53 protein-coding genes (1 of these 53 cut by a window edge) are annotated in these 57528 nt (G+C 68.3%); 31 read left to right on the plus strand and 22 right to left on the minus strand.

Annotated features, from left to right (window positions below):
• The 3 genes from ACWGCN_RS22445 to ACWGCN_RS22455 all read left to right on the plus strand — a co-directional run.
• Positions 1 to 1265: the 3' portion of a nucleobase:cation symporter-2 family protein gene (locus ACWGCN_RS22445; protein WP_452458389.1), read on the plus strand. It extends 127 nt beyond the left edge of the window; the window shows 1265 of its 1392 coding nt (coding positions 128–1392); its start codon lies beyond the left edge, outside the window; it ends in the stop codon at positions 1263 to 1265.
• A 112-nt stretch (positions 1266 to 1377) separates the two neighbouring features.
• Positions 1378 to 2181, plus strand: coding sequence for an SDR family oxidoreductase (locus tag ACWGCN_RS22450; protein WP_452458390.1), 804 nt, complete (start codon positions 1378 to 1380; stop codon positions 2179 to 2181).
• Between the two features lie 127 nt (positions 2182 to 2308).
• A complete protein-coding gene (locus tag ACWGCN_RS22455) occupies positions 2309 to 2524 on the plus strand; it encodes a hypothetical protein (protein ID WP_378995490.1) in 216 nt (71 codons plus the stop codon).
• Between the two features lie 66 nt (positions 2525 to 2590).
• On the opposite strand, the gene ACWGCN_RS22460 is transcribed toward ACWGCN_RS22455, so the two are convergent.
• Together ACWGCN_RS22460 and ACWGCN_RS22465 are read right to left on the minus strand one after the other, a co-directional pair.
• Positions 2591 to 3007, minus strand: a complete 417-nt coding sequence (locus ACWGCN_RS22460) for an acyl-CoA thioesterase (protein WP_378995488.1) — start codon at positions 3005 to 3007, stop codon at positions 2591 to 2593.
• Positions 3008 to 3014: 7 nt separating this feature from the next.
• The gene (locus ACWGCN_RS22465) at positions 3015 to 3947 is read right to left on the minus strand and encodes an AraC family transcriptional regulator (protein ID WP_378995486.1); all 933 of its coding nucleotides are present in this window, start codon (positions 3945 to 3947) and stop codon (positions 3015 to 3017) included.
• Between the two features lie 94 nt (positions 3948 to 4041).
• Between ACWGCN_RS22465 and ACWGCN_RS22470 the strand changes: the two genes are divergently transcribed.
• Both ACWGCN_RS22470 and ACWGCN_RS22475 read left to right on the plus strand, forming a co-directional pair.
• Positions 4042 to 4887: an NAD(P)H-binding protein gene (locus ACWGCN_RS22470; protein WP_378995484.1), complete on the plus strand. Its 846-nt coding sequence runs from the start codon at positions 4042 to 4044 to the stop codon at positions 4885 to 4887.
• Positions 4888 to 5001: 114 nt separating this feature from the next.
• Positions 5002 to 6339, plus strand: a complete 1338-nt coding sequence (locus ACWGCN_RS22475) for an MFS transporter (RefSeq protein WP_452458391.1) — start codon at positions 5002 to 5004, stop codon at positions 6337 to 6339.
• Here the strand turns inward: ACWGCN_RS22475 and ACWGCN_RS22480 are convergent.
• Complete coding sequence (locus tag ACWGCN_RS22480; protein WP_387448004.1) at positions 6329 to 8023, minus strand: nitroreductase family deazaflavin-dependent oxidoreductase; 1695 nt, start codon at positions 8021 to 8023, stop codon at positions 6329 to 6331. The genes ACWGCN_RS22475 and ACWGCN_RS22480 overlap by 11 nt on opposite strands.
• A gap of 104 nt (positions 8024 to 8127) precedes the next feature.
• Here ACWGCN_RS22480 and ACWGCN_RS22485 point away from each other — a divergent pair, with 104 nt between their 5' ends.
• Positions 8128 to 8703: a TetR/AcrR family transcriptional regulator gene (locus ACWGCN_RS22485; RefSeq protein ID WP_452458392.1), complete on the plus strand. Its 576-nt coding sequence runs from the start codon at positions 8128 to 8130 to the stop codon at positions 8701 to 8703.
• A 58-nt stretch (positions 8704 to 8761) separates the two neighbouring features.
• On the opposite strand, the gene ACWGCN_RS22490 is transcribed toward ACWGCN_RS22485, so the two are convergent.
• A complete protein-coding gene (locus ACWGCN_RS22490; RefSeq protein WP_452458393.1) occupies positions 8762 to 9919 on the minus strand; it encodes a DUF5925 domain-containing protein in 1158 nt (385 codons plus the stop codon).
• A 98-nt stretch (positions 9920 to 10017) separates the two neighbouring features.
• Between ACWGCN_RS22490 and ACWGCN_RS22495 the strand changes: the two genes are divergently transcribed.
• Positions 10018 to 11583 carry an MFS transporter gene (locus ACWGCN_RS22495; RefSeq protein ID WP_452458394.1) on the plus strand — a complete coding sequence of 522 codons (1566 nt, stop codon included), beginning with the start codon at positions 10018 to 10020 and terminating at the stop codon, positions 11581 to 11583.
• Positions 11584 to 11701: 118 nt separating this feature from the next.
• Here the strand turns inward: ACWGCN_RS22495 and ACWGCN_RS22500 are convergent, their stop codons facing one another.
• Positions 11702 to 12418, minus strand: coding sequence for a hypothetical protein (locus ACWGCN_RS22500; protein ID WP_378995474.1), 717 nt, complete (start codon positions 12416 to 12418; stop codon positions 11702 to 11704).
• A gap of 155 nt (positions 12419 to 12573) precedes the next feature.
• On the opposite strand from ACWGCN_RS22500, the gene ACWGCN_RS22505 reads away from it, so the two are divergent.
• From ACWGCN_RS22505 to ACWGCN_RS22540, 8 genes are all read left to right on the plus strand, one after another.
• Entirely contained in the window at positions 12574 to 13572 is a 999-nt protein-coding gene (locus ACWGCN_RS22505; protein WP_452458395.1) for an iron chelate uptake ABC transporter family permease subunit, read from the plus strand.
• On the plus strand, positions 13569 to 14624 hold the full coding sequence (locus ACWGCN_RS22510; protein ID WP_378995472.1) for a FecCD family ABC transporter permease: 1056 nt from the start codon (positions 13569 to 13571) through the stop codon (positions 14622 to 14624). Before ACWGCN_RS22505 ends, ACWGCN_RS22510 begins: the two co-directional genes overlap by 4 nt.
• A gap of 12 nt (positions 14625 to 14636) precedes the next feature.
• Positions 14637 to 15443: an ABC transporter ATP-binding protein gene (locus tag ACWGCN_RS22515; RefSeq protein WP_452458396.1), complete on the plus strand. Its 807-nt coding sequence runs from the start codon at positions 14637 to 14639 to the stop codon at positions 15441 to 15443.
• A gap of 96 nt (positions 15444 to 15539) precedes the next feature.
• Entirely contained in the window at positions 15540 to 23066 is a 7527-nt protein-coding gene (locus ACWGCN_RS22520; protein ID WP_452529092.1) for an amino acid adenylation domain-containing protein, read from the plus strand.
• Between the two features lie 56 nt (positions 23067 to 23122).
• Positions 23123 to 24121, plus strand: a complete 999-nt coding sequence (locus ACWGCN_RS22525) for an ABC transporter substrate-binding protein (protein WP_379314607.1) — start codon at positions 23123 to 23125, stop codon at positions 24119 to 24121.
• The gene (gene entS, locus ACWGCN_RS22530) at positions 24118 to 25347 is read left to right on the plus strand and encodes an enterobactin transporter EntS (protein ID WP_387448012.1); all 1230 of its coding nucleotides are present in this window, start codon (positions 24118 to 24120) and stop codon (positions 25345 to 25347) included. The genes ACWGCN_RS22525 and entS overlap by 4 nt, the downstream gene beginning before the upstream one ends.
• Positions 25344 to 26183, plus strand: a complete 840-nt coding sequence (locus tag ACWGCN_RS22535; RefSeq protein WP_378995464.1) for a siderophore-interacting protein — start codon at positions 25344 to 25346, stop codon at positions 26181 to 26183. Before entS ends, ACWGCN_RS22535 begins: the two co-directional genes overlap by 4 nt.
• Before the next feature lie 3 nt (positions 26184 to 26186).
• Positions 26187 to 26402: a phosphopantetheine-binding protein gene (locus ACWGCN_RS22540; RefSeq protein ID WP_358061797.1), complete on the plus strand. Its 216-nt coding sequence runs from the start codon at positions 26187 to 26189 to the stop codon at positions 26400 to 26402.
• A gap of 115 nt (positions 26403 to 26517) precedes the next feature.
• Here the strand turns inward: ACWGCN_RS22540 and ACWGCN_RS22545 are convergent, their stop codons facing one another.
• Entirely contained in the window at positions 26518 to 28167 is a 1650-nt protein-coding gene (locus ACWGCN_RS22545; RefSeq protein WP_449971859.1) for a (2,3-dihydroxybenzoyl)adenylate synthase, read from the minus strand.
• 87 nt (positions 28168 to 28254) lie between these two features.
• On the opposite strand from ACWGCN_RS22545, the gene ACWGCN_RS22550 reads away from it, so the two are divergent.
• The 4 genes from ACWGCN_RS22550 (at position 28255) to ACWGCN_RS22565 (ending at position 31984) form a co-directional block, all read left to right on the plus strand.
• Positions 28255 to 29040 carry an SDR family oxidoreductase gene (locus tag ACWGCN_RS22550; protein WP_452458646.1) on the plus strand — a complete coding sequence of 262 codons (786 nt, stop codon included), beginning with the start codon at positions 28255 to 28257 and terminating at the stop codon, positions 29038 to 29040.
• A 9-nt stretch (positions 29041 to 29049) separates the two neighbouring features.
• Positions 29050 to 30183, plus strand: a complete 1134-nt coding sequence (locus tag ACWGCN_RS22555) for an isochorismate synthase (RefSeq protein WP_452458647.1) — start codon at positions 29050 to 29052, stop codon at positions 30181 to 30183.
• Between the two features lie 34 nt (positions 30184 to 30217).
• Entirely contained in the window at positions 30218 to 30886 is a 669-nt protein-coding gene (locus tag ACWGCN_RS22560; RefSeq protein WP_378995455.1) for an isochorismatase family protein, read from the plus strand.
• Positions 30887 to 30985: 99 nt separating this feature from the next.
• Entirely contained in the window at positions 30986 to 31984 is a 999-nt protein-coding gene (locus ACWGCN_RS22565) for an ABC transporter substrate-binding protein (protein ID WP_378995452.1), read from the plus strand.
• A gap of 24 nt (positions 31985 to 32008) precedes the next feature.
• Here the strand turns inward: ACWGCN_RS22565 and ACWGCN_RS22570 are convergent, their stop codons facing one another.
• The 4 genes from ACWGCN_RS22570 to ACWGCN_RS22585 form a co-directional block, all read right to left on the minus strand.
• Complete coding sequence (locus ACWGCN_RS22570) at positions 32009 to 33112, minus strand: mechanosensitive ion channel family protein (RefSeq protein ID WP_452458648.1); 1104 nt, start codon at positions 33110 to 33112, stop codon at positions 32009 to 32011.
• A 165-nt stretch (positions 33113 to 33277) separates the two neighbouring features.
• Positions 33278 to 34696 (minus strand): NAD(P)(+) transhydrogenase (Re/Si-specific) subunit beta, encoded by a 1419-nt coding sequence (locus tag ACWGCN_RS22575; RefSeq protein ID WP_452453810.1) that lies wholly within the window; start codon positions 34694 to 34696, stop codon positions 33278 to 33280.
• Between the two features lie 17 nt (positions 34697 to 34713).
• Entirely contained in the window at positions 34714 to 35016 is a 303-nt protein-coding gene (locus tag ACWGCN_RS22580) for an NAD(P) transhydrogenase subunit alpha (protein ID WP_056818017.1), read from the minus strand.
• Positions 35016 to 36134, minus strand: a complete 1119-nt coding sequence (locus tag ACWGCN_RS22585) for a Re/Si-specific NAD(P)(+) transhydrogenase subunit alpha (RefSeq protein ID WP_378995448.1) — start codon at positions 36132 to 36134, stop codon at positions 35016 to 35018. Before ACWGCN_RS22585 ends, ACWGCN_RS22580 begins: the two co-directional genes overlap by 1 nt.
• Positions 36135 to 36540: 406 nt before the next feature.
• Here ACWGCN_RS22585 and ACWGCN_RS22590 point away from each other — a divergent pair, with 406 nt between their 5' ends.
• From ACWGCN_RS22590 to ACWGCN_RS22600, 3 genes are read left to right on the plus strand one after another with little or no spacing between them, the layout of a single operon-like run.
• Positions 36541 to 36993: an HIT family protein gene (locus ACWGCN_RS22590; protein WP_378995446.1), complete on the plus strand. Its 453-nt coding sequence runs from the start codon at positions 36541 to 36543 to the stop codon at positions 36991 to 36993.
• The gene (locus ACWGCN_RS22595; RefSeq protein ID WP_452458649.1) at positions 36990 to 37829 is read left to right on the plus strand and encodes a maleylpyruvate isomerase N-terminal domain-containing protein; all 840 of its coding nucleotides are present in this window, start codon (positions 36990 to 36992) and stop codon (positions 37827 to 37829) included. Before ACWGCN_RS22590 ends, ACWGCN_RS22595 begins: the two co-directional genes overlap by 4 nt.
• Positions 37829 to 38470, plus strand: a complete 642-nt coding sequence (locus ACWGCN_RS22600; protein WP_452458650.1) for a Type 1 glutamine amidotransferase-like domain-containing protein — start codon at positions 37829 to 37831, stop codon at positions 38468 to 38470. The genes ACWGCN_RS22595 and ACWGCN_RS22600 overlap by 1 nt, the downstream gene beginning before the upstream one ends.
• A 24-nt stretch (positions 38471 to 38494) precedes the next feature.
• Here ACWGCN_RS22600 and ACWGCN_RS22605 read toward each other — a convergent pair whose 3' ends face one another.
• Both ACWGCN_RS22605 and ACWGCN_RS22610 read right to left on the minus strand, forming a co-directional pair.
• Positions 38495 to 38995: a GtrA family protein gene (locus ACWGCN_RS22605; protein ID WP_378995440.1), complete on the minus strand. Its 501-nt coding sequence runs from the start codon at positions 38993 to 38995 to the stop codon at positions 38495 to 38497.
• 65 nt (positions 38996 to 39060) lie between these two features.
• The gene (locus ACWGCN_RS22610; protein ID WP_378995438.1) at positions 39061 to 39372 is read right to left on the minus strand and encodes a hypothetical protein; all 312 of its coding nucleotides are present in this window, start codon (positions 39370 to 39372) and stop codon (positions 39061 to 39063) included.
• A gap of 339 nt (positions 39373 to 39711) precedes the next feature.
• Between ACWGCN_RS22610 and ACWGCN_RS22615 the strand changes: the two genes are divergently transcribed.
• Complete coding sequence (locus tag ACWGCN_RS22615) at positions 39712 to 41085, plus strand: FAD-binding oxidoreductase (RefSeq protein WP_452458651.1); 1374 nt, start codon at positions 39712 to 39714, stop codon at positions 41083 to 41085.
• A gap of 19 nt (positions 41086 to 41104) precedes the next feature.
• A complete protein-coding gene (locus ACWGCN_RS22620; RefSeq protein WP_378995434.1) occupies positions 41105 to 41389 on the plus strand; it encodes a GNAT family N-acetyltransferase in 285 nt (94 codons plus the stop codon).
• Between the two features lie 3 nt (positions 41390 to 41392).
• Here the strand turns inward: ACWGCN_RS22620 and ACWGCN_RS22625 are convergent, their stop codons facing one another.
• From ACWGCN_RS22625 to ACWGCN_RS22645, 5 genes are all read right to left on the minus strand, one after another.
• Positions 41393 to 41881: an SgcJ/EcaC family oxidoreductase gene (locus tag ACWGCN_RS22625; RefSeq protein WP_452529094.1), complete on the minus strand. Its 489-nt coding sequence runs from the start codon at positions 41879 to 41881 to the stop codon at positions 41393 to 41395.
• 92 nt (positions 41882 to 41973) lie between these two features.
• Positions 41974 to 43134 (minus strand): acyl-CoA dehydrogenase, encoded by a 1161-nt coding sequence (locus tag ACWGCN_RS22630; RefSeq protein ID WP_067447997.1) that lies wholly within the window; start codon positions 43132 to 43134, stop codon positions 41974 to 41976.
• 170 nt (positions 43135 to 43304) lie between these two features.
• On the minus strand, positions 43305 to 43964 hold the full coding sequence (locus tag ACWGCN_RS22635) for a TetR family transcriptional regulator (protein WP_387448033.1): 660 nt from the start codon (positions 43962 to 43964) through the stop codon (positions 43305 to 43307).
• A 57-nt stretch (positions 43965 to 44021) separates the two neighbouring features.
• Positions 44022 to 44528 carry a 5-(carboxyamino)imidazole ribonucleotide mutase gene (gene purE, locus ACWGCN_RS22640; protein WP_378635602.1) on the minus strand — a complete coding sequence of 169 codons (507 nt, stop codon included), beginning with the start codon at positions 44526 to 44528 and terminating at the stop codon, positions 44022 to 44024.
• 43 nt (positions 44529 to 44571) lie between these two features.
• Entirely contained in the window at positions 44572 to 45795 is a 1224-nt protein-coding gene (locus ACWGCN_RS22645) for a 5-(carboxyamino)imidazole ribonucleotide synthase (protein ID WP_452458653.1), read from the minus strand.
• 39 nt (positions 45796 to 45834) lie between these two features.
• Here ACWGCN_RS22645 and ACWGCN_RS22650 point away from each other — a divergent pair, with 39 nt between their 5' ends.
• Positions 45835 to 46377, plus strand: coding sequence for a GtrA family protein (locus tag ACWGCN_RS22650; protein ID WP_378995423.1), 543 nt, complete (start codon positions 45835 to 45837; stop codon positions 46375 to 46377).
• A 1-nt stretch (position 46378) separates the two neighbouring features.
• On the opposite strand, the gene ACWGCN_RS22655 is transcribed toward ACWGCN_RS22650, so the two are convergent.
• The 3 genes from ACWGCN_RS22655 to ACWGCN_RS22665 are packed head-to-tail and all read right to left on the minus strand — an operon-like array spanning position 46379 to position 48967.
• Complete coding sequence (locus ACWGCN_RS22655) at positions 46379 to 47686, minus strand: sensor histidine kinase (protein ID WP_378995421.1); 1308 nt, start codon at positions 47684 to 47686, stop codon at positions 46379 to 46381.
• Positions 47687 to 47693: 7 nt separating this feature from the next.
• Complete coding sequence (locus ACWGCN_RS22660; RefSeq protein WP_056818039.1) at positions 47694 to 48392, minus strand: response regulator transcription factor; 699 nt, start codon at positions 48390 to 48392, stop codon at positions 47694 to 47696.
• A 41-nt stretch (positions 48393 to 48433) separates the two neighbouring features.
• The gene (locus tag ACWGCN_RS22665) at positions 48434 to 48967 is read right to left on the minus strand and encodes a PH domain-containing protein (RefSeq protein WP_378635591.1); all 534 of its coding nucleotides are present in this window, start codon (positions 48965 to 48967) and stop codon (positions 48434 to 48436) included.
• A 148-nt stretch (positions 48968 to 49115) separates the two neighbouring features.
• On the opposite strand from ACWGCN_RS22665, the gene ACWGCN_RS22670 reads away from it, so the two are divergent.
• Positions 49116 to 50084, plus strand: a complete 969-nt coding sequence (locus ACWGCN_RS22670) for an acyl-ACP desaturase (protein ID WP_378995419.1) — start codon at positions 49116 to 49118, stop codon at positions 50082 to 50084.
• A gap of 36 nt (positions 50085 to 50120) precedes the next feature.
• On the opposite strand, the gene ACWGCN_RS22675 is transcribed toward ACWGCN_RS22670, so the two are convergent.
• A complete protein-coding gene (locus ACWGCN_RS22675; RefSeq protein WP_452458654.1) occupies positions 50121 to 50909 on the minus strand; it encodes a biotin--[acetyl-CoA-carboxylase] ligase in 789 nt (262 codons plus the stop codon).
• A gap of 123 nt (positions 50910 to 51032) precedes the next feature.
• Between ACWGCN_RS22675 and ACWGCN_RS22680 the strand changes: the two genes are divergently transcribed.
• From ACWGCN_RS22680 to ACWGCN_RS22690, 3 genes are all read left to right on the plus strand, one after another.
• Positions 51033 to 52673 carry an acyl-CoA carboxylase subunit beta gene (locus ACWGCN_RS22680; protein ID WP_378995413.1) on the plus strand — a complete coding sequence of 547 codons (1641 nt, stop codon included), beginning with the start codon at positions 51033 to 51035 and terminating at the stop codon, positions 52671 to 52673.
• A gap of 129 nt (positions 52674 to 52802) precedes the next feature.
• A complete protein-coding gene (locus ACWGCN_RS22685; RefSeq protein ID WP_378995411.1) occupies positions 52803 to 53132 on the plus strand; it encodes an acyl-CoA carboxylase epsilon subunit in 330 nt (109 codons plus the stop codon).
• 43 nt (positions 53133 to 53175) lie between these two features.
• Positions 53176 to 53811: a nucleoside triphosphate pyrophosphatase gene (locus tag ACWGCN_RS22690; RefSeq protein WP_378662369.1), complete on the plus strand. Its 636-nt coding sequence runs from the start codon at positions 53176 to 53178 to the stop codon at positions 53809 to 53811.
• Here the strand turns inward: ACWGCN_RS22690 and ACWGCN_RS22695 are convergent.
• Positions 53737 to 54501 (minus strand): helix-turn-helix transcriptional regulator, encoded by a 765-nt coding sequence (locus ACWGCN_RS22695; RefSeq protein WP_379314440.1) that lies wholly within the window; start codon positions 54499 to 54501, stop codon positions 53737 to 53739. The two genes, ACWGCN_RS22690 and ACWGCN_RS22695, sit on opposite strands and share 75 nt — an antisense overlap.
• Positions 54502 to 54649: 148 nt before the next feature.
• Between ACWGCN_RS22695 and ACWGCN_RS22700 the strand changes: the two genes are divergently transcribed.
• Together ACWGCN_RS22700 and ACWGCN_RS22705 are read left to right on the plus strand one after the other, a co-directional pair.
• Entirely contained in the window at positions 54650 to 55540 is an 891-nt protein-coding gene (locus ACWGCN_RS22700; RefSeq protein ID WP_379314442.1) for a sulfurtransferase, read from the plus strand.
• A gap of 188 nt (positions 55541 to 55728) precedes the next feature.
• Complete coding sequence (locus ACWGCN_RS22705; RefSeq protein WP_452458655.1) at positions 55729 to 57528, plus strand: acetyl/propionyl/methylcrotonyl-CoA carboxylase subunit alpha; 1800 nt, start codon at positions 55729 to 55731, stop codon at positions 57526 to 57528.

Genomic DNA, 57528 nt, shown 5'->3' on the forward strand with positions numbered 1-57528 from the left:
GGCTGGACCGGGCGACGATCGCGCTGTTGATCAGTGCGGACCTGCTGGTCGCGGGCATCATCACGCTGGTGCAGAGCCTCGGTGTCGGCAAGCTGGCCGGTGCGCGGTTGCCGATCGTCTGCGGCGCAACGTTCGTCGGGCTCAACCCGATGATCCTGATCGCCAAGGAGTACGGCCTCGACGCCGTGTACGGGTCGATGCTGGTCGGCGGTGTGGTCGGGGTGGCGCTGGCGTGGCCGTTCGCGCGGGTGGTGCGGTTCTTCCCGCCATTGGTCACCGGAACCGTCCTGACCGTGGTCGGGGTATCGCTGATCGGGGTCGCCGGGGGCCTGATCATCGGGACCGACCCGAAGTCGGCCGGCTTCGCCTCGCCCTCCAATATCGGGCTGGCGGCGGTGGTGGTGCTGATCGCGGTGGGCTTCGTCTGCCTCGGACGCGGCGTGTGGTCGCAACTCGGTGTGCTGATCGCGCTGGTCGCGGGCATCGTGATCGCGCTGCCGATGGGACTGATCACCACCGTCGGGATCGGTACCGCCGACTGGATAGGGATCCCGCAGCCGTTCCACTTCGGGTCGCCACAGTTCCCGGTGACCGCCGTGGTGGCGATGAGCATCGTGATGGCCGTGGTGTTCGCCGAGTCGACCGCGAGCATGCTGGCGATCAGCGAGATCACTGGAAAACCACTGAGCAGGGGCGATCTCGCGCGCGGCCTGGTGGGCGACGGCCTGTCGGGTGTGCTCGGCGGCATCTTCACCGCGTTCGTCGACACGATCTTCAATCAGAACGTCGGCGCGGTCGCCACGACCAGGGTCTTCAGCCGGTATGTCACCGCGGTGAGCGGCGCGATCCTGGTGGTGCTCGGGCTGGTGCCCCGCATCGGCGAGGTGGTGGCGGTGATTCCGAAGCCGGTGGTCGGCGGCGTCGGGCTGGTGCTGTTCGCGACGGTCGCCATCGTCGGCGTCACCACACTGCTCGAAGCCGATCTGACGGACCGGGTCAACGCGACCGTCGCGGCCACCGCCATCGGCATCGGCCTGCTGCCGGTGTTCACCAAGGACATGTTCGACAAGTTCCCCACCTCGGCGCAGATCCTTCTCGACAGCGGCGTCACCCTCGGCGCGGCCACCGCGTTCTTGCTGAACCTGGTCTTCAACCACACCCCGCTCGGCGCGATGGCCCGCGCCGCGATCGTCACACCGGCCGATACGGAAGAACCCGCCACCGAAGACGAACCAACGACCACGAGCCCCGCCGTCGCCACCTGATCGAGTCATAAACCACACCGCGCCACCGCCATGACCGCACTCCCAGCCCCGCACGGGACCGCCATGGGCGCGAACTCGAGCGCGCCAGCGCTCCAAAAGTTACTGTGCGGGGATGGAGATAGCAGGCAAGGTCGCGATCGTCACCGGCGCGGGTGCGGGTATCGGTGCCGCACTCGCCTATCGTCTCGTCGCCGGTGACGCGAAGGTCGTCGTCGCCGATCTCGATGTGGACAGCGCGGCGAAGGTAGCGGCCGACCTCGGTGACAACGCGATCGCGGTCGGCGGCGATGTGGCCGACGAGCAGGTCGTGGCGGAGTCGATCGCCACCGCCGAACGCGAATTCGGTCCGGTGGACCTGTATTTCGCGAACGCGGGCATCGGCGGCGGTCCCGGCCTGGACAGCACGGAGGCCCAGTGGGCGAGCACCATCGAGGTTAATGTGATGGCCCACGTGCGGGCCGCGAAACTGCTCGTTCCCGGTTGGCTCGAGCGTGGCAGTGGCTACTTCGTCTCCACCGCCTCCGCCGCGGGGCTGCTCACCCAAATCGGTTCCGCCCCTTATTCGGTGACCAAACACGCTGCGGTGGGCTTCGCCGAATGGCTTTCGGTGACCTACGGCGACAAGGGCATTCGCGTGAGCTGCCTGTGTCCGATGGGTGTGGACACCCAGCTGCTCACCGGTGCGCTCATCCCCGACGACCCGGAGGCGGGCGCGCTGGCGATCAAGGCCGTGAAGACCGCGGGCGCGGTGCTCTCCCCCGAAGAAGTCGCCGAAACTGTCGTCGAGGCGATGGCCGCCGAACACTTCCTGATCCTGCCGCACCCCGAGGTACTGCAGATGTACCGCAACAAGGGTTCGGACTACGACCGGTGGATTTCCGGTATGCGCCGGTTCCAGACCATGCTGCGCGCGTGAACAGCGGACGGTGCGCCCGAAAAAATTCGGCGAGGTAGCGGCGAGATCGCTCGATTCCTGCCACGATAGTCTCCAAGCCGCCGGTCACGATCCGCTGATCGGTGAAGGTCTACGCGGAGATCCGGCGATGGCGCACCTGATGTATTTCAAGAAGATTCGCGACGAGCTCACCGAGGTCGAGTACCTATGGGGGCCGAGCCGAGAACAACTCGACTCGTCCCTGGTCATCGACAAGAAGACCTTCGCCGCCCTCCCCGGACCACCCGACTCGCCCGCGGGCCAGATCATCCTGCGCGCCCGCCGCGGCAGCGAGTGGCCCGAGGTCGGCGTCATTGCATCCTGAAAGCTGTGCCACGACGGGCTTCAGAGTCGACATTGCCCCGAGGTCGGCGTCATAGCCTCGTAAACGCTACTCGGTGACGAGCTCCGCGGCTGCTGTCCGCACCACCTCGGGGATCGCCACCGGTTTGCGGGTGTCGGCGTCGACATAGACGTGGACGAATTCGCCGGTGGCGGCGAGCTCGAGCCCGCCGTCGCCCGCGCGGAAGATCGCCAGGTCGTAGGTGATGCTCGAGGTGCCGAGGCGGGCGATCCGCAGGCCCACCTGGAGCTGGTCGGGAAAGCTGACCGAGCCATGGAATCGGCACGACGTCTGCGCGACGACGCCGAGCGCGGGCAGCTCGGTGATGTCGGTACCGGTGGCGCGCATCAGCCAGGCGTTCACGGCGGTGTCGAAGTAGGAGTAGTAGGTCACGTTGTTCACGTGGCCGTACTGGTCGTTGTCGGCCCACCGGGTCGGCATCGGCCACAGGACGGGATAGCTCATCGGGCCATCATGCCGCGCTCCCCTGCCGGTGGTCGCGCGGGCTCACCCCGAAGTGCCGTTTGAAGGCGGTGCTGAGGGCGAAGGCGCTGCCGTATCCGACCTGGTGAGCGATGGATTCCACCGTCGCGTCGGATTCGGCGAGCAGATCGGCGGCGAGCGAGAGCCGCCATTCGGTCAGAAAGCTCATCGGCGGTTCCCCGACCAGCTCGCTGAACCGGCGGGCCAGCGCGGCCCGGGACATGCCGACCGCTTCGGCCAGGGCGACCACCGTCCACGGATGGGCCGGATTGTGCTGGAGCAGGCGCAGGGCCTTGCCGACCAGCGGATCACTGTAGGCGTGGTACCAGGCGGGGGCGTCGTCGCGGGCGAACCAGGCACGCAGGGCGGCGATGAGCAGCAGGTCGAGCAGGCGGTCGAGAACGGCGGTCTGCGCGGGCAGGTCCTTGGTCGCTTCGTCGACGAGCAGATCGAGCAGGCGGGTATCGAGCTCGCCGCGCGGCAGCACCGCGACCTGCGGCAGCGCACGCAGCAACCGTCTGCTCACCGCGCCCGCGGATTCGTAGGTTCCGGTGACCATCAGCGTCTCGCCGTCGATATCGGTGCCCCACTGGCGCACGCCCAGACTCAGTGTCTCGCACAGGATCTCGCCCTCGGGCGTCGTGGTGACCTGCCCCGGCTGGATGACGACCTGGGGTTCGGTCGCCGGATCGTCGGCCACCGTATACGGCTGCGGCCCACGGAAAACCGCGACGTCGCCCGCGCCGAGTTGCCGCGGCGGCATGGAATCGGTGCTGACCCAAGCCTTTCCGCGGATCATCGCGAGCACCGTGAGCGGGGCTTCGTCCTGCACGCGCAGCGACCACGGTGGGTTCAGCAGCGAACACATGAGGAACGCACCGCGGGCGCGTGGACCTTCGAGCAGACCGGCTAACGCATCCACCACTCCACAGTAGACGACAACCCGTAGACGACAACGCATGTTCGTGAGCGGCACGACGATGTCGCCGCGGGCCGCGCGACGGTGTACTTGTCTTATGACAAACACCGCTTCTCACCAGCAGCTTTCCCTCATCACCGGCGCTACCGGCAAGACCGGCAGCCGGGTGGCGGCCCTCCTCGAAGCCGCGGGCCGACCGGTCCGCCACGGCTCACGCACCGCGGCGATCCCCTTCGATTGGACCGACCGGCAGACCTGGGCGCCCGCGCTCGCCGGCGTCGACTCCGTCTACCTCGCCTTCCAGCCCGACCTCGCCGTACCCGGGGCCCCGGACATCATCCGTGCGTTCACCGCCGCCGCCCGAGCCGCGGGCGCGCGCTCGGTGGTGCTGCTGTCCGGTCGCGGCGAACCCGAAGCGCTGGAATGCGAAGAGATCGTGCAGAATTCGGGTCTGAGCTGGACCATCGTGCGCTGCGCCTTCTTCGCGCACAACTTCAGCGAAGGCGCCTTCGTCGACGACGTGCTCGCCGGTGCGGTGGCGCTGCCCAACGGCGATGTGCCGGAACCGTTCGTGCACGTCGACGACATCGCCGAGGTGGCGGCGGCCGCGCTCACCGACGCGCGCCACGCGGGTCAGCTCTACGAACTCACCGGCCCCCGCGCCCTGACCTTCGCCGACGCGGTCGGCGAGATCGCCGCGGCCACCGGTCGCGAGATCGCCTTCGTTCCCGTCTCCCGGCCGGAATTCGTTGCGGCCCTGAGCGAATACCAGGTCCCCGATGACGTGATCAGCCTGCTCGACTACCTGTTCGGCACCATCCTCGACGGCCGCAACACCGCCACCGCCGACGGTGTCCGCCGAGCCCTCGGCCGCGAGGCGCGCGATTTCACCGACTACGCCAAGGAAACCGCCGCCACCGGCGCCTGGACGCCTCGGCAGTAGTCGGACAGTTGATCACCAGGCCCGCACCGAGACAGCGCCCGAACGGCGAACTCGTAGGGCCTGGTGATCTTGAATTGCCGGGTACCCCCGCGCCGAGGCGGTACCGTCGAAGTGGTGGGTTCAGCGACGATCGACCGCAAGTTTCGGACGGCCCGCGCCGCCGTGTTCGCGGCCTTCACGCTGAACGGGGTGCTGCTCGCGATGTGGGTGGTCCACATTCCGGCGATCACCGACCGAGCCGGGGTGTCGGCCTCGATGCTCAGCGTGCTCGTGCTACTGATGGCCGGCGCCGCGCTCGTCGGCATGCGGCTCGCGGGCCCGGCTGCCGACCGGTTCGGCAGCCGCACACTGGTCGCCTCGGCCGCGTCGGCGATCTCGGTGACCGTGCTCGGCCCGGGACTGGCGACCAGCCCGATCACCTTGGCGATCGCTGTGGCGTGCTTCGGGTTCGGCATGGGCGCCCTCGACGTATCGATGAACACCCAGGCGGTGTACGTCGAACGGGCGTATCACCGGCCGATCATGTCCGCCTTCCATGCGATGTTCTCGGCGGGCGGGTTCGTCGGGTCGCTGGCGGGCGCGGCCGCGCAGTACGCGCAGTGGCCGCCGCAGCTGACGTTGACGTGCGCCGGGATCGCGGGATTGGTCGTCACCGCTGCCCTGGTGCCGCACCTGCTCGGCCGTCAACAGCCCGAATCACCCTCGCACCTCGAAGATTACGACAACGAGGGTGCGCGATCCGCGAACAGCGCGCGAGAGCGGCCGACAGCCGACGCAAGCGAACCGGCGGACCTGCGACACTGCACCGACGCGGGCAGCTCGACAGGTTCACTGCCCGGAACCTCCGGTCCCGCCGCTTCTGTTCGGCCCCGCGCCGAGAATCGCACCGACCAGCACGGCGAACGACACCAGCGGGCCCGAAAAGTGCTCTCGCTCGGGGCCGTCGCGTTCGTGCTGCTACTCGCGGAGGGCGTGGCGGCCGACTGGAGCGCGCTCCAGGTTCGCGAGCGCCTCGATACTTCCGAAGCCGATGCCGCCCTTGCCTTCGGCGCCTTCTCCGCGACGATGACCCTCGGACGATTCCTCGCGGACAGGGTGACCGGTGCGATCGGCCCGGTCGCTATCGTTCGCTACGGAAGTCTGCTCGCCGCAGCGGGATTCGCGGTGGTCATCGGATCGCCGTGGTTGCCACTCACCCTGCTCGGCTGGGCGATGTGTGGCCTCGGCCTGGCGGGCGGCGTCCCCCAGATCTTCTCCACCGCGGGCAATCTCGGCGGCACGACAGCAGCCACGGACATGTCGCGCGTCTTCACCATCGGCTACCTCGGCCTGCTCGCGGGCCCCGCGATGATCGGCTGGCTCACCGCCGTGATCCCGCTCACCGCGGCGCTGACCGTTCCGCTGGTCCTCACCCTGGCCTGCGCGGCCACGGCGAACGTCGTCAGTCGGTGAAGGTGATCCGGACCGAGACCGGCGTGCTCTGCAATGCGCGGAAGGTGGCCGCGGTCAGCCCGGCGAACACCGGATTGGGTGCGAAGGTGCGAGCCCGCGCGACGACATCGTCGGCCGGGCGCAGCTCAGCGGTCCCGGTTCGCCACCGCTTCCCCTGGCGGACCCGCACTGTCGGTTCCGCGCCGATATTGGCGGCCCACCCCGACCTGGTCCCGTGCTGGCTGATCACCCACGCGCCGCTGTCGTCGAACGCCACCGAGACCGGCACCACCCTGGCCTGCCCGGATTTGCGTCCGATCGTCTCGAGCTCGGTCGCGAACGAGGTGCGGATGCCGATCCGGCTCAGCGCGCGGACCGCCGGGTTGGCGACGTAGCGACCCACCGCCCGCTCGACCTCGAACTTGCGCCGCTTCGGGTCCTTGTTGTTCATGGTCGATCCCCTTCTGCTTCGGAACGCGTCGACGCCGTGATGCTTCAGCATGGCCGCTACCGTAAGCCACGGTGTGCGGTCGGGGTCGGGCTCGTCGCCCGCCCCGAGCAGATGCAGCTGATCAGTGTGCCACTGCAGGTCGAGGGCACCTTCGAGGCTCTTGACATTGGACAGTGTGGATACGCGCGCGGGCAGGCGCAGCGAGATCTGCGGGGAATGCAGTCGCGCGGTGCGCTCGTGCAGGATGTCACCCGCGGCATTCGGCGCCACCGCACTCGGCCTGCCGAGGCCGACCACATCGCACTCTCCCGACTCGACCGCGTCGACCATAGCGACGCGGGAACGGAATCCGCCGGTAACGGCCAGTGGCACCGACCCGGCGGCCGCCCGGACCGACTCGGCGTACTCGAGGAAGTACGCCTCGCGTGCGACGGTGCTCGCCGAACGCGCCGCCGGCCGGCCCATCATCGCCGGCGATTCGTAACTGCCGCCGCTGATCTCGATCAGATCCAGCTGCTCGGCGGCGAGGCGGCGCACCACCTCGCGCGACTCGTCCTCGGTGAAGCCGCCGCGCTGGAAGTCCGCGGAGTTGAGCTTGATCGCGACGGCGAACGACGTCGATACCTCGGCCCTGATCGCGCGCACCACCTCCAGCACGAATCGCGCCCGCCGTTGCGGGTCACCACCCCAGCGGTCGTCGCGCTGATTGGCCAGCGGTGAGAGGAACTGCGAGACGAGGTAGCCGTGCGCGCCGTGGATCTGCACGCCGTCGAAGCCCGCGCGCTCGGCGATCCGCGCGGTGGCGGCGAATCGGCGCACGATGTCGACGATCTCGGCGTCGGTGAGCGCGCGCGGCGCCGGGATGCCGGGCAGACCGAGCCCGATCGCCGAGGGCGCTACCGGCTGCGACCGGGTCGCGAGCGGATTCGCCTGCCTGCCAGGGTGATTGATCTGCATCCAGAGCCGGGCGCCACCGTCCTTGGCGGTTCGTGCCCAGCGGCGCAGGTCGTCGAGGTGGCGTTCGTCGGCGATCACGACATTGCCCGGCTCACCGAGGTGGTCGTGGTCGACCATCACGTTGCCGGTGACCACCAGACCGAAACCGCCGGTGCCCCAACGGCTGTAGAGCCGCTCGAGCCGTTCGTCCGGCGCACCGGCGGCGGTACCGAGCCCCTCGCTGAGCGCGGCCTTCATCAGCCGGTTGGGCAGCACTTGGCCGCACGGCAGGGCGAGCGGATCGCTCAGGGCTGTCATCGTCGGCTCCTCCGCGGATCACGTCGAGTACACCGATCGGTGTACTTACTCGACGGTAGTACACCGATCGGTATACTTCAATCGGACCGATCGAAAGGATGTCGATGGCAGCGCGCGACGGACTCGTCCAGAGCACGATCGACCTGGTGCGCCGCAACGGCGTAGCCGGGACCGGTGTCGCGAACCTGCTCGACCACAGCGGGCTCTCCCGCCGGACTATCTACCTGAACTTCCCCGGCGGCAAGTCCGAGTTGATCACCGAGGCCACCCGAGTCGCGGGCCGGGCGATGACCACGCTGATCGAGACCTTCAGCAAGACCACCAAGCCGGAGGAAACCATCGCGTCGTTCGCCGACGCGTGGAAACAAGTCGTCGAGTCCAGCGACTTCCTCGCCGGCTGCCCGATCGTGGCCGCGGCACTCGGACGCTCGGAGTCACCCGCGGCGGCCGACGCGGCAGGCGAGGCGTTCGACGACTGGGAGCGGACACTGGAGACCCGGCTCCGCGCGGAGAACATCGACCCCGACACCGCCAGCTCCTTGGCGACGACCGTCATCGCCACGATCGAGGGCGCGGTGGTGATGTCGCTGGCCAAGCACAGCACCGAGCCGCTCGACCGCGTCGGCCGTCACCTCACCGAGCTGGTCAGGGCGCACATCCGCCCCGTCGGCACACCTTGACCCGCACGCCCGACGGCCCTCCGGCCGAATCCGGAAAGGCCGTCTGCGCACGGGAACGCTAGAGGTACATGCCGACGTCGGTCGAGTGGTCGATGGTGGATCGGATCTGGATCCCGCCGTCGCGGTGGGCGACCAGTTCGGCCAGGGTCGCGCCGTCGGGAAAGCTCGACTCGGCGGCAGCGCCGTCCTGGCGGGCCAGCCACTCGTCGGCTTCCGTCGCCGAGAGCCGGCCGACCTCGAGTTGGGCCAGGCAGCGGCCCGGCCGCACCACGGCGGGGTGCAGCCGGGAGAGGTCTTCGTTGGTGGTGATCGCGATCAGCACATTGCGGCCCTGGCCCAGCATGCCGTCGGTGAGATTGAGCAGACGCGAAAGCTTCTGCCCCGCTGCTTCTTTCGCCTCACCACGGATCAGTTCGTCGCAGTCCTCCAGCACCAGCAGCCGCCAGCGGCCGTCCTCGTCGTCGCCGTCGGCACCCGCCGCGACTTCCATCAGATAGCCGGGATTGCTGAACAGTTCTTCCGGATCGACGACACAGTCGACCTGACACCACGGCGCCCACGACCGCGCGAGCGCACGCAGCGCGGTGGTCTTGCCGGTGCCGGGCTCACCGTGCAGCAGCACCAGCCGTCCCTTGATATCGGCGACGCCGAGCCCCATCAATCGCTCCATGCTCGCGGACACCGAGCCGGTGTAGTTGCCACGGATCTCCGCCCACGCGGGCGCCGCGATCTGGCGCCGTCTGCGCGCGGGGCGCCGGACGTCCATGTGCCAGAATCCCATCTCGACCGTGGCCGCACTGTCGCGTGACAGTGATGCCCCGTCGGTGGCCTGCGCCAGCACGTCGACGGCGAGTTCGTCGCTCACCGCGGTCACTTCGATCGTGGCCGAACCGCTCGCCCACCGCACGGCCCGCAATGCCCAGCCGTCACCGGCGGCGAGCAAGGCGCTGCTGTCGTCGTCGGCGACCGAGCGCACGATCCGCGAGTCGGCGGGCCGCAGCGCCGCGTCGGGGCGCACCCGGTCGAGGTGGGCCTGGCGGGCGAACGGCTGGTCGCCGCGCAGGAACGGGGCAAGGGCGAGCGCGTCGATCGCGTCGCGGGTCGAATAGGTGGAGTCGATGGTCGCCGACCACGGAAACGGCTCGCCCTGATCCTGCGGCTGACGCGGCGAATCGACGAGCCTGAGCTGTTCATTACGTGTGGACACCGAGCCCATGATCGTGGCCCTCGGCCCGGAATGTCCAATGACTTACGACGCGCACCGACGCGAAAACTCGCTGGCACCGTAGGCGAAGGCGTCGGTACGGTCGTAGGGTGACGTCCACTCAGCGCGACCAGTCCCCGCCGGAATCCGCCACGACGGCCGGGATCAAGGAGTGGATCGGACTGGCCGTCCTCGCCCTGCCGACGCTGCTCATCTCGATGGACCTGAGCGTGCTGTACCTGGCGATCCCGCGCATCAGCGAAGCACTCGAACCCAGCAGCTCCCAATTGCTGTGGATTCTCGACATCTACGGCTTCCTGGTCGCCGGCTTCCTCATCACCATGGGTACCCTCGGCGACCGCATCGGCCGGCGCAAACTCCTGATGACCGGCGCATTGGCCTTCGGCGCCGCCTCCGTGATCGCCGCGTACTCGACCAGCGCCAACATGCTGATCGGCACCCGCGCGCTGCTCGGCATCGCGGGCGCGACGCTGATGCCGTCCACGCTGGCGCTGATCCGCAACATGTTCCACGACGACCGCCAGCGCACCGCCGCGATCAGCGTGTGGATGACCAGTTTCATGGTCGGCATGGTGATCGGACCGCTCGTCGGTGGCGCGATGCTCGAGAACTTCTGGTGGGGTTCGGTATTCCTGGTGGCGGTGCCCGCGATGGTGCTGCTGCTGGCGACCGGCCCGTTCCTGCTGCCCGAGTACAAGGACCCGAATCCGGGCAAGCTCGACATTCTCAGCGCGGTCCTGTCACTGCTGTCGGTGATGGGCGTCATCTACGGCATCAAGGAGCTCGCCAAGGACGGCTGGTCGATCGAGGCCGTCGGCGTGCTGGTCGGCGGTCTGGTACTCGGCACGGTGTTCGTCCTGCGTCAGCAACGCCTGACCGATCCGCTGATCGACCTGCGCCTGTTCGGCAATGTCCGGTTCAGCGGATCACTGATCGCGTTGATGGTCGCCATGCTGGCGATGGGTGGGCTGTTCCTGCTGCTCGCGCAGTATCTGCAACTGGTGCTGGGCCTTTCGGCGTTCGAGGCCGGTCTGTGGACCGTGCCGCAGGCGGCGGCGATGGTCGTGGCTGCCGGGGTGGTGAGCGCGCTCGCGCCCAAGATCAGGCCCGCGTACCTGATGACCGGCGGCCTGATCATCGCCATGGCCGGGTACGCGCTGTTCACTCAGCTCGCCGGCGCCGACGACCTGGCGCTGATCGTCACCGGCATGGTGGTGTTCTCCCTCGGCCTGAGCCCGATGTTCGTCCTCGGCCTCGACCTGATCGTCGGCGCGGTCGACCCGGCGCGCGCCGGTGCCGCCTCCGCCATCTCCGAAACCGGTCAGGAATTGTCGGCGGCGCTGGGCGTGGCGGTGATCGGCAGCATCGGCACCGCCGTCTACCGCGGGCAGATGTCGGAGCAGCTGCCCGCCGGACTCCCGCCGGAGGTCGCGCAGGTGGCCGAGGACACCCTCGCGGGCGCCCTGCACGTCGCGACGACACTGCCCGAAACGCTGGGCGCCGAGTTGTCCACCGTCGCCCGCGAGGCCTACACCCAAGCGCTGCAGGTGAACTCGGTGGTCGGCATCGGGCTCACCGCCGTCGCCGCCGGGCTGGTCATGGGGCTGCTCCGGCACATCCCCGCGCCGAACGAGAAGACATCCGACATCGACTGACCGAAGTGGTTCGGACACAACAAATCCCGCCCGATGCTGACCGGGCGGGATTCGTCTCTCGCTGAGTTGTCCCCTCCGCGAGGTTCGTAGTCGGCCGATTCGGCCGAGGCCCTGACCGCTACTTGGTGGCCGGGGCGGGGTTGTTCGGCATCGGGGAGTTGATGGTGGTGAAGTACTGCACCGCGGCCATGATCGCGACGGGGGCGGTGATGAAGATCTGGCCCGCGAGGGTGCCGAGCGCGCCGATGGCCATGATGCCGGCGATGCAGCCAACGGCCGCGGCCGGAATGAACGGGCCGAACATGCCGACGATGGTGGCCGAGGCGATGGTGGCGCCCGCGATGCCGCCGAGCACACAACCGATCGCGCCGCCGCCGAGGCCGCCGACCAGGGTGGCGATGCTGGCGCCCAGGGAGATGGTGCCGGTCATGCGGCTCCAGGCGGCCTGCTCACGGTCGTACTCGCTCTTCCACGGAGCCACGTTCTCGTAGGGCAGCGCGACCGGCTTGTAGGTGGCGTGCGCCAGGTCGAACTGCGGGGTCAGCGTGGCGGTGCGACCGGAGATGTCGGCAGCGATCGGGAACACGAATTCGTCTACGCGGAAGGCCAATTCGGTACCCGCGACGGTGGTGCCGTTGGCGGCCTTGATCTTGAAGACGCCGTCCTCGACCACCATCGAGCCCGCGTCGGTGCCGATGATCGTCGAGGTCTCGGTGGTGGTGGACGTGTAGTTGATCGGCTCATCCGCGGCAGGTGCTGCGTGGCTGGTTCCGGCAGCGATGCCGAGGGCAACGCTGACGGTGGAGGCCAGCAGGGCGAACTTGGTGATTTTCACGGGGGTGAACCTTTCGTGTTCCTCGTGGTGAGATGCGCGGCGCACAAGCTGCGGTCCGGGCGAGATGTGACCATAGCGAGGTAAGCCTCACCTATCAAGACCTTGCTTAGGCTAACCTCCAAGACGACCCAGTTTCGCCGCGAGAGAGAACCCTGATGAGAAATCCGCGTTGGTGCGGGTGGCTTCTTGCCGCATTCGCGCTGGTCGCAGTCTGTGCTCTCAGCCTGCTGGTCGGCACGAAAGCCATTGCGATCGGCGATGTCTGGCAGGCACTGTTCGGCGTGAGCACCACTCCCGATCACGTGACCGTCACCGAGTACCGCGTGCCACGCACCCTGCTCGGGCTACTGGTCGGGCTCGCGCTCGGCGTAGCGGGCTGCTTGATGCAGGGCCTGACCCGCAACCCGCTGGCAGACCCCGGCCTGCTCGGCGTCAACGCGGGAGCGGCCTTCGCGATCACCATCGCCGTCGCGATGTTCGGCGTGAGCGAGATCACCTCGTACGTCTGGTTCGGGTTTCTCGGCGCCGCCCTGGTGTCGGTGGTCGTCTACCGCGTGGGCACCGCCGGACGATCCGGCACCGACCCGGTGCGGCTGACACTGGCAGGCGTCGCCGCCACCGCGGTTCTCGGCGGCCTGACCAGGGGCTTGATCCTGATGCACCCCAAGGCTTTCGACGAAATGCGTCAATGGGATTCCGGTGGACTCACCGGACGCGGATTCGAGATCCTCTACGGCGCGACCCCGTTCATCGCCGCGGGCCTGATCATCGCGGCGCTGTGCGCGCGCTCGCTCAACGCGGTCGCGCTCGGCGACGATCTGGCGCACTCGCTGGGTGCGCACGTGGGGCGCACACGCCTGTTCACCGCGCTGGCGGTGGTGCTGCTGTGCGGCACCGCGACCGCGGCGGTGGGCCCGATCGCGTTCGTCGGTCTCGCGGTTCCGCATGTGGCCCGGTGGCTGATCGGACCCGACCAACGCTGGATCTTCGCCTATTCGCTGGTGCTGGCGCCGATCCTGGTGCTGTCGGCCGACATCGTGGGCCGCCTCGTCATTCGTCCCGATGAAGTTCCCGCAGGCCTGGTCACCGCGTTCCTCGGGGCGCCGGTACTGATCTGGCTGGCCCGTCGCGCAAGAGTAGGTGCCGCCGCATGAGTTCGACGATCGATTTCGGCCGCGCGATGCTGGTGGTCCGGCCGCGCGGAACACGCTTCTCCGCCCGGATCGGCGTGCGCACCCTGGTGGTTTGCGCTGTCCTGCTCACGATCTCGGTGGTGACAGCGGTGCTGGCCCTCGGCAGCGGTGACTACCTGATCCCGCCCCTGCGGGTGCTCCGCGCGCTGGTGATCGGCGACGAGCGGTTCGACCGGCTGGTGGTGTGGGACTGGCGGCTGCCGCGCATCCTGCTCGCACTGATCCTCGGCGCCGCGCTGGGCGTGAGCGGCGCCATTCTGCAATCGGTGACCAGGAATCCGCTGGGCAGCCCGGACATCGTCGGGTTCAACACCGGCGCCTACACCGGCGCGCTGATCGCCATCCTGACCCTGGGCGGTGGGCATCTGCAGACCGCGACCGGTGCGGTGATCGGCGGGCTCGGCGCCGCGCTGGTCATCCATCTCCTCGCGTTCCGGCACAACGTAGCCGGGTTCCGGCTGATCATCGTCGGCATCGGCGTCAGCGCCATGCTCGCCTCGATCAACACCTGGCTGATCCTGCGCGCCGACCTGGACGCGGCGATGTCGGCGGCGGCCTGGGGCGCGGGCACGCTCAACGGACTCTCGTGGCCGCAGGTCGGTCCCGCGGTGGTGATCCTCGCGCTGCTGGCGATCGCGCTCATCCCCGCGGCCCCGCGCTTACAGATCCTCGAGCTCGGTGACGACACCGCCCGGGCGTTCGGCCTCGACGTCAGCCGGGCGATGCTGTGGCTGATCGTGCTCAGCGTCGCGTTCACCGCGGTGGCGACGGCGGTCGCTGGCCCGATTGCGTTCGTCGCCCTCGCCGCACCGCATCTGGCGCGCAAGCTGGCCCGCACACCGTCGATCGCGCTCGCGCCCTCGGCGGCGATGGGAGCGATGTTGCTGATCACCTGCGACTGGATCGCCCAGCACGCGTTCGCCCCGACGACCGTGCCGGTCGGCCTCGTCACCGTCTCGGTCGGTGGCCTGTACCTGGCGTATCTGCTGGTCGCCGAGGCGCGACGGAACTAGGAAAGCGAAAAGATGAACGACACTTCACGCCTGCGCGCCGACCGGGTCCGCCTCGGCTACAAGGGCACCACGATCAGCGACCAGCTGTCGGTGGATATCCCGGACGGCAAGTTCACGGTGATCATCGGCCCGAACGCGTGCGGCAAGTCCACGCTGCTGCGCGCGCTGGCCCGGCTGCTCACCCCCGAGTCGGGGACCGTGGTGCTCGACGGCAAACCGATCAGTTCCTACCCGGCGAAGCAGGTGGCCAGGCAGATCGGTCTACTGCCGCAGACCTCCACCGCGCCGGACGGCATCCGGGTCGCCGATCTCGTTGCCCGCGGCCGCTATCCGCATCAGACGCTGCTGCGGCAGTGGTCGAAGGCCGATGAGGAAGCCGTCGCCTCGGCGATGGCGGCGACCGGTGTCACCGAGTTGTCGGCGCGGATGGTCGACGAGCTGTCGGGCGGTCAGCGCCAGCGGGTGTGGATCGCGATGGTGCTCGCCCAGGACACCCCGCTGATCCTGCTCGACGAGCCGACGACCTACCTCGACATCGCCTATCAGATCCAGTTGCTCGATCTGTGCCGGTCACTGAACCGCGAATCCGGGCGGACCGTCGTGGCCGTGTTGCACGACCTCAACCACGCCTTCCGCTACGCCGATCACCTCATAGCCATGCGCGACGGGCGGGTGGTCGCGACGGGTGCGCCCGCCGACATCGTGACCGCCGAGCTCGTCGACGAGGTCTTCTCACTGCGGTGCCGCATCGTCGACGACCCGGAAACCGCTACGCCACTGGTGATTCCGCTGGCGCAGGATGCCGCCAAGGTGCGCTAGAGCTGCGGCGATGCGGCAGCCGAACATAGGTATTCCACAATTAGTTAAGTTAGGCTAACCTAACTGATTGTGAATGTGACGAGGGAGGGAGTTGCCGTGACAGATGGTCTCGAGTTGCCGCTGACCGGACCGCAGCTCGGCATCTGGAACGCGCAGCGCTTCGATCCCGAGTCCGGGCGCTACCTGGTCGGCGAGGTCCTGGAAATCACCGGGGACGCGCCGATCGATGTCGACCTGCTGAGCGAGGCGATCCGTCGCACCGTCACCGAGGCCGAGAACATGCGGCTGCGGTTCACCGAAACAGCCGACGGGCCAAGGCAATTCGTGAGCGATGCCGAAGCGGTGCTGCGGCCGACCGTCGATCTACGGGCGGCCGCGGAGCCGATGGCCCTGGCCTACGAGGCTGTCGCGCTGGAGCGCGAGCAGGCCGCGCAACGGTGCCGAGGGATGGTCGACCGGCAGCTGTACAACTACACGCTGATCCGGATCTCCGACTGCGTGGTCTGGTGCGTGCAGCTCTACCACCACCTCATCGTCGACGGTTACAGCGCGGCGCTGCTCTCGCGCCGAGTCGCCGCCCACTACACCTCCCTCCGACGCGGAACACCCTCGCCGAAACAAACTTTCGGAACCATCGCCGAGCTGGTCGCCGAGGAGCAGGCCTATCGGGCAGGCCCCGAATTCGAGGCCGACCGCGCCTACTGGCGCGACCAGCTCACACCGTGGCCCGATCTCGACGGCCGCGGTCGCCACCTGGGCGGTGCGGTCGAGCGGACGATCCGCGCCGAGGCCATCCTGTCCACCGAACTGCTCGCGGCACTGCGCGAGAGCGCCGAACGGCACGGCATCACGTGGGCCGACGCGCTCGTCGCCTGCTACGCCGCGTTCCTGCACCGCCAACTCGGCACCGCCGATGTGGTGGTCTCGATGCTGCTGATGGGCCGGGTCGGCCGCGCCGCCCTGCGCACACCGGCCATGGCGGTGAACGTGCTGCCCCTGCGGGTCACGGTGAGCGCGGGCGACCGGCTCGGTGAGCTGGGCCCCCGCATCGCCGACATCCTGCGCGAGGTCCGCAAGCACCAGCGCTACAGCGGCGACGACCTCGCCCGCGACTTCCACGGCCACGGCGCGGGCGAACTCCTGCACGGAATCGGCATCAACCTCAAGGTCTTCGACTTCACCCTCGATTTCGACGGTGCGCGTGGTGTGCTGCGCAATGTGGCAGGCGGGCCCCCGGAGGACCTCGGGCTGACCGTCACTCCGCTGCCCGACGGCACGGTGCTGCTCGGATTCGAATCCGACGCGCGAACCAACGACGCGGACACGGTGTGCGGGCGGATCGCCGGGTTGGTCCGGGTGATCGAGTCTTTCACCGGGTCGGACAAGATCGCGGTGGGTGCGCTCGAACTGCTCGATCCGGCCGAGCGCACGCGGCTGCTGGCCGCGCGCTCGACGGTAATGCAGCTCCCGGACAACGAAAACCGGGGTCTTCGCGACGACGAGCCGTCGGTCGCGACGGTCCCCGACCTTCTCGAACACGTGCTCGCCGAGCAACCGGATGCCGTAGTGCTGAGTTCGGCTCAGGCCGAGTACACCGCCGCCGAACTTCGAGTCCGGGTGAACCGGCTCGCGCGGTTCCTGCGCGGGGCCGGGGTCGGGCCGGATGCGATCGTCGGCCTCGCGCTACCCCGCGATGTGGAATTCGTCGTCGCGTTGCTCGCCGTCTGGCGCGCCGGTGGCGCCTATCTGCCCCTGGATCCGGAACATCCGGTCGCCCGGCTGCGAGCGACGATCGCGGACGCGGGCCCCGCTGTGGTGCTCAGCGCCGGTGAGTTGGCGGCCCAGCTCGGTGCCGACGCCGTCGCGATCGACGACGCCGGCTTCCGTGCGCGGCTCGACGACCACGACACCGACTTCGCTCTCGCGGTGAGGCCCGAGCACGCGGCCTACGTCATCTACACCTCGGGCTCGACCGGTCAGCCGAAAGGTGTTGTCGTACAGCACGGCTCCCTGGCCGCACTCGTCGCCGCGCACCGCGCCGGGATCCACAGCGCCGCCGCCGGCCGTGCGGGCAACCGTCAGCTGACCATCGCGCACACCACCTCCTTCGCCTTCGACGCCTCGCTCGACCCACTGCTGTGGATGACCGCCGGACATCGGATCCACGTGTACGACAGCGATACCCGGCGTGACCCGGCCGCCCTGGTCGAGGCTTTCGCCCGGGACGGCATCGACGTCGTCGACGGCACTCCGTCGCTGGTCGCCGCCCTGCTCGAACACGGCTTGACCAGCGAACTACCGTCGCCGGCACAGTCGAGCCCGGTCGGCCGGAAGTCGGCGACAGCGAGCACCGAGGTGACCGGGAAGATCTCGACAGCGACGGATCTCGCGAGCGCCGACAGCGCCGATGAGACAGCTCGCCCGCCGCTGACGCTGGTGATCGGCGGCGATGCGTGCTCGGCGGAGCTATGGGGCGCGATCGATCGTGGCGGGTTCGCGGCGGTCAATCTGTACGGCCCGACCGAGGCGACGGTGGATGTGATCGGGGCACCGATCGACGGCGCTGGTCCACGGATCGGGATGCCGGTCGCAGGCTCGCGGGCTCACCTGTTGGACAACGGATTGCAGATCGTCGCCGACGGTCAGGTCGGCGAGCTGTATCTCGCCGGTCCGCAGATCGCGCGGGGCTATCTGGGCCGGTTCGCCACTACCGCACAGTCTTTCGTCGCCGATCCGTACGGCCCGCCAGGAGCGCGGATGTACCGCACCGGCGACCGAGCGCGCTGGGTGCCCGGGCTCGGCTACGAATACCTGGGCCGGGTCGACAATCAGGTGAAGATCCGCGGCCACCGCGTCGAACTCGGTGATGTGGCAGCGGCACTCGAAGGTCTGACCGAGATCCGTACCGCGGCAGCCGATATCCGGGACATCGCCGGGCGCCCCACCCTGATCGGCTACGTCGTCGCCGCGACCGGCGACCTCGATACCTCGGCCGCACGTACCCGCCTGGCCGACCTGGTCCCCGAGCACATGGTGCCGGCTCGACTCGTCGTCCTCGACGCCCTGCCCACCACCGTCAACGGCAAACTCGACCGCACGGCGCTACCGGACCCCGCGACCGACGAGTCCGGACGCGCACCGGCCACCGACGCCGAACATGCTGTCCACCAGGCGATCTCGAGGACCCTCGGCCTCGACACCGTCAGCATGGACGACGACTTCTTCGCCGTCGGCGGCGACAGCATCACCGCCATCACCGTCAGCAGCGGCCTGCGCGCCGAGGGCCTCACCCTCCTGCCCCAGCAACTACTGACCCGGCGCAGCCTCGCCGCGCTGGCAGCGGAGGCGGCCCCCGAGCCGCAACATCCCACGACCGCCGTGGGATTCGAGTCGCCGGCCGCTGTCTCGTCGCCGCTCCCGACAGCGCCCGGTCGCCTGATCGCAGCGCTCACGCAGAGCGACCTGGACGAGTTCGGCGCTACCTACGGACCGGTCGCCGACGTGCTCCCGCTGTCGCCCCTGCAGGAGGGATTGCTGTTCCACGCACTGCGCGACGGCGCCGACGACGTGTACACGATGACGGCCCGCTTCACCCTCGACGGCGCCGTCGATCCGGAGCGCATGGGTGCGGCGTTCGCGAGCATGCTGCGGCGGCATCCGAACCTCGGCGCGGCGTTCAGTTATGAACAGTTCGACCAGCCGGTGCAGATCGTTCCGCGGGCACCGGGCGTCTCGTGGCAGGTCGAGGATCTGCGCGAGTCGCCTGACCCCGAAGCGCAAGCACGGCTTTCGGTGCGGCGCGCCGGCGCCGCACCGTTCGACATCGATCGACCGCCGCTGATCCGCGGCCTCCTGATCCGCCTCACCGACACCTCGCACTGGCTGGTTCTGATCGCCCATCACCTCCTGGCCGACGGCTGGTCGGTACCGACGATGGTCCGGGAAACCCTCGCCCTCTACACCGGCGAGACCCTCTCGGCCCCCGCCTACTTCGGCGACTACCTCACCTGGCTCACTACCCGCGACACCACCGCGACCCTGCACTGGTGGACCGAAAACCTCACCGGCCTGCGCGCTCCGACCCTGCTCGCCGCCACCCCTACATCCGCAACCGATCCGGCCGCGTTCGCACCGGGCGGTGCCGGCGCACCGGCGCCCGCCGTCTCGACGCCGGAGCCGACCACGAACGGCGGAGGAGCACCGCACCCGGCGGATTCGGCGACGGCCCAGCGACAGCGTCCGGTCGGCCTGCGGGTTCCGCTCGCCGCCGACGTGGCGACGGCCTTGGCCGAGAACGCCCGGCGGCACGGGCTGACCGTGAACACCGTGCTGCAGGGCGCGTGGGCGATGGTGCTCGCGGATCACTTCGGGCGCACCGATGTGGTGTTCGGGACCGTGGTTTCCGGGCGTCCCGCCGATCTCGCCGGAGTCGGCGCAATGGTGGGATTGTTCAGCAATACCGTGCCCGTGCGGGTGTCGCTCGGGGCTGGTCGGCCGGTGGCCGAGCAGTTCGGGGAGTTGCAGCAGACCTCGTTCGACGGCCAGGCCCGGGGATACCTCGGGTTGGCCACCATCGAGCGGGCGCTGGGATTCGGGCGGCTGTTCGATTCGCTCGTCGTGTTCCAGAACTTCCCGAAAGCCGGTCTGTTGCAGCCCGATCCCGGTGGGGTTCAGGTGGTGGACGTCGATGTGGACGGGCTGACCGACTTCCCGGTCACGGTGACCGCGTTGCCCGGCGCCGAGTTCGCGCTGATGTTGCACCACGATGTGGCCGCAGTGCCCAGCCCGGTCGCCACGCGGCTCAGTGATCGCCTCGGCGCCGTATTGTCCACGCTGGCCGCCGATCTCGACGGTTCCGTCGAGGAAGCCATGGCTGCCGCGATGCCGTCGGAAACCCACGGCAGCACGCTGGTCGACTGGTCGGTGACGGCGACGATCTCCGCCGATGCGCCGGCCGTCACCGCGAACGGAGTGACGCTCTCGTTCGGTGAATTCGACAGCCGGGTCCATCGGCTCGCGCGCTGGCTCATCGACGAGGGCGTTCGGCCCGAAACTGTGGTCGCGGTGGCGATGACGCGGGGGACCGAGTCGATCGTCGCCGCGCACGCGGTGTGCCGGGCGGGCGGGGTCTACCTGCCGCTGGATCCCCACAGTCCCGCGCAGCGTGCCGACAGGATCCTCGCAACATCGCGCGCGGCGCTGGTTCTCACCACCGCGGCCGACAACTTCACGACCGATCGCGCATCCGTGGCACAGGTCGAAGCATTGGATCTGTCCGGTTTCGCCGATACCTCGGTCTCCGACCTCGACCGACTCGCGCCCCTGCTCCCCCGCAATGCCGCGTACCTGCTGTTCACCTCAGGCTCCACCGGCGAACCCAAGGGCGTGAGCGTCTCCCACGAGGCCATCACCAGCACCTTCGAGTGGATGCAGCGACGGCACCGGTTCGGCGCGGGCGACACCGTCTTGTACCGCACCGCGGCGACGTTCGACGCCTCCCTGCTCGAGCTGTTCCTGCCGCTGCTGGTCGGTGCGCGCGTCGTGGCGGCACCGGTGTCGGGTCGACTCGACCGCGACCCGCACTACCTGGCCGACCTGATGGCGACCGAGCGGGTCGGCATGGTCCAGCTCACCTCGTCGATGCTCACCGTGCTCGCCGAGGAAGCCGACCTGAGCGGCTGCACCGCGCTGCGCTGCGTGATCACCGGCGGCGAACCGCTACCGCCGCCGACCGCGGCACGGATCAGAGCGCTCACCGGCGCCCGCGTCCACAACCTGTACGGGCCCACCGAGGCCGCGGTGTGCATCACCCACCACGAGACCTCCGGCGCCGACCGCGGCAATGTCCCGATCGGTCTGCCCGCCGGCGGTGCCGATGTGCGTGTTCTCGACACCGAGCTGCGCCCGGTCGCGGTCGGTGTGATCGGCGAGTTGTATCTCACGGGAACGCAATTGGCGCGCGGATACCTCGCCCGCCCGGCCCGGACCGCGGGTTCGTTCGTCGCCGACCCGCTGGGACACAGCGAACGCATGTACCGCACCGGCGATCTCGTGAGCTGGGGCCCGCACGGCGAACTCGACTACGTGGGCCGCGCCGACAGCCAGGTGAAGCTGCGCGGGCAACGCATCGAACTCGGCGAAATCGAAGCGGCCCTGCTGAGTTGCCCGGGCGTGGCCCACTCCGCGGTGATCCTGCGCGAGGACACCCCGGGCGATCAACGCCTCGCGGCCTACCTGGTCGCCAAGGCGGATACCGACATCGACATCGACACCGTCCGTTCCGGCCTACGAGCACGGGTGCCCGCCTACATGGTCCCCGCCGCGTTCGTCGTCCTCGACCACATCCCCCGCACGACGAGCGAGAAGATCGATCGCAAGGCCCTGCCGGTCCCGAACTACGCGGTCAACGCTGCCGAGAACCCCACGGCCACATCGAGTAACGCCGGGTCGGCTTCTGACATCCCCGTGCCGGCGGCTGCCCCACACGACCCGCAGGATTCGCCGAGCGCCCGCGATCTGATCGCCGACACCTCCACGACCCGCGAGCCAGGCAGCGACTCCGCGCACGCTGAGCGGGCACACCGCGCGGCAACTGATCACCGCAGCGCGATCTCCACCGCGACCAGCACCGGCCATAGCCAAGCCACCGACCTGGTCCGCACCATCCGCACGGCGATGGCCGCCGTGCTCTCCACCACCGACATCGCTGCCGACGCCGATTTCTTCGAGGCGGGCGGCCACTCGCTCACCGCCGTTCGGGTGATGGGCAGGCTCCGGCGCGCAGGGCTCGCGGTCGTCCTCGACGATGTCTTCGAAGCACCGACACCACGAGCACTCGCCAACCGGATCGCTGAGAACAACAACAACTCTCGAACGGGCGATGCGGAAAACACGGATGCCTGGGGTTCGCGACTCGACCATGTCCTCGAACTCCGCACCACCGGTTCGCGCGATCCGCTGTTCTGCGTTCACCCCGTCGGCGGGACCGCCTGGCAGTTCGGCCCGCTCGCGAAACTCCTGCGAGCCGACCGCCCGATCATCGGCCTGCAACTACCGACCTTGAGCGACAACACCTTCCGGGCCGAGACCATCGACGACCTGGCCGCGCACTACGTGTCGACCATCCGCAGAATCCAACCGCACGGCCCTTACCACCTGCTCGGTTACTCCCTCGGCGGCACCGTCGCTCACGCCATGGCCGCCGCGCTGACAGCGGCGGGCGAGCGAGTCGCCTTCACCGGACTGGTCGACGCGTTCGCCCTGTCCGATCTCACCGAACAGGCGACCCGCGCCCTCACCGACCCGGCCGATCTGGACCGGCTGTTGCCCGACATCCCGGACGACGCACCAGAACTGGCGACGAAACTGCGCGATGCCGCGACGACCCTGCTCGGCATGGTCTCCGCGTCCACCGCGGCCGACTACGACGGCCCGATGGCGCTCTACGCCGCCGACACCGGAAGCACACCGGGCCGCACCGAGGCGCAACTGGCGGGCTGGCACTCCGCACGAGCCCGGCTCGTGGTGCGCCGACTGCCCTACTCCCACTTCGAGATCGTGTCGCCCACCGGCTGGGCCGAGATCGCGGCACTTCTCGACACAGACCCGGTGATCGGCGGCTGAGCATGCAGCGCACCGCTTTTCACCGTTCGAAAAGAAAGATGAGGACAACCCCTTCCATGTTCACCACACGATCATCGGGCAGGCTCCGCGCCACCCTCGCCCTGCTGGTTCTCGCGCTGATCGCAGCGCTCACCGGCTGCAGCACCTCGTCGGGCGACACCGCCGCACCCAGCGGCCCCCGCGAGGTCCAGACTCCGAAGGGCCCGGTCTCCGTCCCCGCGGATCCGCAGCGCATCGTGGTGCTCAACGGCACCCTGGCCGGCTACCTCTACGACCTCGAGGCACCGGTCGTCGCCGCCGACCCGCGGCTGCTCGGCGTCGCCAGCAAGCCGGGTGAGTTCCCGTCCGGCTGGGCCGAGGACGCGGCGAAGCAGGGCACCAAGGCCCTGCCCACCGGCGAGAACATCAACCTGGAGTTCATCGCCGCCCAGCGCCCCGACCTGATCATCGGCGGCGGCCAGGGCTACCCGGCGCAGCAGTCGGTGAACGCCTACGACCAGCTCAGCGCGATCGCCCCGACTGTGCTGGTGCCGACCGAGACCACCTACTGGCAGGACCAGCTGCGGGTGATCGCCGACGTGGTCGGCAAGCCGGCCAAGGTCGACCAGCTGATCACCAACTACAAGGACAAGCTGGCCAAGGCCAAGGCCGCCATCAAGGCGCCCGCGGGCAACACCGTCATCATGCAGTCGCTCAAGAGCCAGAAGCCGACCGCGTTCGTGCCCACCGCCGCACTGCCCACGCTGCTGTCGGAGGTCGGGTTCACCCTGGACCAGCAGCTCGAAGCCAAGGCGGGCAACCCCGCTCGTGAAGGCAGCGCCGACTTCATCAGCTTCAGCCCGGAGCTGCTGAACACCGCCGTCGACGCGCCCGTGCTGTTCATGATCCCGCTCAACGGCGGCCGGAGCCTGGCCGAGCTGCGGGCCGACCCGATGTACGCGTCGCTGCCCTCGTTCAAGGCGAACACCGTCTTCGAGCTGCCCGCGACCAGCTCACGTCCTGACTACCGCACGGTCATGACCACGCTCGATCTGCTCGTGGAACGCTTCAAGTGACAGCGGTCGGCGGCCTGCTCATCGACATCAGCCCGCTGCGGACCTCGCGTCCGTTCCGGTGCGCGTTCGCGGCGCGGCTGGTGTCGGTGCTGGGGCTCGGGCTGCTCATGGTGGCCCTGCCGTTGCAGGTCTATCAACTGACCGGGTCGACCCTGCAGGTCGCCGGCATCGCGACGACCACCGCGGCCGCATTGTTCGTCGGCAGCCTCGCGGGCGGTGTGATCGCCGACCGTTATGACCGGCGCAACGTGATCCAATGGTCGCGCAGCGCAGCCGGTTTCGGATTCCTGATCCTCGGTATCAACGCGGTGCTGCCGGATCCGATGCTGTCGGTGATCTATCTGGCCGCCGTCATCGACGGACTCGCGGGCGGCGTCAGCGGCTCCGCGTTGATGGCTCTTGTCCCGATGCTGGTCGGTCGCGAGAAGATCGCGGCGGCAGGCGCTTTGACCGCGCTCACCACTGACCTCGGGACCATGATCACGCCCGCGATCGCCGGTGTGCTCGTCGCACAGGCGGGGGTGTCGGTCGCGTTCTTCCTGTGCGCGGGCGCCACCGTCGCCACGGTCGGGTTGATCACCGCGATCGGGCCCGCGCCGCCGCCGGCCCGCGACCTGCAGAACCCGGTGCGCGAGCTGGCGATCGGCATTCGATTCGCGGTGCAGCACAAAACCATTCGCATCATCCTGCTCACCGGCTTGCTCGCCATGCTGGTCAGCGGCCCGCTGGTGCTGCTGCCCGCCTTCGCCGAAGTCGAACTCGGCGCCGGCCCCGGCACCCTCGGCCTGCTCTACGCCGCGCCGGGCGCTGGTGCCGTGATCGGCTCGCTCACCAGCGGCTGGATGAGCCGCACCCGCTACAACGGGCTCGCTCTGCTGATCTCGCTGGCCCTCATGCCGCTGGGCGTGATCGCCGCCGGGCTGTGGTCACACGCGGCGCTGGTGTTCCTCGGACTGGCCGGATTCGGCCTGGCCAGGGCGGTGAACATCGTGTTGCGCTACACCCTGCTGCAACAGCAGGCACCCGAGGAACTGCGCGGCCGGATGGCCGGACTTCTCATGGTGCAGTCGGTGACCGGCACCGCGATCGGTTCGATGGCCGCCGGATTCGTCGGCCAATTCTTCGCACCGGGTTCCGCGCTCGTGTTCTACGGCGTCGCGGTCCTGGTTCTCACCGGCGTGGTGGCGCTTGCCGCCGGGCCGCTGCACGGAAAGGAACAGCAGTGACAGATCGCAGTGGCTACGCCGCGCGCATCGCCGAGGTGCTCGCCAGTGAGCACGGCGCGAAGGTCCCGTATCCGATCGGATTGCAGGAAGTGGAGGTGATCCGCACGGTCGCGGTCGGGGCCGGGCTGCTCCGGATCACCTTCGGCGGGCCCGATATCGCGTCCTTCCACAGCTATGTGCCGGATGAGCATGTGCGCCTGGTCTTTCCGTGCGAGGACGGAGTACTGCGGCTGCCCGCACGCGACGGTCAGTCACTCGAGTGGGGCAACCCGCGCCCGGTGTCGCGCGAGTACACCGTGCGCCGCCACAGCGTCGCCGACAACGAACTCGACATCGATTTCGCGATCCACCCCGGCGGCCTGGCCTCGGAGTGGGCGAGCGCGGCGACCCCGGGCACCAAGATCCACATCGCGGGCCCTCCCGGTGGCGTCGTCGTCCCGGAGTCCTACGACCGGTTCCTCTTCGTCGGTGACATCACCGCGCTGCCCGCCATCGCGCGCTGGCTGGAACGACTGCGGCGGACCGCGCAGGGCTGGGCGTTCATCGAGGTGACCGGACCAGAGGAAGAGATCGAGATCGATGCGCCCGCGGGTATCGAGGTGCGCTGGCTGCACCGCGGCGACCTCGAACCGGGCACCGGTGACGCACTGGAGAAGGCCGTACGTGGCGTGGAAGTGGCTGCCGGACAGCGGGTCTACGCCTGGGTCGCCGGTGAGGCCGGCTGTCTGCGCGGCATCCGCAAGGTGGTGCGCGGCGAACTCGGGATCGGGCCGAAGGACTCACTGATCGCCGGCTACTGGAAGCGCGGCGTCGCCGACTTCGATCGAGAGGAATGAGCGATGACCGACGAACAAGTCATCACGGATGTGGCAACGGCGCTCGGCGTCGACCGCTCGGAACTGGCCACCGACACCGACCTGCTCGATGCGGGCCTGGACTCGGTTCGCATCATGTCGCTCGTGGAGAAATGGCGGTCGGCCGGACATGCAGACATCGACTTCCCCACGCTCGCAGGTGATCCCGTGCTCGGGTCGTGGATCGAACTGCTGGCCTGATCGCGCTGCCCGGATCTGGGCCCGCGGTGGCAGTACGGCTGCGCCACCGCGGGCCCGGCGCGATGTCGTGCGCCTCGTCAGCGAGAACCCTCCACCCCCGCGAGGCCGGTGCCTGTCAGCTGCCGTGCGCACCATCGGCGAGCGCCTGCCGCAGATCCTTGCGGCTGGTCTTGCCGACGCCGGTTTCCGGGAATTCGTCGACGACCACGACCGTGTCGGGCATCTTCCACGCCGCCACGCCGCGCGAACGGACGAACTTGCGCACCGAGATCAGCGTGGGCCGCTGCGCCGGGTCGATCGGCTGAACGAACGCGCAAATCCGTTGACCCAGAACCGGATCCGGCGTGCCGACGATGACAGCGTCGCGAACCGCGGGATGTTCGAGCAGGTGCGCCTCGAGCTCTTCGGCCGATACCTTCTCGCCGCCCCGGTTCACCCAGTCACCCGCGCGGCCCGCGACCACGAGATTGCCGTCCGGGCGCACGGACACGATGTCGCCGGTGCGGTACCAGCCGTCGGCGGTGAAGCTGCGGGCATCGGCGTCGGGATTGTCGTAGTAGCCGCGAATGGTGTACGGGCCCTGCGTGATCAGGTTGCCGGTGGACCCCGGCGCCACCTCGGCGCCGTTGTCGTCGACGACGGCGAGCTGGTCGTACTCCGACATCGGGCGACCCTGCGTGCTGACCACCACGTCGATCGGGTCGTCGAGCCGCGTGTAGCAGACCAGCCCCTCGGCCATGCCGAACACCTGTTGCAAGGTCACACCGAGCGCGGGACCGATCCGGCGGGCGAGCTCGTCCTGGCACCGCGCCCCACCCACCTGGAGTACCCGCAGACTGGACAGATCCGCGGTCTCGCCTGCCTCGGCGCGCTCGGTCCACAGCCGCGCCAGCGGGGGGACCAGACCCGTGATGGTGACGCCGAATCGCTCGATCAGCGGAAAGGCCGTCGCCGGAGTCGGATCCGGCGTCATCGCCACCGCGCCACCCGCCCACAGCGCACCGAGGATGCCCGGCGAACTCATCGGGAAGTTGTGCGCGACCGGCAGCGTCGCGAGATAGACAGTGGCGCTGTCGAGCTCACAGATCTCGGCGCTGCGGCGCACGCTGTACAGGTAGTCGTCGTGGGTACGCGCGATGAGCTTCGGGATACCCGTACTCCCGCCGGACAGTTGCAGGAACGCCACATCGCTCGGCGACGGGCCCGCCAATTCGGTAGGGGTGTCCCGGAATTCGTCGATGTCGTGCGCGTCACCGGGCAGCGACGGGCAGTCGACCAGCACCAGGTGGCGCAGACTCCCGACCTCGCCGCGCACCTCGGCGGCCAGCGCCGCGTAGTCGAAACGCTGGTGCGTGCCGCAGGTGATCATGGCCTTCGCCCCGGCAGCCTCGGCGATCGGCACCAACTCGGCCTTGCGATGGGCGGGCAGACAGAACACCGGCAGCGCACCGAGCTTGAACAGCGCGAAGATCGCCTCGACGAATTCCGCGCGGTTGGGCAGCTGCACCAGCACCCGGTCACCGGGCGCGATGCCGAGGCGGGCCAAACCGGTGGCGAGCGAGCGGGAACGATGCTCGAGTTCGGCGTAGGTCCAGCTGTTCGCGTCGTCCAGGACCGCGATCCGGTCCGGCGCCGCGACCGCGCGCGCGGTGAGCACGTCGCCGAATGTCTCACCGGTCCAACAGTTCTGCTCTCGATATCGTTGTGCCAGCTCAGCGGGCCACGGAGTGAATCCGGGGAGCACGGGATCGGTCAAGTCGAGCACCTCTTTCCAGCGGATCTTCGAAGTTCCTCGCCGGAAGCTGTAAGGGAAGCTAACCAACCGACGATGAAATCAGGTTAGGCTAACCTCATGCATAGTGGTGAGTCCAGAGGGCGAATCGTCGTCGTGACCGGCGCCGCCGGGGGAATCGGCGCCGCGGTCGCCGCCCGTTTCGCCGGCGAAGCGGGAGTTCTCTCGCTGTGGGACCGCGACCCCGCCGTCCACAAGGTCGCCGCCGAACTCACGGCACGATCCGCTCATGGCGTCGAACTGGATATCAGCGACGCCGCCGAAGTACAGGCCGCCTTCGACCGTCTCACCACGGAATTCGGAACACCCGATGTCGTCGTGCACGCGGCCGGGCTCATGGTCGGCGGCTCCGCACTCGAACTCGACCCGCAGGAGTGGGCACGCTGCCTGACCGTCAACGCCACCGGCACGATGCTGATCACCCAGCGCGCAGCCGCCGAGATGGTCCGCGCCGGTCGTGGCGCGATCGTGGTCGTCTCCTCGAACGCGGCCGCCACGCCACGCGTCGCCATGGCCGCCTACGGCGCCGCCAAGGCCGCCGCCACCGCGTTCACCCGCTCGCTGGCCCTGCAAGTCGCGCCGCTCGGCGTGCGGGTGAACCTGGTCTCGCCCGGTTCCACCGATACCCCGATGCTGCGTGAGATGTTCGGCGGCACCGTCGACGACGCGGCCGAGCATGCGCTGCTCGACGGCGATCCGAGTGTCTACCGCCTCGGAATTCCGTTGCGCCGCATCGCCACTCCCGCCGATATCGCGGGCTCAGTCCACTTCCTGGCGTCCGAGGACGCCCGCCACATCACGATGCACGACCTGCGGGTCGACGGTGGCGCAACGCTCGACATGTGACCGAGAGGAATGATCACCATCAGTACCGACAGCTCAGACCCCGCTTTCCTGCTGTCCCGTCCGCAGCGGACCGTGTCCGCCACCGCGGGCGGGACCGTCTTCCGCTCGGCACACGACGCGATCACCGCGCTGCGCAGCGGCCGGATCAGCCACATCGTCGGCGCGCTACCGTTCACCCCCGGCGCTCCGACCGCGCTGTGGGCGCCGGATTCGGTGACGATCACCGAGGCGCCGCACCAACCCGGTTCGCGGGCGCTGCCCCGCTTCGAACTCGATGCCGCGCTGCCCGCGCCGGAGGAACACCGCCAGCGCGTCGCCACCGCAGTCGAACTGCTCGGTAATCCCGCGCATCCGTTGCGAAAGGTGGTGCTGGCCCGCGCTGTTCGCGCTCGGACGACGACACCTGTTCGAGCACTGGATATCCTGGACCTGATGGTCGCCTCGGACCCGATGTCCAACGGGTTCCTGGTCGACCTCTCCGCCGCGGGCGGACGCTATCCCGGCCGACACCTGGTCGGCTCCAGCCCCGAGATCCTGGTTCGCCGCAACGGAAGTCAGATCCTGAGCCACCCGCTGGCAGGCTCGGCCCGGCGAATCCTCGACGACAGCGGCGCCGACCGCACCGCCGCCGACGCACTGCTCGCCTCCACCAAAGACCATGCCGAGCACCGCTTCGTGACCGACCAGGTTTCCGCCGTGCTGCGTGACCGGTGCGCCGAAGTACAGACTCCCGCACCGGAACTCACGGCCACACCGGCGATGTGGCATCTGGGCACGCCGATCACCGCGACAGTCCCGCTCGCCGGACCGTCGGCGCTGGAGTTGGCAGTAGCACTGCACCCGACGCCCGCGATCTGCGGCACGCCCACCGCGGCGGCCGCCCGCGTGATCGCCGAACTCGAGGGCGAACGCGGCTTCTACGCCGGTGCGGTCGGCTGGTGCGACGCCGACGGCAACGGTGAGTGGATGGTGAGCATCCGCTGTGCCGAGCTGTCCGCCGACGGCACCACCCTGCTCGCGCACGCGGGCGGCGGGATCGTCGCCGCCTCCGACCCTGCCGCCGAATTGGCCGAGACCACCGGCAAATTCCAGCGCATCCTCGGGCCGCTCGGTATCGCCGACCTGCCCGTCACCGTCGGCTGACCCCGCCGACCCAACGCTCAACGGAGACTCCCCCATGCCCATTCCCCCGATCGCGCCCTATCCCATGCCGACCGCGGACGAGTTCACCGCCGACCAGGTCGACTGGACCGCCGAGGCCGGCCGCAGCGCACTGCTGATCCACGACATGCAGCAGTACTTCCTCGACGCCTACGACCTCTACCGCGATCCCGCGCGCACTCTCATCGCCAACATCGCCACCCTGCGCGATCACTGCCACCGGTTCGACATCCCGGTCATCTACACGATGCAACCCGGCGACCAGCATCCGTCACGGCGCGGGATACTCGCCGACTTCTGGGGCACCGGCATGTCCGAGGGCGCCGATACCGAGGTGATCAACGCCATCGCCCCCGACCCACAGGACATCCAGGTCACCAAGTGGCGCTACTCCGCCTTCCAGCGCACCGATCTGCGTGAGCTACTCGGCTACTACGGTCGCGATCAGCTCCTCATCACCGGCGTCTACACCCACATGGGCTGCATGCTCAGTGCCGCGGAGGCGTTCATGGGCGACGTGCGCCCCTTCCTCGTCCACGATGCCACCGCCGACTTCAGCCGCGACGAACACATCATGGCGCTGAACTACGTCGCTCGCCGTTGCGGTGCCGTCACCAGCACCGACGAGCTGATCCGTCAGCTCGACACCACGAACGTGGAATCCACCGAACGCCGATCCGCCTGATCGGTACCGACCAAGGGCCCTGCCGTTGCGATGAACGGCAGGGCCTTTTGCCCGCCGAGTCACCAATGAACCTGCCCCAAAGAAGAAGGAACACCGTTCATGTCAGTTCATCGAATGACGGCGCGCATGCGTGCCGCCGTCGCGCTCCTGATCGTCGCGGTGGCCGCGACGGCAGCGGGCTGTGGCAGCTCCACTGCCGACCAGGCCGCCGGCACCGGCACTCGCCAGGTGGAAACCGCCAAGGGCCTCGTCACCGTGCCCGCCGACCCGCAGCGCATCGTGGTCCTCAACGGCGCTCTCGCCGGATACCTCTTCGACCTGGATGCCAAGGTGAAAGCCGCGGATCCGCGCATTCTGGGCATCACGCTGAAGCCCGGCGAGTTCCCCCCGTCCTGGGCGGCGGATGCCGCGGAACAGGGCACCGAGGCAGTGCCCTCCGGTGACGACCTGAACCTGGAGTTCATCGCCGCCCAGCGGCCGGACCTGATCATCGGCGGCGGGCCCGGATACCCCGGCATGCAGTCGATCAAGAACTACGACAAGCTCACGGCCGTCGCGCCCACCGCGCTCGTACCCTCCGACGCCGCCAACTGGCAGGACCAGTTGAAGTCGGTGGCCCACATCGTGAACCGCCCCGACAAGGTGGACAGCATGATCACCACCTACAACGACAAGGTCGCGAAGGTGAAGTCCGGCATGAAGCTGCCACAGGGCGCGACAGCCGTGATGCAGTCCCAATCGGACGGCAAGCCCATCCTGCTGGCCCCCAACACCCCGCTGGCCACACTGCTCGCCGAGGTCGGATTCACCATCGACGACAAGATCGAAGCGAAGGCGGGCAACCCGCCCCGGCCCGCGGCAGCCGACTGGGTGACCTTCAGCCCCGAACTACTGAGCACTGTCGTCGACGCTCCGGTGCTGTTCGTGATCTCGGTCGACAACGGCCGCGATATCGCCCAGCTGAAGGCAGATCCAGCGCTCGCGATACTGCCTGCCTTCCAGAAGAGTCAGGTCTACGAGCTGCCCGCGGACAGCAAGCGGCCGGACTACCGGGTTGCCATGGCGACCCTCGACCTGTTGGCGCAGCGCTTCCAGTGAGACAGCCGTCGGCGGCCTGCTGATCTAGCGCGCCGACGAAGCCCAGGGCTCGGTGGCCAGCACCGTCTGGTTGTCGACGCGATCACCTGCCTGCTCGGCGGAGTGGGTGATCGAAGTCGGGATCTTGGGAAACGCGTGGGCATGGTGGCGCCCGATCCAGGTGAGCAGCTCCTCACGGACCGCGCAGCGCAGGGTCCACGCGTCGTCGGCATCGGCGGCCGACATCGTCGCACGGACGACGATGTCGGTCGGCGTGCTGTCGGTTACCAGCAGATTCCAGTTGCGCCCGTCCCATTCCCGGCACTCGCGCAGGTAGGTGTGCAGGTGCTCGCGCAGCGCGGGTACCGGGGTGCTGTGGTCGAGGTGCAGCAGCACTGTGCCGGTGACCTGCGAGCCGCCCCGCGACCAGTTCTCGTAGGGCTGGCTGTTGAAGTAGGACACCGGCATGGTGAGCCTGCGGTCGTCCCAGATCCGCACGGTCAGGAAGGCCAGGGTGATCTCCTCGACAGTTCCCCACTCCCCTTCCACGACAACGGTATCGCCGATCTTGACCGAGTCGCCGAAGGCGATCTGCAACCCGGCCATGAGATTGCTCAACGTCGACTGGGCGGCGACACCCACGATGATGCCGATCACGCCCGCCGAGGCCAGCATCGACGTGCCGAGGGTCCGCAGACTCGGGAACAGCAGCAGGATGGCCACCGCGGCGGTGGTGACCACCAGCACCGAAGTGACGATGCGACGCACCAGTCCGAGCTGGGTGCGCAACTGGCGCACGCGCGAAACCTCGCTGGCGCGTTGGGCATAGCGGCCCAGCAGGCTTTCGGCCACCACATCGGTGGCCCGGATGACCAACCACACCGCAGCGATGATGGCCGCCGTCGCCAGGAAGCTCCGGATCACCACGTCCTGGCGCAGGTCGAGCTCGGCGAGCGGATAGACCGCGTGCAAGGTGACCGTCCCGAGCAGAATCTGCAGCGGCAGTTGCAGTCGCCGCAGCGATGGCAGATGGACGCTGGGACTGCGGCGCGCCGCGTAGCGCAGCACACGCTCTACCAGCAAACCCACCGACACCGTGATCGCCGCCGTAGCGAGCAGCACGATGATCGGCCGTAATATCTCCTCCACGAGATCGAACTCCTCCCGTTGTCGGCATGCCTCAGCTGCGGCATACCCACACCCGCCGGCCACAGACATGACCGTCTGATTGCGAGTCGTGGAGTCGGCACAACGACAAGAGGCTCCGCTGTTCGGCGCGAACAGCGGAGCCTCTTGCGGTTGTCTTCGGCTGTCTTACAGCGCTTTCAGTTCCTCGGTGACCGCACCGACGGACTTCTTCGCATCACCGAACAGCATCGAGGTGTGGTCGGCGTAGAACAGCGGGTTGTCGATACCGGCGAAGCCGGAGTTCATCGAGCGCTTGAGCACGATGACGCTCTTGGCCTGGTCGACATTGAGTACCGGCATGCCGTAGATCGGGCTCGACTTGTCGTCGCGGGCCGCCGGGTTGGTGACATCGTTGGCGCCGATGACCAGGACCACATCGGTACGGTTGAACTCACCGTTGATGTCGTCCATTTCCTTCATCGCGTCGTAGGACACCTCGGCCTCGGCCAGCAGCACGTTCATGTGACCGGGCATGCGACCGGCGACCGGGTGGATCGCGTACTTGACCTCGACACCCTTGCCCTCGAGCAGCAGCGCCATCTCCTTGACCGCGTGCTGGGCCTGGGCCACGGCCATGCCGTAGCCCGGGACCACGATCACCTGGTTGGCGTAGGCCATCTGGATCGCGGCGTCGGCGGCGGAGGTGGCCTTCGCCGTCTTGGCCTCACCGTCACCCGAACCCGCGACCGCGCCGCCGCCACCGAAGCCACCGGCCACGATCGCGGGGATGGAGCGGTTCATGGCCTTGGCCATCAGGTTGGTGAGGATGGTGCCCGAGGCGCCGACGATCATGCCCGCGACGATCATCGCCGTGTTGTTCAGCGCCAGACCCGCGGCCGCGGCCGACAGACCGGTGAGAGCGTTGAGCAGCGAGATCACGACCGGCATGTCCGCACCGCCGATGGGCAGCACGACCATCAGGCCGAGCACACCGGCGAGCACGAGCAGGCCGATCATCCACAGCTGCGAGACGCCACCGTTGTCGGCGCCGAGGCCGATCACGACGGCGCACACGATCGCGCCGACGAGCAGGATCAGGTTCAGCGGCTGCTGCAGGCGACCGACGCTGATCGGCTTGCCGGACAGGAGTTCCTGCAGCTTGGCGAAGGCGATGATCGAGCCCCAGAAGGAGATCGAGCCGATCACCGCGGCGAACAGCGAACCGATGATGATGTGGATGGTCGGTTCCTCGTGCAGCTGCGAAAAGCCCGCGCTGTCGACGAATTCGGCCCACGCGATCAACGCGACCGTGCCACCACCGACACCGTTGAACGCCGCGACCAGCTGCGGCATCTCGGTCATCTTGGTGCGGATGGCGGGCGGAACACCCAGTGCCACACCGACGATCAGGCCGGCGGCGATGAGAATCCAGTTGAGCAGGGCCGCGTGCCGGACCGAGATCAAGGTGGCGACCACCGCGATACCCATACCGACAGCCGCGATCTGGTTGCCGCGCACCGCGGTCTTCGGGCCGGTCAGGCCCATCAGGCCGTAGATGAACATGGAGAAGGCCACGATGTAGAGGCCGTTGACCAGGTAGGTCATGTTGTCGACTGCGTGCATCACTCGGCCGCCTTCTTCTTACCCTTGAACATGCCGAGCATGCGGTCGGTGACCACGAAGCCACCGATGACGTTCAGTGTTCCGAACACCACCGCGACGAACAGGATCACCTGTACGAGCAGCGAGGGGTCCTTCACATTGCCCAGGGTCACCAGCGCACCGAGCACGACGATGCCGTGAATGGCGTTGGTGCCCGACATCAGCGGGGTGTGCAGGGTGTTGGGCACCTTCGAGATCACCGCGAAGCCGACGAAGCCGGACAGCACGAGGATCGCGATATTGGCGAGCAGTTCGGTGTACATCAGGCTTCCACCTCACGGGTGACGCAGGAATCCGCCAGCACCTGATCTTCGAAGTCGGGGGCGAGCTTGCCGTCGACCAGCATCAGTTCCAGCAGCGCCGAAATGTTCTTCGAGTACAGCTCGGAAGCGTGCTCGGGCATCGTGGCGGGCAGGTTCAGCGGCGAGGCGATGGTCACCTCGTGCTTGACCACGACCTCGCCGGGCTCGGTGAGCTCACAGTTGCCACCGGTCTCCCCGGCCAGGTCGACGATCACGCTGCCGGGCTTCATGCCCTCGACAGCGGCCGCGGTGACCAGGCGGGGTGCGGGGCGACCCGGCACCAGCGCGGTGGTGATCACGACGTCGAAGCCCTTGATGGCATCTTCGAGCGCCTGCTGCTGCTGAGCCTTCTCCTCGTCGGTGAGTTCGCGGGCGTACCCACCCTCACCGGCGGCGTCGATCCCCAGATCCAGCCACTGCGCACCGACCGAGCGCACCTGATCGGCGACCTCGGGACGCACGTCGTAACCGGTGGTCCGCCCGCCCAGACGCTTGGCCGTGGCCAGCGCCTGCAGACCGGCGACGCCGACACCGAGCACCAGCACGGTGGCCGGCTTCACGGTGCCCGCGGCGGTGGTGAGCATCGGGAAGAACCGGGTCGACTCCGACGCGGCGAGCAGCACGGCCTTGTACCCGGCCACGTTCGCCTGCGAGGACAGGGCATCCATCACCTGGGCGCGCGAGATACGCGGAATCGCCTCGACGGCGAACGCCTGCACACCGGCGGAGCGCAGCGCGCCGATCTGATTCTCGGCATTGCGCGGCGCCAGGAAACCGATCAGGGTCTGCCCGGAGGACAGCTTGCCCACCTCGGCATCACTGGGCGGGGCGACCTTGACGACGACCTCGGCCGACCAGGGGTCACCGATGGTCGCGCCTGCCTCTACATAGGCAGCGTCGGGAATGAGAGCGCCGAGGCCGGCACCGGCTTCCACGATCACCTCGACACCCTGCTTGGACAGGGCGGGGATGATCTTGGGCACCAATGCGACTCGCCGCTCACCCGGGCCGGACTCGCGAACGACTCCGACACGCGCTCCGCGCGGCGAACCCTCGCCCACGTTTTGCGTTGTCTCCACTAGTCAGACTTCCTTTTCGTGCTGGCTTCGAGCCTGGGAACAACGGGGCGCCGAAGTTACCTGTGAGTAAGTTCGACTGAAATCCTGGCAACTGTACTCGGCTCGCGGTGAGCCTAGCGGAGATGCCCGTCACAACGGAGAACTGGACTGACGACCACAAAACGGACACCGCGGCCCTCGTCAGCAGTGACAACCAGCTCCCGGCCCGGCGGACACCGGCCGGTGCCCACACCGAGATTCGTCACCGCAGGTGGGGACATGCAAGAGCGCACATCCACGTCGGTTACTTACCTCGACGTCCGGCTCGAGGCCGGGCACCCGCGTATCCGGCGAGACGTGATGCGCGTCATGGTAGCGACCGGTTCGGGCTGTTGCGCGACCCAGATCACACCGTAGGGTCGAGGCCGTGAACGACTGCGCCTTCTGTCGGATCGTGGCGGGTGCCGCACCGGCAACCATGGTCTACTCCGATGACGCGGTCTGCGCGTTCCTCGACATCCGTCCCATCACCCGTGGCCATACCCTGATCGTTCCCAAGGTCCACGCGACCGAACTCGACGATCTCGACCCCGACCTCGGCGCCCGGATCTTCCGCACCGGCCACCGTCTGGCCCGTGCCCTGCGCCTGAGCGGGCTCGCGAGCGACGGTGCCAACCTCATCCTCAACGACGGCACCGCCGCGTTCCAGACCGTCGGCCACGTCCACCTGCACGTGGTCCCACGCAAGCACGGTGACAAACTCACCTTCGCCAAGGGTTTCCTCTTGCGTCGCCCGCACGAACCGAATTCGACCGCAGCGGCGATCCGCGCCGGCCTCACCGCGCTCGACCAGAGCGAAGCAGAAGGAGCACAGGGATGATCGAGACGCCGGGGCGCGAACAACTCACCGACCTGCTCGCCGAGCAGTGGGAAGCCATCGCGCTGCTGGTCACCGACCTCGACGAAAAGGCTTGGCGCCGAACGTCTCCGCTGCCCGGCTGGACCCTGTTCGACGTGGTCGCGCACGTGATCGGCACCGAGTCGTGGTTACTCGGCGAGACACCGCCGCCGCACGATCCCCTGCGTCCCAAGACCGACGTGCGAACCCTGCCGCATGTGCGCAACGAAGTGGCCGTGCTCAACGAGATCTGGGTCGACCGGTTGCGCCCACTCTCCGGCAAACGGCTGCTCGCGCTGTTCGACGAGACCACCGAACGTCGCCGGGCGGCACTGGCCGCCATGGACGACGACGCCTGGCAGGCGCCGACCGTCTCACCGGTGGGGCAGGTCCCCTACGGGCGGTTCATGCGGGTGCGGCTGTTCGATTGCTGGATGCACGAACACGACCTCGCCGACGGGATCGGGCGCAGCGTGCCCGAGGGTGGCGCGCGGGCCGAGGCCGCGTTCGCCGAACTGACCCTCGGTCTCGGCCGTGCGGTGGTGAAAGGCGCCAAGGCGCCGGATGGTTCGCTGATCACGCTGGACCTGACCGGTCCGGTGACCCGGCAGGTACACCTGTCGGTCGCCGGTGGGCGCGGAACGGTTCTCGACGAGGTTTCCGAAGAGCCGACCACCGTGATCCGCGTGGACTCCGGGCTTTTCGCGCGACTGCGCGGCGGGCGCACCACCGCCGACCGGCACCCCGGCGAAGTCGTCGTCGAGGGTGATACCGCGCTCGGTGAGCGGCTCGTACAGAATCTGGCGTTCACTATCTGATGCGACTCTTCCTGGCGTCGTACAGATTCGGCGGTTTCGCCGATCGGCTCGTCGGGCTCGTCGGCGCGCCGGGACGCGTCGCGGTGATTCCGAACGCGTGTGACGCGTGGCCCGATGCCTGGTCGGCGGCGGTGACGAGTGATGTGAAACCGCTGGAGCAACAGGGCTATTCGCCGGACGTGCTGGATCTGCGCGAGTACGCCGGGCAACCGGAGCGGCTGGAACGGCACCTGCGCGGGTTCCCGATGGTCTGGGTGCGCGGCGGCAACACGTTCGTGCTGCGCGCCCAATTCGCCCGCAGTGGCGCCGATTCCGTGCTGCCCGCGTTGTTGCGCGAGGACGCGCTGGTCTACGCGGGCTACAGCGCGGGCGCGTGCCTGCTCGGACCCGACCTGCACGGGCTGGAAACCATGGACGACCCCGCCGAGGTACTACCCACCACCGGCATCGAACCACGGTGGGACGGACTGGGTGTGGTCGATCGTCGCCTGATCGTCCACCTGGACTCCCCCACCGACCCGGATGGCGACTCCGCCGCGATGCTGGCCCACTGCGTCGCCCAGGGCATCCCGCACTGGGCGCTCACCGACGACGACGTCGTCCTCGTCGACGGCGATCGCACCGAGGTGCTCCGGGGTTGACGCCGCCGGCACACCGACGCGCGATCACGCGGCGGTCGTCGCCGTCACCGCCGACCGACGGCGGAAGACGAGCCAGCGCATCGCGCAGTACATGTACACGGCCTCACAACCGCCCGCAAGCAACCTGGCCAGGTGATACTCCAGGCCGAGCGCGGTGAGACCCGAGCCGACGCCGAGGATGAACGCCAGGTAGTTCACCACGACCACCACCACATACACCGCGGCTTGCTTGCCCATCGGCGCGTGGGAGTGGAAGTTGAAGGTGCGATTGAGCAGGAAGCTCAGCCCGAACGCCACGATGTAGGCGAGGGTGATCGACAGCCAGACGGGCAAGCCGAAACCGCCGTGCAGCAGTGTGAGCAACAGCAGGTCGACACCGAAGGTGAAGCTGTTGATCAGCGCGAAGCCGAGGAACGTCGCGGGCACATACCGGTCGAGCCCCCACGGCAGCCGGGCGACGACCGCCGCACACCAACGGGTGAACCGGTCGGCCACCGATTCGGTGACACTCGCCTGATGCTGCACGCGGCCAGCCTGCCAGCGGCAGATGAAGCCAGGGTGAGCAACCGGCAAACGGGTGGGCCGAGCGGCTAGCGGCTGACCGCCGCGATCGGGCGAGTATCGAACGAGGCCCACGCGGCGAGGCAGCGGCGGCGGGTGAGCTCATCGGCCTCGGCGAGGAGAGCGTCGCGCAGCAACGCGGGGTCGGCCGCCCAGCGTGCGGCGATCTCGGCCAGCGCACGGACATCGAACATCCCGGTCGACTCCAACGCGGACAGCCATTCGTGATGTGCGCCGGTGTGCACACGACGCATCACCTCGGTGTCGATGCCCGCGTCGGCGAACTCCGCGGCCAGCAGAGCACCCACCAGCTCGCCGCGGTCCTGCGGTTCCTTCATCATCGCCAGTCCTCCCTACGAAAAGCGGTGCGGCGCAACAACGTCGCATGATCGATGCGCGCGGCGCGCACCCGTGGAGCAGAACTCGAAACACGCTGGGCGGCGAGGCGATTCACCGTCGAACACACCCTGTCAGGGCATTGTGACGGATTGGACGGCGTATATACCAACGGGGCGCGCCAGATCACATCGATGCGCGGATTTCCTTGTTCGGACCCACATCACATCCGGTCGATCACCAGGCATTCTTCTGCCCCGGCGTGGTTCACGTGCGCGCCCGGTGCGGGATCGACCAGGACGAACTGCCCGCGACGGACGGGGTGCGCGGGTTAGCGTGAACAGGTGGACGAGCGCAGCGGTGACCTCGATTCGTTGATTTCGGCGTTGCCGGACGGGGCGGTCGTCATCGACCCCGATCTGCTGGCGGGCTACCGACAGGACTGGGCGCGCGATCCCGACGCCGGCACGCCGCTGGCGGTGGTGCGGGCGCGCGGTACCGCCGATGTCGCCGCCACGCTGCGGTGGGCGCACGCGAACAAGGTCCCGGTGGTGCCGCGGGGGGCCGGGACCGGCCTGTCCGGTGGGGCGACCGCGGTGGACGGCGGAATCGTGCTCAGCACCGAGCTGATGCGGGAGATCAACGTCGACGCGGTGACCCGGATCGCGGTGGCGCAACCCGGACTGCTCAACGCCGAGGTGAAGCGGGCTGTCGCCGCGGAGGGGCTGTGGTATCCGCCGGACCCGTCCTCGTTCGAGATCTGCTCGATCGGCGGCAACGCGGCGACCAACGCGGGCGGGCTGTGCTGTGTGAAGTACGGCGTGACCACCGACTATGTGCTCGGCATGGAAGTGGTGCTGGCCGACGGGACCGTGGTGCGGCTCGGCGGGCCGCGACTCAAGGACTCGGCCGGGTTGTCGCTGACGAAACTGTTCGTCGGGAGCGAGGGCACGCTCGGCGTGATCACCGAACTCACCCTGCGCCTGCTGCCCGCACAGCCTCCGCAGTCGACCGTCGTGGCCAGTTTCGGCTCGCTCACCGCGGCGACCGACGCGATCCTGGCGATCACCTCGACCCTGCGCCCCGCCATGCTCGAATTCATGGACACCGTCGCGATCAACGCCGTCGAGGACGAGATGCGGATGGGGTTGGACCGCACCGCCGCCGCGCTGCTGGTCGCCCGCTCCGACGCCCCCGGCGAATTCGCCGCGCACGAAGCGCAAGTGATGGTGGGCCTGTGCGAGAAGGCCGGCGCGACGGAGGTTTTCCATACCGCCGATGCCACCGAAGGTGAGGCCTTCACCGCCGCACGACGATTCGCGATTCCCGCCGTGGAGAAGATCGGGCCGTTGCTGCTCGAAGACGTCGGCGTGCCGTTGCCCCGGCTCGGCGACCTGATCGCCGGCGTCACCGCCATCGGCGAACGCAACGACGTGCTCGTCTCGCTCATCGCGCACGCGGGCGACGGCAACACCCACCCGCTGATCGTGCACGACCCCACCGACCCCGACAACACCGCACGCGCCCACCGCGCCTTCGGCGAGATCATGGACCTGGCCATCGCCCTCGGCGGCACCATCACCGGCGAACACGGCGTCGGCCGCTTGAAAAAGGCCTGGCTGCCCGACCAGGTCGGCCCCGACGTCATGGCCCTGACCCGCCGCATCAAGGACGCACTCGACCCCGAAGGCATCCTCAACCCCGGCGCGGTCCTCTGACCGGGTTAGCATCCGAGGCATGACCACCAGGCTCGAGCACAACGTCGCCGACACCCGTTACGAGATCTACCACGACGATGTCCTCGCGGGATACGCCGACTACGCCGAACGCGAAGACCCCAGGGTTCGCGACTTCCACCACACCATGACGTTTCCGGAGTTCCGCGGCCGAGGAGTAGCGGCCGAAGTCGTGAAATACGGGCTCGACGACTCCCGCGAACACGGCTACCAGATCATCCCCACCTGCTGGTACGTCGAAAAATACATCGCCGAACATCCCGAATACGCCGACCTCGTCCCGTAACAGCTATCCGGCACTGCCCGCCACATTCGTGTTGTGTACCGAACTGACCCACCAGGTGTCGTTGTGTTCGGTGAAAACCCATGTGCCGCGGTTGGTTACCGAGAAACTCGGGGTGCGTAGCGTCTGCTCGACAGTGACGATCGCGTGCCCACCGGAAAGGAAGCGCACGGCGAGAATCGTGTAATTCGCTTCGGCGTCAGGGCTGTTCCGCAGTGCGGTCCGGTGATAGGCATGCAGTTCATCCCAGCTCAGAAAGACAGAGCCCGCCGGATTGATGAAAGCCACATCGGCGGTGAAGACACTGTCGAAGGCGTCTGCGTCTTTTGCCGCGAGTGCAGCTTCGAGAGTTCCGAACACGCCGGTGATCGCGGCTAGTGCGACGTCCTGATCCTGGACGGCTACGGCAGCCTTCGGGCGTGCGCCAGGTGCATCAACAGTCATCGTCCCAACATACGTACGCCGTCTGCCGGCGGCCCGAATCCGCGTGCCCACACAGCAATCGACCGGGTGCTCCGGCCTACTCCTCGCAAACGGCCTGTACGAGGAAGAGTAGGCGATGTGGAACACCCGGTCGGTGCGGGGAATCAGCCCTTGAGCAGGTTACGAGCCATCACCAGACGCTGGATCTGGTTGGTGCCCTCGTAGATCTGGGTGATCTTCGCGTCGCGCATCATGCGCTCGACCGGGAAGTCGGTGGTGTAGCCGGCGCCACCGAAGAGCTGGACGGCGTTGGTGGTGACCTCCATGGCCACGTCCGAGGCGAAGCACTTGGCGGCGGCGGAGATGAAGCCGAGGTTCTTCTCGCCACGCTCGGCGCGGGCGGCCGAGGTGTAGACCATCAGGCGGGCGGCCTCGATCTTCATGGCCATGTCGGCCAGCATGAACTCGGTGTTCTGGAAGCTGGCGATGGTCTTGCCGAACTGCTTGCGATCCTTGGTGTAGGCGATCGCGGCGTCGAGCGCGCCCTGGGCCAGGCCGACAGCCTGCGCACCGATGGTCGGGCGGGTGTGGTCGAGGGTCTGCAGCGCGGTCTTGAAACCGGTGCCGGGCTCGCCGACGATGCGGTCGCCGGGGATGCGGCAGTTCTCGAAGTACAGCTCGGCGGTGGGCGAACCCTTGATGCCCAGCTTGTGCTCGAGCGGGCCGACCACGAAGCCCTCGTCGTCCTTGTGGACCAGGAACGAGGAGATGCCGTTGGCACCCTTGTCGGCGTCGGTCACCGCCATCACGGTGTACCAGGAGGACTTGCCGCCGTTGGTGATCCAGCACTTGGAGCCGTTGAGGATCCAGTCGTCGCCGTCGGCCTTGGCGCGGGTGCGCATCGCGGCGGCGTCGGAACCGGCCTCACGCTCGGACAGCGCGTAGGAAGCCATCTCGCCGTTGACGATGTCGGCCAGGACCTTGGTCTTGAGCTCTTCGGAGCCGTTGAGGATCAGGCCCATGGTGCCGAGCTTGTTCACGGCGGGGATCAGCGAGGACGAGCCACAGACGCGGGCGACTTCCTCGATCACGATACAAGTGGCGACCGAGTCGGCACCCTGGCCGCCGTAGGCCTCCGGCACGTGCACGGCGTTGAAGCCCGCGGCGTTCAGCGCGGTGAGCGCCTCCTCCGGGAAGCGGGCGTTGCCGTCGACGTCCTTGGCGTAAGGAGCGATTTCCTTCTCGGCGAGGCCGCGGATGGCGCCGCGCAGCTCGTCGTGGAAGTCCTCGAGCTTGAACAGATCGAAGTCGGGGTTACCAGCCATCGGGGGCACACTCCTGGTCGTGGTCGTGATCGCTGCGGTCTCACAGCGCGTGTGGCGTCGGCACGCAGTGCCAATCTACTGAGGATTATACGCGCGACACTCTATCGCTACATGCGGATATATGGGTGGCACTCAGTGTCACCGCTGAGCGCTTCGGCTCGGGGTGGCGCTCACAGGTTACCGAGGCGCGCGGTGAGCAGATCGGCCACCTTGCGTGGCGGCATGTCGCGGGGGAACACGGCGAGCACCAGGTCGTCGGACTCGCTCGGCGCCCTGCGCCCGCGCGGGATCATGGCCAGTTCAGTGCGCAGATCGGCGACCGCCGCCCCCGATTCGCCGCGCACCATCCGCCGCAGCAAGTAGTTGTGCGTGGCGGTGACGGCGGCCGTGTACTGCACCCGGACCAGATCGGGCACCTCCGGCAACCGGCCGCGCAGGAACTCGGTGAACAGCCGCTCGTACCGGAACACCGTCACGATCTCGCGCTCGCGCAACGCGGGCACCCGCCGCACCACCTGATACCGCCGCGCCGCGATGTCGCGCCACTGCGTGAACCGCTCGAACACCCCGATCACGGCCTCGCACACCGCTTCCCACGGATCCCCGTCGACCCCTTCCAGGAATTCCTGCGCCGAGGCCAGCTGGAACTCGTGATCAGCGAAGATCACATCCTCTTTGGACCGGAACTGCCGAAAGAAGGTCCGCCGCGAGATCCCCGCCGCCACCGCGATCTCATCCACCGTCGTCGCCTCGTACCCCCGCTCGGCGAACAACCGCAACGCCTGATCAACCACCGTAAGCCGAAACTGCGCCGCATCATCGTGTGCCACGGACGTCAACCGTAGTCACTGCTCCGCAAGCGCCTCACCCGACGTCGACGAACCTCGTCAGCCCAGGAGCTTGGTGCGCAGGGCTTCGTCTTTGTCGAGGACCATTTTCTCGAGGCCGGCCTGGAACTGTTCCATGCGGGTGCGCAGGGAGTCGTCGGAGGTGCCGAGGATGCGGGCGGCGAGCAGGCCTGCGTTGCGGGCGCCGCCGATAGAGACGGTGGCTACCGGGACGCCTGCGGGCATTTGCACGATGGAGAGCAGGGAGTCCATGCCGTCGAGGTATTTGAGGGGGACGGGGACACCGATGACGGGCAGGGGGGTGGCCGAGGCGACCATGCCGGGGAGGTGGGCGGCGCCGCCCGCGCCCGCGATGATCACCTTCAGGCCGCGGCCCGCGGCCTCACGGGCGTAGTCGAGCATGCGCTGGGGGGTGCGGTGGGCGGAGACGACGCCTACTTCGAAGCGGATGCCGAATTCGGCGAGGGCCTCGGCGGCGGCTTCCATGGTGGGCCAGTCGGAGTCGCTGCCCATGATCAGGCCGACCTGGGGTCCGTTGGTGCTCACGTGGGTTCCTTAGGGGTCGAAAACTGTGGTGGCAGAAGTGGTGTCACGCGCCGTGCGGGTCCCAGCCGTCGGTCCAGACGGCGTGCGACATCCAGTGCGCCGCCCGCTCGGCCTTTTCCCGGACCTCGACGGCGTCGTCACCGAGGACGTTGAGGTGACCGATCTTGCGGTCGGGCCGTTCGCCCTTGCCGTAGAGGTGCACCTTGGCCTCGGGCAGGCGGGCGAACAGGTGGTGCAGGCGCTCGTCCATCGACATCTCGGGAGCCTCGGCCGCACCGAGGATGTTCGCCATCACCGTCACCGGGGCGAGCGGCGTCGTATCACCGAGCGGGTAGTCCAGGACCGCGCGCAGGTGCTGCTCGAACTGGCCGGTGCAGGCACCGTCCATACCCCAGTGGCCCGAGTTGTGCGGGCGCATCGCGAGCTCGTTCACCAGGAGCTCGCCGTCGTGGGTCTCGAACAGCTCGACGGCCATGACGCCCACCACACCCAGACCAGCGGCGAGCTCCAGCGCCATGGTCTCGGCGCGCGCGGCGAGGTCCTCGTCCAGATCCTGGGCGGGGGCGATCACCACGGCGCACTGCCCGTTGCGCTGCACGGTCTCCACGACCGGCCAGGTCGCGGCCTGCCCGAACGGCGACCGCGCGACCATCGCCGACAGCTCCCGCTTCAACGAGACCTTCGACTCGGCCAGCAACTGCACATCGTGCGCGAGCTGGTCGGTGACCAACCGGGTGGCCTCGGCCGCGTCGGCGGGCATCCACACGCCACGACCGTCGTACCCGCCGCGCACGGCCTTCAGCACGAACGGCCAGCCGTGCTCGTCACCGAAGGCCACCGCGTCCGCGGGCGCGGCGACCTCGACGAACGCCGGAACCGGCAGACCCAGCGCGGACAGCTTCGTGCGCATGGCCAGCTTGTCCTGGGCGAAGATCAGCGCCTGCGGCGGCGGCGCCACGTTCACGCCCTCGGCGACCAGCACGTCGAGGTGCTCGGTCGGCACGTGCTCGTGATCGAAGGTGAGCGCGTGCGAACCGCGCGCTGCCTTTCGCAGCGCGGACAGGTCGTCGTGGCTGCCGAGCACGACGTCGGGGGTGACCTGGGCGGCGGGGTCGTCCGGCCGCTCGGCGAGCACCCGTAGACGCTGGCCCAGGGCTACCGCGGCCTGGTGCGTCATACGCGCGAGCTGACCCCCACCGACCATCGTGACGGTGGGCATGGCTGACGGATCGAATGAACGTGCACTCACGTCGTGCAATGTTGTCATGTCGAATGCGAATGTTTGCGACCGGTACACTCAGAACTCGTGTCAATCGTCGACGACGTGGTCAGCGTCCTTCCCCCGCGCCTGCGAGAAATCGCGATCAGGCATAAAGAGCTGATCAAATTCGCCCTCGTCGGCGCCACGACGTTCGTGATCGACAGCGGCCTGTACTACCTCCTGAAATGGACGATTCTCGCCGACAAGCCGCTCACCGCCAAGATCATCTCGGGCGTGGTGGCGGTGATCGCTTCCTACATCCTCAACCGAGAATGGTCGTTCAAGAATCGGGGCGGCCGGGAGAAGCATCACGAGGCGCTGCTGTTCTTCGCGGTGAGCGGGATCGGGGTGGTCCTGGCCAATATCCCGCTGTGGATCTCGATCTACGGGCTCGATCTCCGCGAACCCCATGTGAGCTTCGTCGTCGCGAACGTGGCCGATTTCTTCAGCGCGTTCATCATCGGCAACCTGCTGCAGATGGCGTTCCGTTTCTGGGCGATGCGGCGCTGGGTGTTCCCCGACGAGATCGACGAGATCGTGGCCGAGTTCGAGGAACTGGTCGAAGAAGAGCACCTCGGCCGAGCCTGAGTCAGCGCGGCTCGGTCAGGGTCGCGTTCTGCGGGCGGTTGAGCTTGGAACCCAGGAACACCGCGAACAGGGCCGGACGGCGCCGCTGCAGCTCGAGCCGGCCGCCGTCGGCCTCGACCAGCGCGCGGGCCAGCGCGAGACCGACACCGGTCGACCCGCCCGCGGAGAACCCACGATCGAAGATGTGCGGCGCCAGTTCGTCGCGCACACCCTCGCCCTCGTCGGACACCTCCACGCAGATCAGCGGGTCGCGAGAGCTCATCGTCGGGACCGTGCGCACCGAGATCGTGCAGGTGCCGCCGCCGTGCATCAGGGCATTGTCGACCAGCACCGCGACCGCCTCGCGCAGCCGCGAACCGGTGATCGGGGCCTGTAGGGACTCGTCGCCGAGCAGCAGCAGTTCGCGCCCGGTCTCGTGGAACGGGTGGGTCCACTCGGTGACCACACCGCGCAGTTCCGCCATCACCGGCACCGGATCGCGGTCGGTGGCGTCTTCGTCGCGGGAGGCGCGGACCAGGTCGTCGATGGCGTCGGTGAGCCGGTCGACCTGTGCCATCGCCTCCTCGGCCTCGTGCACCACCTCGGGGTCGGCGTGGGTGGACAACTCGTCCAGGCGCAGGCGAACGGCGGTCAGGCGGCTGCGTAGCTGGTGGGAAACGTCGGCCACCAGCGCGTGCTCGCGTTGCAGGCGGCCGGCGATCTCGACGGTCGCCGAATCGAGCACATCGGAGACCCGGTCCAGTTCGGCGATGCCGTGGCGGCGCGGATCGGGCCGGAAGTCACCCATCGCCAGCCGGGCCGCCCTGGCGGCCACATCGCGCAGCGGGTCGGCGACGCGGCGCGCGGTCACCACCGCGACCGAGAACGCCGCACCCAGCGAGGCGAGCACGGCCAGCGCCACCGCGGCGACCGCCTGCTCCTGCCGGGAATGCATCGGCCCGGCGGGCACCTCGAGCCGCAGCGAACCGGACGTGCCCATCGACAGCGATTCGACCAGCGGATCCGCCACCTCCGCGACGCCGATATCGGTGCGCGCGGCATTGTCGTGCGGGGCCGGATAGACGATGGTGAGCTTGCCGCCCTCGGGGACCAGCGCACTCATGGCGCGCACGTCGAGACCGTCGTGGACGGTCCCGTCGACCCGTTCCTGGGCGATCACCTCGGTCGAGATCCGGTCGAGGCGACTCTGCAGATCGTTGCGGGTGATGTCTTCGACCCACAGCCACGCGGTGTAGATCAGCGGCACGCCGAGCACCACCGTGGTGATGGTCAGCACGGTCAGGATCGAGCGCAGGATGCGACGGCGCACTGCGGCGTCAGCCTCGGTGCGAGGTGGGGCCGTCGGTATTGAGCCGGAACCCCACACCGCGCACGGTGACGATGCGGCGCTCCGCCATCGGGCCCTCGTCGCCGATCTTGCGACGCAACCAGGACATGTGCATGTCGAGCGTCTTGGAGCCGCGCAGGTCGGCGTCGCCCCAGACCTCGCGCAGGATGGTCTCGCGCGCCACCACCTGGCCCGCCCGGTCGATGAGGACCTTGAGCAGCTCGTACTCCTTGTTGGCCAGGTTCACCTCGGCCCCGTTGACCAGCACCCGCCGCGCCGCGGGTTCGAGCCGGATCGCGCCGACCTCCACCGCGTCGTCCCCGATTCCGCTGCGCCGCAACAGGGCTCGCACGCGGGCGAGGAGTTCGGCCAGCCGGAACGGTTTGCCCACGTAGTCGTCGGCGCCCGCGTCGAGGCCGACGACGAAGTCGACCTCGTCGGTGCGGGCGGTGAGCATCAGCACGGCCAGATCGGCCCCGCTCGCACGCACCTGCCGACACACCTCCAGCCCGTCCATGCCGGGCAGGCCCAGATCGAGGATCAGCAGGTCGTGGTTGCCCTCGAGGGCGCGGCGCAACACCGCCGGGCCGAAGCGTTCGACGGTGACGGTGTAGCCCTCACGCCCCAGTGCACGCGACAGGGGTGCGGCGATCGCCTCGTCGTCTTCGGCCAGCAGAACAGCGGTCATCTGCACAGGTTAAATGTTTCTGATCAGCGAGGACGGGCAGCTCACCGGTAGCCGCCGCCCCAGTGCTGCTCGTTGGCGGACCGTCCCGCCTCGAAGACCTGGTGGTAGAGCAGCGAATGGACCTGCTGGACCTGGGGCACGTCGTCGTACTCGAGCGGCTCCTCCGAGGAGGAGCCGATGATCAGGGTGCCGGTGCCGAGCGCCCGGTCCAGCAGACCGTGGCGGAACTGCACACTGGAGATCCGGCTGAGCGGGATATCGATGCCGGTATGGGTGAGCACGCCCTGGCGCACCAGCACCCGCCGACCGGTGACGATGAAATGCGTCGACTTCCAGGCGATCACGCGCGCGACGACCCGCCACGCGACCAGCCCGAGCCAGGCCAGCCCGATCAGGATCAGCAACACCGTGCGCACGTGACCGGTGGTGTTGCGCCAGGCCAGGCCGCCGAGGAATCCGGCGATCGCGGTCACGACGATGAGAGTGACGATGGGCCACACCAACATCTTCCAGTGTGGGTGGCGGTGCAGGATCAACTGCTCGTCGGGCGCGAGGACATCCTCCGGGTAACCCATGACCGAACAGTACCGCGCTGGGACGTCGGGTTCTGCGACAGTCGCACCGCATTTCTCGATGCCACGGCCGAGGCGATACTGTGGATTACACGCTAGATGCCAGGTTTTGCCCTTATCTGCTTGCTCGATACCGACAGTGGAGGCACGCGTGACCGAAGATCTGACTCAGCTCGAAATCCTCACGGCCCTCGAACCAGTGGCCGAACAGAACCTCAACCGGCACCTTTCCATCGCCAAGGACTGGAATCCGCACGATTACGTGCCGTGGGAGGAAGGCCGCAATTTCGCCGCGATGGGCGGAAGCGATTGGGAGCCATCACAATCCAGGCTCACCGATGTCGCCAAGGCGGCGATGATCACCAATCTGCTCACCGAGGACAACCTGCCGTCCTACCACCGCGAGATCGCCGAGAACTTCTCCCTCGACGGCGCGTGGGGCACCTGGGTGGGCCGCTGGACCGCCGAGGAGAACCGCCACGGCATCGTGATCCGCGATTACCTCGTCGTCACCCGCGGCGTCGACCCGGTGGCGCTGGAGGAAGCGCGGATGGTCCACATGACCCAGGGCGCGCACGCACCGGCGAACTGGGGTGGATTCCTGGTCAACGTCGCGTATGTGACGTTCCAGGAGCTGGCCACCCGGGTGAGCCACCGCAATACCGGTCGGGTGTGCGACGACCCGATCGCCGACAAGATGCTGGCCCGCGTCGCCACCGACGAGAACCTGCACATGATCTTCTACCGCAACCTGTGCGCGGCGGCGCTCGACCTGGCCCCCGACCAGGCGATGCCCGCGATCACCAAGGTGCTCACCAATTTCCAGATGCCGGGGGCGGGCATGCCCAACTGGCGGCGCAACGGCGTGCTGATGGCCAAGCACGGCATCTACGACCTGCGCCAGCACCTCGACGAGGTGGTGCGGCCGGTGCTCAAGCAGTGGAACGTCTTCGACCGCAACGACTTCGGTGCGCGCGGTGAGACAGCGCGCGATGAACTCGCGCTGTTCATCGACAAGCTGGAGAAGGATGTGCTGCGGTTCGAGGAGCAGCGCGACCGGCTGCTGGCGCGCGAGCGCGAGGTGGCCGAGCGCGCGACCGCGGGTGCGGCCGCACACTGATCCGTCTCGGCGACGGGCCCGGCTCCGGGCCCGTCGTCAGTACTGTCCGCGCAGGTGGGAAACGTCGCCGGCCGATACCGCCCGCTCACCGATGAGCAGCCGCCCGGTGTCGTCGACATCGCTCGCCACCCCGGTGAGCACCGTCCCGCCGGGCAGTTCGGCACGCACTTCCATGCCGATGGTGGCGCATCGCTCACGGTATTCGGCCACCAGATCGACGGTGTCCCAGCCCGACCGCTCCCACGCGGTGAAGCGGCGCGAGAACTCCGCCAGGATCGCCGCGACCAGCGCGGTGCGGTCGACGTCGGTCGCACCGGCCAAGCTCAGCGAAGTCGCATGGGCGACAGGCAGTTCCGATTCGGCGAGGTCGACGTTCATCCCGATGCCGACCACCACCGCGGGCGCGATGCCGGTCGCGGCGACCTCGGCCAGGATGCCCGCGAGTTTGCGGCCGTCGAGCAGAACATCGTTGGGCCACTTCAATTCCGGTGCGACACCGGCGGTGCCGCGCAGCGCGTCGACCACCGCGATGCCGGTGAGCAACGGCAACCAGCCGAGCGCGGCGGGGTCGATGCCGGGCAGGCGCACCAGGATCGACAGCGAGATCTGCGCGCGGGGCGGACTCACCCACGCGCGGGCATGTCTGCCGCGACCGCTCACCTGTTCCTCGGCGAGCAGAGCCTGACGATCGGCGGACGGGTCGGCGGCGCGAGCAACCAGGTCGGCGTTGGTCGATCCGGTCGATTCGACTACATCGATCCGGTCGTAGAACGACAGGCCCGGCGAGCTGCGCAGACCCCGTACATCGATGGGTGCCCTGTTCATTCCCGGCAGGTTACTGGAGTTCTCTGTGAACGGTCATGACCATAGCTAGCTGGGGTTTCTCTACTGGCCGGTAAGCGAGACTGCCGTGGTGCGCGGAGGTGTCACTCGTTACACTCGCAACCCATGACGAGTGTCCAGCAGCAGCCCGCATCGGAATCGGCGGGCGCCCCCGATATCCACACCACCGCCGGGAAGCTGGCTGATCTGCGGAATCGGCTGGAAGAAGCGCAACACCCGATGGGTGAGACCGCGGTCGACAAGGTGCACGCCAAGGGCAAGATGACCGCGCGTGAGCGCATCCTCGCCCTGGTCGACGAAGGCTCCTTCGTCGAACTCGATGCCCTCGCCAAGCACCGCAGCGTGAATTTCGGCCTGGAGCACAACCGCCCGCTCGGTGACGGCGTCGTCACCGGCTACGGCACCATCGACGGCCGCGACGTGTGCATCTTCTCGCAGGACGTCACCGTGTTCGGTGGCTCGCTCGGCGAGGTCTACGGCGAGAAGATCGTCAAGGTGATGGACCTGGCGATCAAGACCGGCCGTCCGCTGGTCGGCATCAACGAGGGCGCGGGCGCACGCATCCAGGAGGGTGTCGTCTCCCTCGGGCTCTACGGCGAGATCTTCCACCGCAACGTGCAGGCCTCCGGCGTGATCCCGCAGATCTCGCTGATCATGGGCGCCGCCGCCGGTGGTCACGTGTACTCCCCCGCGCTCACCGACTTCGTGGTGATGGTCGATCAGACCTCGCAGATGTTCGTCACCGGGCCCGACGTGATCAAGACCGTCACCGGTGAAGAGGTCTCGATGGAGGACCTGGGTGGCGCGCACACCCACATGGTGAAGTCCGGTGTGGCCCACTACGTGGCCTCCGGTGAGCAGGATGCCCTCGACTACGTCAAGGACCTGCTGAGCTACCTGCCGAGCAACAACCGCGCAGAGGCGCCGCGCCACGCTCCGACCGACCCGATCAACGGTGCGATCGAGGATGCCCTCACCGACGAGGACATCGAGCTCGACACGATCATCCCGGACTCGCCGAACCAGCCCTACGACATGCACGAGGTCATCCGTCGGCTGCTCGACGACGACGAGTTCCTCGAGGTCCAGGCCGAGCGCGCGATGAACATCATCTGCGGCTTCGGCCGGGTGGACGGGCGCAGCGTCGGCATCGTCGCCAACCAGCCGACCCAGTTCGCCGGCTGCCTCGACATCGACGCCTCGGAGAAGGCCGCGCGCTTCGTGCGCACCTGCGACGCCTTCAACATCCCGATCATCACCCTGGTGGACGTGCCCGGCTTCCTGCCCGGCACGGGCCAGGAATACAACGGCATCATCCGCCGCGGTGCGAAGCTGCTCTACGCCTACGGCGAGGCAACTGTGGGCAAGATCACGATCATCACTCGCAAGGCCTACGGCGGCGCCTACGACGTCATGGGTTCCAAGCACATGGGCGCCGATGTGAACCTGGCATGGCCCACCGCCCAGATCGCCGTGATGGGCGCCTCCGGCGCTGTCGGATTCGTCTACCGCAAGCAGCTGCTCGAAGCCGCCAAGAACGGCGACGACGTCGATGCGCTGCGCCTCGAGCTGCAGAACGAGTACGAGGACACTCTCGTGAACCCGTACGTCGCCGCCGAGCGCGGCTACGTGGACGCGGTCATCCCGCCCTCACACACCCGTGGCCAGATCGTGTCGGCGCTGCGGCTCCTCGAGCGCAAAATGGTGACCATGCCGCCGAAGAAACACGGCAACATTCCGCTCTGAAAACGCGATATCCCGGATAGGCCGCGCACACTTGCTGTGGAAGACAACTATTGATCGGCGCGGCCACACCGGGAATGATCGCGTCAACCGCGCTGTGAAGCGAAGTAAGTGCAGGAAGGATCTGGCACTGTGACAACTGTGGCAGAAGAAGACGTGCTGACAGTCGCCGAGCTCGAGCTCGTCGTCGAACCACTCGTCGAAGAGGTCGACCTGCCGGCGGGCACGGTGGCGCAGGCCACCGTCGACGCCGCGGGCGAACCACTGTTCCGCATTCTCAAGGGCTCGCCCACCGATCAGGACATCGCGGCTCTGGTCGCCGTCCTGAGCGCGGCGACGGCCGACGCACCCGTCGGCGGATCGAACGGACCGGCCGACGCATGGGGCACATCGACGATGATGCATCGGGGCACGAACCCGTTCTCGCCGTACGTGTACCCGATGCTGTCGCACCTGCGCTGAGGTGACCGAAGCTGGTGCGGCGGTCACCGGAGCCGCTGCTGCGGTGACCAGGCTGGTGCTGGCGTCGGCGTCGCCTGCCCGGCTCGGGATCCTGCGCACCGCGGGCATCGATCCCGTGGTGCGGGTCTCGGGCGTAGACGAGGACGCGGTGTCGGCGGCTCTGCCCGCCGGTACCTCCTCGCACGATGTCGTCGTCGCCCTGGCTCGTGCCAAGGCGGCCGACGTTGCCGCGTCGATTCCCGAATTCGGTGCCGACTGTGTCGTCGTCGGCTGCGATTCGATGCTGCTCGTCGACGGGCAGCTCCAAGGCAAACCGCACACCCCGGAGGTGGCGCGCGAGCGCTGGGCCACGATGGCGGGCCGCAGCGCCGATCTGATCACCGGGCACTGCGTGCTGCGGCTGCGCGACGGCGAAATCGTCGCCGAGTCGGCCGAATGCAGCAGTACCACGGTGCATTTCGCGAAGCCGACGCCGGATGAGCTCGATACCTATATCGCGTCGGGCGAGCCGCTGAAGGTCGCGGGGGCGTTCACCCTGGACGGGCTGGGCGGCTGGTTCGTCGACCGGATCGAAGGCGATCCGTCCAGCGTCATCGGGATCGGACTACCGCTGTTGCGCCGGCTGCTCGAAGACGTCGGTGTCGGTGTCACGCAACTGTGGCGGGATCCGCGGGACTGACGGCGCGATCACGTGCTCATCCCCCGGCTCCATGGCCGGGGTGCGGTCGGGCGCGGTCATCGTCAGATCGAGCCGGGCCGTACACAGCTCGGGCTCGACGAAGGGGTGCAGCTGCACGTCCACCCGGCCGCGGGCGCCGTTGCGTTCGAGCACCTCCCGCATGAGCCCCATGTGCACGCCGCACACCACTTCGGCGTGTGAGCGGGCCAGTTCCCGCAGCGGGCAGGCCGTCAGGTTGATCTGGACGTGCTCGGAGGTCTCACCGGCGGGTTCCTTCTCGGGTGCGAACCCGAGCTCCGACATCAGCGACATGGTGATGTCCCTGGCGTCGGCGAGGGTTTCCACCGGCTGGGTGCCGATGTCCATCCGGGCACCCCAGGCGCGACCAGCGGCCACGGCGGCGGCGGAACGGGCGATCGGATCGGGGCCGAGATGGTCTGCCAGTACCTGCGCGAGCTCCTGATATCCCACCGAGCGCTGCACCGCGCGATAGCCGATGCGCGGGCGGCCGCGGCCGCGTGGCGGTTGCTGGAACTGGCGAACCAGCGATTCGCGGGTGAGGACGTCGAGGTGGAATCGGACGGTGGTGACGTGCTGTCCGGTGATGCGGGCCAGTTCCTGGGCATCGAGGGGCTCGGTGGCGCCACGTAGGATCGCGAGCAGTCGCCGTCGCGGCCAAGAATCGGACATAGCTCACCCCTCCTCTCCAGAGACTTTATCGGACATCCGTGCGCTTTATTCGCCCATTGTGTCGATTCGTGATGTGCCACCACACACTTACCATCGGCTGCGACCACACAGTGGTCGCACCCACCCAACTCGCGTGAAGGACCACACCGTGCCCGTCGCCCCGGATCCGCACCCCGCCTTCGGTTCCTACGCAGTCCCGCATCGATTGGTAACCACAGAATGGCTGTCCGCAAACATCGGCGTGCGTGGTTTACGAATCATCGAGTCCAACGATGACATCCTGCTCTATGACATCGGCCATGTCCCAGGCGCGGTCAAGATCGACTGGCGCGGCGACCTGAGCGACCCGGTGACCCGCGATTATGTCGACGGCAAGCGCTTCACCGAGCTGATGCGCGCCAAGGGTATCGAGCGCGACGACACGATCGTGATCTACGGCGACCGCGGCAACGCCCAGGCCGCGCACACCGCCTGGATCTTCACCCTGTTCGGCCACGAGGACGTGCGCCTGCTCGACGGCGGCCGCGACGCCTGGATCTCCGAGGAACGCGACACCACATTCGACCAGCCCTACCCCACGCCCAGCGACTACCCCGAGGTCACGCGCGACGACACGACCGCCCGCGCGTTCCGTGAGGACGTACTCGCCAGACTCGGCGAACCCCTCGTCGATGTGCGCTCGGCGCAGGAGTACTCCGGCGAGCTCGAGGACAAACCGCGCAACCAGGAGTACGCCGCCCTGCGCGGCGGGCACGTGCCGACGGCGGTGAACATCCCGTGGACCGAGGCCGCCACGATCGACGGCCGCTTCCGCTCCCGCGCCGACCTGGACGAGGTCTACGGCACGCTTCCCGCCGACGACCTGGTCGTCTACAGCGGGGTGGGCGAGCGGTCCAGCCACACCTGGTTCGTCCTGACATTCCTGCTCGGCCGCAGGTCGGTGCGCAATTACGACGGATCGTGGATCGAATGGGGCAACTCGGTGCGGGTACCGATCGTCACGGGCACTGAACCAGGTGTCGCGAATCGGATCATTTGAAACATGTTCACATCACTGGACGCCGCGTAGTGTGACCTGCGACCTACTCGACAGTAGGGCTAGCCGAGTTCGAGCAGGGTTGGCACACTGCCTACACTCGCCCGAGACGAAAGTTGTCGATACCGGGCACGGGGCCTAACCGGCGACCCGTTCCCCGACGCGACCAAAGATTGCACACAGGAGGCTCAGTGCCCAGCCATGCCAGCGCACGGATCACGAAGGTACTCGTAGCTAACCGCGGCGAGATCGCGGTTCGCGTGATCCGGGCTGCCAAGGACGCGGGAATCACCAGCGTCGCGGTGTACGCCGAGCCCGATGCCGACGCTCCCTTCGTGAAGCTCGCCGACGAGGCGTTCGCCCTCGGCGGTCAGACCTCTGCCGAGTCGTACCTCGTGTTCGACAAGATCCTCGACGCCGCGGCCAAGTCCGGCGCCGACGCGATCCACCCCGGTTACGGTTTCCTCTCCGAGAACGCCGACTTCGCCCAGGCCGTCATCGACGCCGGGCTGATCTGGATCGGCCCGTCGCCGCAGTCCATCCGCGACCTCGGTGACAAGGTCACCGCGCGCCACATCGCCGAGAAGGCGAAGGCGCCGATGGCCGCGGGCACCAAGGACCCGGTCAAGAACGCCGACGAGGTCGTCGCGTTCGCCAAGGAATACGGCGTCCCGGTGGCCATCAAGGCCGCGTTCGGTGGCGGTGGCCGCGGCATGAAGGTCGCCCACACCATCGAGGAGATCCCCGAGCTGTTCGAGTCGGCGACCCGTGAGGCCATCGCCGCCTTCGGTCGCGGCGAATGCTTCGTCGAGCAGTACCTCGACAAGGCCCGCCACGTCGAAGCCCAGGTCATCGCCGACCAGCACGGCAACGTGGTCGTCGCCGGTACCCGCGACTGCTCGCTGCAGCGCCGGTTCCAGAAGCTCGTCGAGGAGGCGCCCGCGCCGTTCCTGTCCGACAAGGTGCGCGCCGCGATCCACGAGTCGGCCAAGCGCATCTGCCGCGAGGCGGGCTACTACGGTGCGGGCACCGTGGAGTACCTGGTGCAGGGCGAGACCGTGTCGTTCCTCGAGGTGAACACCCGCCTGCAGGTGGAGCACCCGGTCACCGAGGAGACCGCGGGCATCGACCTGGTGCGTCAGCAGTTCGCGATCGCCAACGGCGAGGAACTGTCGATCAAGGAAGACCCCACCCCGCGTGGCCACTCGTTCGAGTTCCGGATCAACGGCGAGGACGCCGGTCGCGGCTTCCTGCCCGCTCCCGGCCCGGTGAACGTCTACCGCGAGCCCACCGGCCCCGGTGTGCGCGTCGACTCCGGTGTGGTCCAGGGCAGCGTCATCGGCGGTCAGTTCGACTCGATGCTGGCCAAGCTGATCGTCACCGGCGAGAACCGTGAGCAGGCGCTGCAGCGTGCCCGCCGCGCGCTGGCCGAGTTCGAGGTCGAGGGTCTGGCGACGGTGATCCCGTTCCACCGCGCGGTCATCGAGGATCCGGCCTTCATCGGCGACGGCGAGAAGTTCGACATCTACACCAAGTGGATCGAGAACGAGTGGAAGAACACCGTCGAGCCGTACACCGCCGGTGGCGTGTCCGACGATGACGACGACGATCTGCCCCGGCAGAAGGTTGTCGTCGAGGTCGGCGGACGTCGCGTCGAGGTGTCGCTGCCCGGTCAGTTCAGCCTCGGTGGCGGTGCGGCCGGTTCGGCGGGCAACGGTGTGGTGCGCAAGAAGCCGAAGGCGCGCAAGCGTGGCGGCGCCGGTGCCGGTGCCGCGTCGGGTGACGCGGTGACCGCGCCGATGCAGGGCACCGTCGTGAAGGTCGCGGTCGAAGAGGGCCAGACCGTCGAGGCGGGTGACCTGATCGTGGTGCTCGAGGCCATGAAGATGGAGAACCCGGTCAACGCGCACAAGGCCGGTGTCGTCACCGGGCTCGCCGTCGCGGCGGGTGCGGCGATCACCCAGGGCACGGTCCTGGCGGAGATCAAGTAG

The sequence above is a fragment of the Nocardia sp. NPDC055050 genome, assembly GCF_053608345.1.

What these genes read in the sequence shown, in the direction of transcription:
- ACWGCN_RS22580 (WP_056818017.1), bottom strand. Translation starts at nt 35,016, where the DNA reads ATGTACACCGAACTGCTCGCCAATATCGCGATCCTCGTGCTGTCCGGC.
- ACWGCN_RS22600 (WP_452458650.1), top strand. Translation starts at nt 37,829, where the DNA reads ATGCGACTCTTCCTGGCGTCGTACAGATTCGGCGGTTTCGCCGATCGG.
- ACWGCN_RS22525 (WP_379314607.1), top strand. Translation starts at nt 23,123, where the DNA reads ATGTTCACCACACGATCATCGGGCAGGCTCCGCGCCACCCTCGCCCTG.
- ACWGCN_RS22480 (WP_387448004.1), bottom strand. Translation starts at nt 8,023, where the DNA reads ATGACAGCCCTGAGCGATCCGCTCGCCCTGCCGTGCGGCCAAGTGCTG.
- ACWGCN_RS22470 (WP_378995484.1), top strand. Translation starts at nt 4,042, where the DNA reads ATGACAAACACCGCTTCTCACCAGCAGCTTTCCCTCATCACCGGCGCT.
- ACWGCN_RS22505 (WP_452458395.1), top strand. Translation starts at nt 12,574, where the DNA reads ATGAGAAATCCGCGTTGGTGCGGGTGGCTTCTTGCCGCATTCGCGCTG.
- ACWGCN_RS22595 (WP_452458649.1), top strand. Translation starts at nt 36,990, where the DNA reads ATGATCGAGACGCCGGGGCGCGAACAACTCACCGACCTGCTCGCCGAG.
- ACWGCN_RS22490 (WP_452458393.1), bottom strand. Translation starts at nt 9,919, where the DNA reads ATGGGCTCGGTGTCCACACGTAATGAACAGCTCAGGCTCGTCGATTCG.
- ACWGCN_RS22455 (WP_378995490.1), top strand. Translation starts at nt 2,309, where the DNA reads ATGGCGCACCTGATGTATTTCAAGAAGATTCGCGACGAGCTCACCGAG.
- ACWGCN_RS22565 (WP_378995452.1), top strand. Translation starts at nt 30,986, where the DNA reads ATGTCAGTTCATCGAATGACGGCGCGCATGCGTGCCGCCGTCGCGCTC.
- ACWGCN_RS22485 (WP_452458392.1), top strand. Translation starts at nt 8,128, where the DNA reads ATGGCAGCGCGCGACGGACTCGTCCAGAGCACGATCGACCTGGTGCGC.
- ACWGCN_RS22575 (WP_452453810.1), bottom strand. Translation starts at nt 34,696, where the DNA reads ATGACCTACCTGGTCAACGGCCTCTACATCGTGGCCTTCTCCATGTTC.
- ACWGCN_RS22555 (WP_452458647.1), top strand. Translation starts at nt 29,050, where the DNA reads ATGATCACCATCAGTACCGACAGCTCAGACCCCGCTTTCCTGCTGTCC.
- ACWGCN_RS22610 (WP_378995438.1), bottom strand. Translation starts at nt 39,372, where the DNA reads ATGATGAAGGAACCGCAGGACCGCGGCGAGCTGGTGGGTGCTCTGCTG.
- ACWGCN_RS22675 (WP_452458654.1), bottom strand. Translation starts at nt 50,909, where the DNA reads ATGAACAGGGCACCCATCGATGTACGGGGTCTGCGCAGCTCGCCGGGC.
- ACWGCN_RS22550 (WP_452458646.1), top strand. Translation starts at nt 28,255, where the DNA reads ATGCATAGTGGTGAGTCCAGAGGGCGAATCGTCGTCGTGACCGGCGCC.
- ACWGCN_RS22660 (WP_056818039.1), bottom strand. Translation starts at nt 48,392, where the DNA reads ATGACCGCTGTTCTGCTGGCCGAAGACGACGAGGCGATCGCCGCACCC.
- ACWGCN_RS22510 (WP_378995472.1), top strand. Translation starts at nt 13,569, where the DNA reads ATGAGTTCGACGATCGATTTCGGCCGCGCGATGCTGGTGGTCCGGCCG.
- ACWGCN_RS22560 (WP_378995455.1), top strand. Translation starts at nt 30,218, where the DNA reads ATGCCCATTCCCCCGATCGCGCCCTATCCCATGCCGACCGCGGACGAG.
- ACWGCN_RS22645 (WP_452458653.1), bottom strand. Translation starts at nt 45,795, where the DNA reads ATGACAACATTGCACGACGTGAGTGCACGTTCATTCGATCCGTCAGCC.
- ACWGCN_RS22680 (WP_378995413.1), top strand. Translation starts at nt 51,033, where the DNA reads ATGACGAGTGTCCAGCAGCAGCCCGCATCGGAATCGGCGGGCGCCCCC.
- ACWGCN_RS22460 (WP_378995488.1), bottom strand. Translation starts at nt 3,007, where the DNA reads ATGAGCTATCCCGTCCTGTGGCCGATGCCGACCCGGTGGGCCGACAAC.
- ACWGCN_RS22515 (WP_452458396.1), top strand. Translation starts at nt 14,637, where the DNA reads ATGAACGACACTTCACGCCTGCGCGCCGACCGGGTCCGCCTCGGCTAC.
- ACWGCN_RS22630 (WP_067447997.1), bottom strand. Translation starts at nt 43,134, where the DNA reads ATGGCTGGTAACCCCGACTTCGATCTGTTCAAGCTCGAGGACTTCCAC.
- ACWGCN_RS22620 (WP_378995434.1), top strand. Translation starts at nt 41,105, where the DNA reads ATGACCACCAGGCTCGAGCACAACGTCGCCGACACCCGTTACGAGATC.
- ACWGCN_RS22665 (WP_378635591.1), bottom strand. Translation starts at nt 48,967, where the DNA reads ATGGGTTACCCGGAGGATGTCCTCGCGCCCGACGAGCAGTTGATCCTG.
- ACWGCN_RS22540 (WP_358061797.1), top strand. Translation starts at nt 26,187, where the DNA reads ATGACCGACGAACAAGTCATCACGGATGTGGCAACGGCGCTCGGCGTC.
- ACWGCN_RS22695 (WP_379314440.1), bottom strand. Translation starts at nt 54,501, where the DNA reads ATGTCCGATTCTTGGCCGCGACGGCGACTGCTCGCGATCCTACGTGGC.
- ACWGCN_RS22450 (WP_452458390.1), top strand. Translation starts at nt 1,378, where the DNA reads ATGGAGATAGCAGGCAAGGTCGCGATCGTCACCGGCGCGGGTGCGGGT.